The sequence below is a fragment of the Streptomyces sp. NEAU-174 genome, assembly GCF_052665095.1.
In genome coordinates this window covers 1-57,671 of record NZ_JBQTCE010000018.1, presented here as the reverse complement: position 1 = coordinate 57,671, position 57,671 = coordinate 1, and the positions used below count along the sequence as shown (strand labels likewise).

Annotated in this window: 43 protein-coding genes and 1 rRNA gene (1 of these 44 running past the window's edge); 25 read left to right on the top strand and 19 right to left on the bottom strand. The window is 72.7% G+C overall.

Features of this window, described 5'->3' with window-relative positions:
- From ACT2CW_RS39440 to ACT2CW_RS39430, 3 genes are all read left to right on the top strand, one after another.
- Nucleotides 1-3,163, top strand: the 3' portion of a protein-coding gene (locus ACT2CW_RS39440) for a hydantoinase B/oxoprolinase family protein (RefSeq protein WP_445520074.1). It extends 482 nt beyond the left edge of the window; the window shows 3,163 of its 3,645 coding nt (coding positions 483-3,645); the start codon falls outside the window, past its left edge; the stop codon is at nucleotides 3,161-3,163.
- Nucleotides 3,160-4,182, top strand: a complete 1,023-nt coding sequence (locus ACT2CW_RS39435; RefSeq protein WP_445520073.1) for an ankyrin repeat domain-containing protein — start codon at nucleotides 3,160-3,162, stop codon at nucleotides 4,180-4,182. Before ACT2CW_RS39440 ends, ACT2CW_RS39435 begins: the two co-directional genes overlap by 4 nt.
- Nucleotides 4,183-4,450: 268 nt before the next feature.
- A complete protein-coding gene (locus ACT2CW_RS39430) occupies nucleotides 4,451-4,717 on the top strand; it encodes a WhiB family transcriptional regulator (RefSeq protein WP_164436945.1) in 267 nt (88 codons plus the stop codon).
- On the opposite strand, the gene ACT2CW_RS39425 is transcribed toward ACT2CW_RS39430, so the two are convergent.
- Genes ACT2CW_RS39425 through ACT2CW_RS39415 form a run of 3 tightly spaced genes read right to left on the bottom strand, consistent with a single transcriptional unit; the run spans nucleotide 4,714 to nucleotide 7,048 of the window.
- Nucleotides 4,714-5,625 (bottom strand): 5-oxoprolinase subunit C family protein, encoded by a 912-nt coding sequence (locus ACT2CW_RS39425; RefSeq protein WP_445520072.1) that lies wholly within the window; start codon nucleotides 5,623-5,625, stop codon nucleotides 4,714-4,716. The two genes, ACT2CW_RS39430 and ACT2CW_RS39425, sit on opposite strands and share 4 nt — an antisense overlap.
- On the bottom strand, nucleotides 5,622-6,272 hold the full coding sequence (gene pxpB, locus ACT2CW_RS39420; protein WP_182467933.1) for a 5-oxoprolinase subunit PxpB: 651 nt from the start codon (nucleotides 6,270-6,272) through the stop codon (nucleotides 5,622-5,624). The genes ACT2CW_RS39425 and pxpB overlap by 4 nt, the downstream gene beginning before the upstream one ends.
- Complete coding sequence (locus tag ACT2CW_RS39415) at nucleotides 6,269-7,048, bottom strand: LamB/YcsF family protein (protein ID WP_445520071.1); 780 nt, start codon at nucleotides 7,046-7,048, stop codon at nucleotides 6,269-6,271. The genes pxpB and ACT2CW_RS39415 overlap by 4 nt, the downstream gene beginning before the upstream one ends.
- 160 nt (nucleotides 7,049-7,208) lie before the next feature.
- On the opposite strand from ACT2CW_RS39415, the gene ACT2CW_RS39410 reads away from it, so the two are divergent.
- The 8 genes from ACT2CW_RS39410 to ACT2CW_RS39375 all read left to right on the top strand — a co-directional run bounded on the left by ACT2CW_RS39410 (nucleotide 7,209) and on the right by ACT2CW_RS39375 (nucleotide 20,153).
- A complete protein-coding gene (locus ACT2CW_RS39410) occupies nucleotides 7,209-8,060 on the top strand; it encodes an FCD domain-containing protein (RefSeq protein WP_445520070.1) in 852 nt (283 codons plus the stop codon).
- A 140-nt stretch (nucleotides 8,061-8,200) separates the two neighbouring features.
- Nucleotides 8,201-8,923: a DUF969 domain-containing protein gene (locus ACT2CW_RS39405; protein ID WP_086883691.1), complete on the top strand. Its 723-nt coding sequence runs from the start codon at nucleotides 8,201-8,203 to the stop codon at nucleotides 8,921-8,923.
- Nucleotides 8,920-9,888: a DUF979 domain-containing protein gene (locus ACT2CW_RS39400; protein ID WP_182467931.1), complete on the top strand. Its 969-nt coding sequence runs from the start codon at nucleotides 8,920-8,922 to the stop codon at nucleotides 9,886-9,888. The genes ACT2CW_RS39405 and ACT2CW_RS39400 overlap by 4 nt, the downstream gene beginning before the upstream one ends.
- A 14-nt stretch (nucleotides 9,889-9,902) precedes the next feature.
- Nucleotides 9,903-10,547 (top strand): pyroglutamyl-peptidase I, encoded by a 645-nt coding sequence (pcp, locus tag ACT2CW_RS39395; RefSeq protein WP_086883689.1) that lies wholly within the window; start codon nucleotides 9,903-9,905, stop codon nucleotides 10,545-10,547.
- On the top strand, nucleotides 10,544-11,650 hold the full coding sequence (locus tag ACT2CW_RS39390) for a DUF2891 domain-containing protein (protein WP_445520069.1): 1,107 nt from the start codon (nucleotides 10,544-10,546) through the stop codon (nucleotides 11,648-11,650). Before pcp ends, ACT2CW_RS39390 begins: the two co-directional genes overlap by 4 nt.
- A gap of 130 nt (nucleotides 11,651-11,780) precedes the next feature.
- Nucleotides 11,781-13,316, top strand: a complete 1,536-nt coding sequence (locus ACT2CW_RS39385; RefSeq protein WP_414081713.1) for a hypothetical protein — start codon at nucleotides 11,781-11,783, stop codon at nucleotides 13,314-13,316.
- 67 nt (nucleotides 13,317-13,383) lie between these two features.
- Nucleotides 13,384-14,244: a hypothetical protein gene (locus ACT2CW_RS39380; RefSeq protein ID WP_199334603.1), complete on the top strand. Its 861-nt coding sequence runs from the start codon at nucleotides 13,384-13,386 to the stop codon at nucleotides 14,242-14,244.
- Between the two features lie 65 nt (nucleotides 14,245-14,309).
- Entirely contained in the window at nucleotides 14,310-20,153 is a 5,844-nt protein-coding gene (locus tag ACT2CW_RS39375) for a hypothetical protein (RefSeq protein ID WP_445520068.1), read from the top strand.
- Here the strand turns inward: ACT2CW_RS39375 and ACT2CW_RS39370 are convergent.
- The 6 genes from ACT2CW_RS39370 to ACT2CW_RS39345 form a co-directional block, all read right to left on the bottom strand.
- Nucleotides 20,080-20,433, bottom strand: a complete 354-nt coding sequence (locus ACT2CW_RS39370; protein WP_445520067.1) for a hypothetical protein — start codon at nucleotides 20,431-20,433, stop codon at nucleotides 20,080-20,082. The two genes, ACT2CW_RS39375 and ACT2CW_RS39370, sit on opposite strands and share 74 nt — an antisense overlap.
- Before the next feature lie 94 nt (nucleotides 20,434-20,527).
- Nucleotides 20,528-21,994, bottom strand: coding sequence for an aldehyde dehydrogenase family protein (locus tag ACT2CW_RS39365; RefSeq protein ID WP_445520066.1), 1,467 nt, complete (start codon nucleotides 21,992-21,994; stop codon nucleotides 20,528-20,530).
- Entirely contained in the window at nucleotides 21,991-23,148 is a 1,158-nt protein-coding gene (locus ACT2CW_RS39360) for an aromatic ring-hydroxylating oxygenase subunit alpha (protein ID WP_445520065.1), read from the bottom strand. The genes ACT2CW_RS39365 and ACT2CW_RS39360 overlap by 4 nt, the downstream gene beginning before the upstream one ends.
- Before the next feature lie 128 nt (nucleotides 23,149-23,276).
- Complete coding sequence (locus ACT2CW_RS39355; RefSeq protein ID WP_445520064.1) at nucleotides 23,277-25,700, bottom strand: GcvT family protein; 2,424 nt, start codon at nucleotides 25,698-25,700, stop codon at nucleotides 23,277-23,279.
- Nucleotides 25,701-25,720: 20 nt separating this feature from the next.
- On the bottom strand, nucleotides 25,721-26,806 hold the full coding sequence (locus ACT2CW_RS39350; RefSeq protein ID WP_086880348.1) for an S-(hydroxymethyl)mycothiol dehydrogenase: 1,086 nt from the start codon (nucleotides 26,804-26,806) through the stop codon (nucleotides 25,721-25,723).
- Between the two features lie 324 nt (nucleotides 26,807-27,130).
- Nucleotides 27,131-27,928 (bottom strand): IclR family transcriptional regulator, encoded by a 798-nt coding sequence (locus tag ACT2CW_RS39345; protein WP_051573957.1) that lies wholly within the window; start codon nucleotides 27,926-27,928, stop codon nucleotides 27,131-27,133.
- A 151-nt stretch (nucleotides 27,929-28,079) separates the two neighbouring features.
- On the opposite strand from ACT2CW_RS39345, the gene ACT2CW_RS39340 reads away from it, so the two are divergent.
- Both ACT2CW_RS39340 and ACT2CW_RS39335 read left to right on the top strand, forming a co-directional pair.
- The gene (locus ACT2CW_RS39340) at nucleotides 28,080-28,442 is read left to right on the top strand and encodes a bifunctional 3-phenylpropionate/cinnamic acid dioxygenase ferredoxin subunit (RefSeq protein WP_037964133.1); all 363 of its coding nucleotides are present in this window, start codon (nucleotides 28,080-28,082) and stop codon (nucleotides 28,440-28,442) included.
- Entirely contained in the window at nucleotides 28,439-29,641 is a 1,203-nt protein-coding gene (locus tag ACT2CW_RS39335) for an NAD(P)/FAD-dependent oxidoreductase (protein WP_445520063.1), read from the top strand. Before ACT2CW_RS39340 ends, ACT2CW_RS39335 begins: the two co-directional genes overlap by 4 nt.
- Here ACT2CW_RS39335 and ACT2CW_RS39330 read toward each other — a convergent pair.
- Nucleotides 29,589-30,017: a hypothetical protein gene (locus ACT2CW_RS39330; RefSeq protein WP_445520062.1), complete on the bottom strand. Its 429-nt coding sequence runs from the start codon at nucleotides 30,015-30,017 to the stop codon at nucleotides 29,589-29,591. The two genes, ACT2CW_RS39335 and ACT2CW_RS39330, sit on opposite strands and share 53 nt — an antisense overlap.
- Nucleotides 30,018-30,371: 354 nt before the next feature.
- Between ACT2CW_RS39330 and ACT2CW_RS39325 the strand changes: the two genes are divergently transcribed.
- The 4 genes from ACT2CW_RS39325 to ACT2CW_RS39310 are packed head-to-tail and all read left to right on the top strand — an operon-like array spanning nucleotide 30,372 to nucleotide 34,487.
- Complete coding sequence (locus tag ACT2CW_RS39325) at nucleotides 30,372-33,080, top strand: nitrate- and nitrite sensing domain-containing protein (protein WP_445520061.1); 2,709 nt, start codon at nucleotides 30,372-30,374, stop codon at nucleotides 33,078-33,080.
- Nucleotides 33,077-33,505 (top strand): roadblock/LC7 domain-containing protein, encoded by a 429-nt coding sequence (locus tag ACT2CW_RS39320; RefSeq protein ID WP_020873578.1) that lies wholly within the window; start codon nucleotides 33,077-33,079, stop codon nucleotides 33,503-33,505. Before ACT2CW_RS39325 ends, ACT2CW_RS39320 begins: the two co-directional genes overlap by 4 nt.
- Before the next feature lie 15 nt (nucleotides 33,506-33,520).
- The gene (locus ACT2CW_RS39315) at nucleotides 33,521-33,916 is read left to right on the top strand and encodes a DUF742 domain-containing protein (RefSeq protein ID WP_020873579.1); all 396 of its coding nucleotides are present in this window, start codon (nucleotides 33,521-33,523) and stop codon (nucleotides 33,914-33,916) included.
- On the top strand, nucleotides 33,897-34,487 hold the full coding sequence (locus tag ACT2CW_RS39310) for a GTP-binding protein (RefSeq protein WP_445520060.1): 591 nt from the start codon (nucleotides 33,897-33,899) through the stop codon (nucleotides 34,485-34,487). Before ACT2CW_RS39315 ends, ACT2CW_RS39310 begins: the two co-directional genes overlap by 20 nt.
- A gap of 94 nt (nucleotides 34,488-34,581) precedes the next feature.
- Here the strand turns inward: ACT2CW_RS39310 and glpK are convergent, their stop codons facing one another.
- From glpK to ACT2CW_RS39290, 4 genes are all read right to left on the bottom strand, one after another.
- Entirely contained in the window at nucleotides 34,582-36,114 is a 1,533-nt protein-coding gene (gene glpK, locus ACT2CW_RS39305; protein ID WP_164436277.1) for a glycerol kinase GlpK, read from the bottom strand.
- A gap of 14 nt (nucleotides 36,115-36,128) precedes the next feature.
- On the bottom strand, nucleotides 36,129-36,893 hold the full coding sequence (locus ACT2CW_RS39300) for an MIP/aquaporin family protein (RefSeq protein WP_445520059.1): 765 nt from the start codon (nucleotides 36,891-36,893) through the stop codon (nucleotides 36,129-36,131).
- A 313-nt stretch (nucleotides 36,894-37,206) separates the two neighbouring features.
- Nucleotides 37,207-38,397 carry a lipid-transfer protein gene (locus tag ACT2CW_RS39295; protein WP_086880341.1) on the bottom strand — a complete coding sequence of 397 codons (1,191 nt, stop codon included), beginning with the start codon at nucleotides 38,395-38,397 and terminating at the stop codon, nucleotides 37,207-37,209.
- Entirely contained in the window at nucleotides 38,394-38,843 is a 450-nt protein-coding gene (locus ACT2CW_RS39290) for a Zn-ribbon domain-containing OB-fold protein (RefSeq protein WP_182467919.1), read from the bottom strand. Before ACT2CW_RS39290 ends, ACT2CW_RS39295 begins: the two co-directional genes overlap by 4 nt.
- 153 nt (nucleotides 38,844-38,996) lie before the next feature.
- Here ACT2CW_RS39290 and ACT2CW_RS39285 point away from each other — a divergent pair, with 153 nt between their 5' ends.
- From ACT2CW_RS39285 to ACT2CW_RS39270, 4 genes are all read left to right on the top strand, one after another.
- A complete protein-coding gene (locus ACT2CW_RS39285; protein ID WP_445520058.1) occupies nucleotides 38,997-40,112 on the top strand; it encodes an ABC transporter ATP-binding protein in 1,116 nt (371 codons plus the stop codon).
- Nucleotides 40,113-40,203: 91 nt separating this feature from the next.
- Nucleotides 40,204-41,385 (top strand): ABC transporter substrate-binding protein, encoded by a 1,182-nt coding sequence (locus ACT2CW_RS39280; RefSeq protein WP_182467917.1) that lies wholly within the window; start codon nucleotides 40,204-40,206, stop codon nucleotides 41,383-41,385.
- 1 nt (nucleotide 41,386) lies between these two features.
- Nucleotides 41,387-42,232, top strand: a complete 846-nt coding sequence (locus tag ACT2CW_RS39275) for an ABC transporter permease (RefSeq protein WP_182467916.1) — start codon at nucleotides 41,387-41,389, stop codon at nucleotides 42,230-42,232.
- Nucleotides 42,233-42,279: 47 nt separating this feature from the next.
- Nucleotides 42,280-43,092 carry an ABC transporter permease gene (locus tag ACT2CW_RS39270; protein ID WP_020873588.1) on the top strand — a complete coding sequence of 271 codons (813 nt, stop codon included), beginning with the start codon at nucleotides 42,280-42,282 and terminating at the stop codon, nucleotides 43,090-43,092.
- 15 nt (nucleotides 43,093-43,107) lie between these two features.
- On the opposite strand, the gene ACT2CW_RS39265 is transcribed toward ACT2CW_RS39270, so the two are convergent.
- Both ACT2CW_RS39265 and ACT2CW_RS39260 read right to left on the bottom strand, forming a co-directional pair.
- Complete coding sequence (locus tag ACT2CW_RS39265) at nucleotides 43,108-43,908, bottom strand: M15 family metallopeptidase (RefSeq protein ID WP_445520057.1); 801 nt, start codon at nucleotides 43,906-43,908, stop codon at nucleotides 43,108-43,110.
- A gap of 249 nt (nucleotides 43,909-44,157) precedes the next feature.
- Nucleotides 44,158-46,914, bottom strand: coding sequence for a glycoside hydrolase family 31 protein (locus ACT2CW_RS39260; RefSeq protein ID WP_445520056.1), 2,757 nt, complete (start codon nucleotides 46,912-46,914; stop codon nucleotides 44,158-44,160).
- Nucleotides 46,915-47,123: 209 nt separating this feature from the next.
- On the opposite strand from ACT2CW_RS39260, the gene ACT2CW_RS39255 reads away from it, so the two are divergent.
- Nucleotides 47,124-49,148 (top strand): acetoacetate--CoA ligase, encoded by a 2,025-nt coding sequence (locus ACT2CW_RS39255; RefSeq protein ID WP_445520055.1) that lies wholly within the window; start codon nucleotides 47,124-47,126, stop codon nucleotides 49,146-49,148.
- A 270-nt stretch (nucleotides 49,149-49,418) separates the two neighbouring features.
- Here the strand turns inward: ACT2CW_RS39255 and ACT2CW_RS39250 are convergent, their stop codons facing one another.
- The gene (locus ACT2CW_RS39250; RefSeq protein ID WP_445520054.1) at nucleotides 49,419-50,762 is read right to left on the bottom strand and encodes an aminotransferase class I/II-fold pyridoxal phosphate-dependent enzyme; all 1,344 of its coding nucleotides are present in this window, start codon (nucleotides 50,760-50,762) and stop codon (nucleotides 49,419-49,421) included.
- 61 nt (nucleotides 50,763-50,823) lie between these two features.
- On the opposite strand from ACT2CW_RS39250, the gene ACT2CW_RS39245 reads away from it, so the two are divergent.
- Nucleotides 50,824-52,155, top strand: coding sequence for an MFS transporter (locus ACT2CW_RS39245; protein ID WP_445520053.1), 1,332 nt, complete (start codon nucleotides 50,824-50,826; stop codon nucleotides 52,153-52,155).
- A gap of 22 nt (nucleotides 52,156-52,177) precedes the next feature.
- Complete coding sequence (locus tag ACT2CW_RS39240; protein WP_445520052.1) at nucleotides 52,178-53,176, top strand: hypothetical protein; 999 nt, start codon at nucleotides 52,178-52,180, stop codon at nucleotides 53,174-53,176.
- Nucleotides 53,177-53,283: 107 nt separating this feature from the next.
- Here ACT2CW_RS39240 and ptsP read toward each other — a convergent pair whose 3' ends face one another.
- Together ptsP and ACT2CW_RS39230 are read right to left on the bottom strand one after the other, a co-directional pair.
- The gene (gene ptsP, locus ACT2CW_RS39235) at nucleotides 53,284-54,954 is read right to left on the bottom strand and encodes a phosphoenolpyruvate--protein phosphotransferase (RefSeq protein ID WP_138912465.1); all 1,671 of its coding nucleotides are present in this window, start codon (nucleotides 54,952-54,954) and stop codon (nucleotides 53,284-53,286) included.
- Nucleotides 54,955-55,059: 105 nt separating this feature from the next.
- Nucleotides 55,060-55,506 (bottom strand): PTS sugar transporter subunit IIA, encoded by a 447-nt coding sequence (locus ACT2CW_RS39230; RefSeq protein WP_445520051.1) that lies wholly within the window; start codon nucleotides 55,504-55,506, stop codon nucleotides 55,060-55,062.
- 563 nt (nucleotides 55,507-56,069) lie between these two features.
- Between ACT2CW_RS39230 and ACT2CW_RS39225 the strand changes: the two genes are divergently transcribed.
- A 16S ribosomal RNA gene (locus ACT2CW_RS39225) occupies nucleotides 56,070-57,596 on the top strand.
- Nucleotides 57,597-57,671: the final 75 nt, after the last annotated feature.

The window sequence follows — 57,671 nt, the reverse complement described above, 5'->3', positions numbered from 1 at the left end:
CGCCGTCGTCCTGCTGCACGGCTATCGGCACACCGCGCACGAACAGGCGGTCGCCGCGGTGGCGCGCGACCTCGGCTTCACCCAGGTGAGCTGCTCCCACGAGGTCAGCCCGCTGATGAAGCTGGTGTCCCGCGGCGACACCACCGTGGTCGACGCCTATCTCTCGCCCATCCTGCGCCGCTATGTGGAGGACGTGGCCGCCGAACTGCGCGGTATCCGGCTGATGTTCATGCAGTCCAACGGAGGGCTGCGGGAGGCCGCGCACTTCCGGGGCAAGGACGCGGTGCTGTCCGGGCCCGCGGGTGGTGTGGTGGGCATGGCGCGCTCCTCCGGCGAGGCCGGACACGACCGCGTCATCGGCTTCGACATGGGCGGCACCTCGACCGATGTCTCGCACTACGCGGGCGAGTTCGAGCGGATCTTCGGCACCGAGGTCGCCGGGGTGCGGATGCGCGCCCCGATGATGAACATCCACACCGTGGCGGCGGGCGGCGGTTCGGTGCTCCACTTCGACGGCCGGCGCTACCGCGTGGGGCCGGACTCGGCCGGTGCCGTCCCCGGCCCCGCCTGCTACCGGCGCGGCGGCCCGCTGACGGTGACCGACGCCAATGTGATGCTCGGCCGGATCCAGCCGGACCACTTCCCCGCGGTCTTCGGCCCGCACGCCGACCAGCCGCTGGACGCGACGACGGTCCGGGAGCGCTTCGCCGCGCTCGCCGAGGAGATCGCGGAGGCGACCGGCGACCGGCGCGGACCGGAGGAGGTCGCGGCGGGCTTCCTGGACATAGCGGTGCTCAACATGGCCAACGCGGTCAAGAAGATCTCCGTGCAGCGCGGCCGTGATGTCACCCGTTACGCGCTCACCAGCTTCGGTGGCGCGGGCGGCCAGCACGCCTGCGCGGTCGCCGACGCGCTCGGCATCGGCACGGTGATCGTGCCGCCGCTCGCGGGGGTGCTCTCCGCGTACGGCATCGGGGTGGCCGACGCCACCGCCATGCGCGAGCAGGCCGTCGAGGCGGAACTGGGCGAGGAGACGCTGCCGCGGGTGCGCGAGCTGTGCGCGCGGCTGGCCGATCAGACCCGCGGCGAACTGCTCGCGGACGGGGTCCCGGAGGACACCCTGGACACCGTCGCCCGGGTCCATCTGCGGTACGCGGGCACCGACTCCAGCATCCCCGTACCCCTAGGCTCCGCCCCCGCGATGACCGAGGACTTCGTCCGGGCGCACCGCACCCGCTACGCCTTCACCATGGACAAGCCCCTGGTCGTCGAGGCGGTGTCGGTCGAGGCGGTCGGCGCGTCCGGGCCGGCCGGCGGCCATGCCGTGGAACGCCCGCCCAGGGAGGGCGAACTGGCGCCCGTGACGACCGTAAGGATGTTCTCGGAAGGGCACTGGCAGCGGACGGAGCTCTACGAACGCGACCACATGCGCCCGTCGGAGCGGGTCACCGGGCCCGCGATCGTCGCCGAGGAGGACGCCACCACCGTGGTCGACCCCGGCTGGCAGGCCACCATGGGCGAGCGCGGCCATCTCCTGCTCACCCGGGTCCGGCCGCGCCCGAGCACCACCGCGGTCGGCACCGAGGTGGACCCCGTGATGCTGGAGGTCTTCAACAGCCTCTTCATGGCCATCGCCGAGCAGATGGGTGTCCGCCTGGAGCACACCGCCCACTCCGTCAACATCAAGGAGCGGCTCGACTTCTCCTGCGCACTCTTCGACGCCGAGGGCAACCTCATCGCCAACGCCCCGCACATCCCGGTGCACCTGGGCTCCATGGGCGAGTCCATCAAGGAGGTGCTGCGGCGCAACAAGGGCGCGATGCGGCCCGGCGATGTGTACGCGATCAACGATCCGTACCACGGGGGCACCCATCTGCCGGATGTCACCGTGGTCAGCCCGGTCTTCGACGAGGCGGGGGACGAACTGCTCTTCCTCGTCGCCTCGCGCGGCCACCACGCCGAGATCGGCGGCATCACCCCCGGCTCCATGCCCGCCTTCAGCCGCACCATCGAGGAGGAGGGCGTCCTCTTCGACAACTGGCTGCTGGTACGGGACGGGGCGCTGCGCGAGCGGGAGACCCGCGAGCTGCTGACCGCCGGGCCGTATCCGTCCCGTGCTCCGGACGCCAACCTCGCCGATCTGCGCGCCCAGATCGCCGCCAACGAGAAGGGCGTCCAGGAACTGCGCCGGATGATCGGGCAGTTCGGCCTCGACGTCGTGCACGCCTATATGGGCCACGTCCAGGACAACGCCGAGGAGTCGGTGCGCCGTATCGTCGCCGGGCTGCGCGACGGCTCGTACCGCTACGAGACCGACGGCGGGGCGGTCATCCGCGTCAGCCTTACGGTGGACCGCGACGCGCGCGGCGCCGTCCTGGACTTCACCGGCACCTCGCCCCAGCGGCCGGGCAACGACAACGCGCCCAGCTCGGTGGTGATGGCGGCCGTGCTCTATGTCTTCCGCACCCTGGTGGCCGAGGACATCCCGCTCAACAGCGGCTGCCTGAAGCCCCTGGAGGTCCGCGTTCCCGAGGGCTCCATGCTGGCGCCCGTCTTCCCGGCCGCCACGGTCGCCGGGAACGTCGAGACCTCCCAGGCCGTCACGGGCGCCCTGTACGCGGCCCTGGGCGTCCAGGCCGAGGGCTCCGGCACGATGAACAACGTCACCTTCGGCAATGACCGCGTCCAGTACTACGAGACGGTCGCCAGCGGCTCCGGCGCCGGGGACGGCTTCGACGGCGCCGACGCCGTACAGACCCATATGACCAACTCCCGGCTGACCGACCCCGAGGTGCTGGAGTGGCGCTATCCGGTGCGGGTGGAGAGCTTCGCGATCCGCCGGGGCAGCGGGGGCCGCGGCCGCTGGCGCGGCGGCCACGGCGTCACCCGCCGCATCCGCTTCCTGGAGCCGATGGCGGTCGCCCTCCTCACCGGCCACCGCCGGGTGGCCCCGTACGGGATGGCGGGCGGCGGACCGGGCGCGCTGGGCGCGAACCTGATCGAGCGCGCCGACGGTTCGGTGGACCGCCTGGACGGCCGTGACGCGGCGGACGTCGGGGCGGGGGACGTCCTGGTCGTCCACACCCCGGGCGGCGGCGGTTACGGCCCGCCGGAGGAGGCCGGGGACGGATTGTCGGTGGCGGATGCCAGATTGGACGCATGACCGACTGGCAGGACATCCACGACTGGACGGATCTGCGGGCCGTGCGCGCCGCGCTCGCCGCGGGAGCCGACCCCGACCGCGTCCTTGGTGGCCATATGGCGCCGCTGCACTCCGCGGCCTGCTCGGGAAGCGCCGAGGTGCTGGCCGAACTGCTCACGGTGGCACGGGGGGTGGACCAGCCGGACGCGGCGGGCCGCACCCCGCTGTGGCACGCGGTGCGCAACTGGGACCGGGAGAAGGCGTCGGCGCTCATCGCGGCCGGGGCCGACCCCTGGCGGCCCCGGGAGGCCGACGGGCGGAGCCCGGGCGAGCTGGCGTGGTGGACGCCGCTGGCCGACCTGGTGGCCGGGGTGCCCGGCGCCCGGGAGCCGTCCCCCGGGGAGCGGGCCGCGCAGCGGGCGGCCGATGAGCTGATCGCCGCCTTCGACGCCGAGGAGGGGGAGTACCAGGACTGGGGCTGTGTGGCGTTCGTGGCCGGGCGGAGCGTGCCGGAGGTCGTGGCCGCGCTGGGCGGGGACATAGTCGCCACCATCGGCGAGGACGGGGGCGAGGACGAGGACGGGGGCGAGGGCGAGGACGGGGAGGCGGACGGCGCGGCCGACTACGCGGATGTCCTGCTGGAGGAGGAGGGGCGGGTGCTGGTCGGCGCGGCGCCCGGCGGTGTGGTGCTCCAGCAGTTCGACGGGATCGCCATCCATGGCGAGGAGGTGCTGGCGCCGCTCTCCCAGGGCACCGTGGCCGTCTCGGTCTTCGACCACCCCGACGCGTTCATCCACCCCTCCATAGCCCGCGACGGGGCGATGTGCCCCTGCCAGGAGGTCATGCTCGACCCGGAGCGGGGCGATCCGGAGGAGGCGTGGCGCTATCGCTTCGGGGATGGCGGGCATCCGTCCGGCTGGACGGCGCGGGCGCTGGCGATGGCCGCCGCGGTCACGGGGGTCGCGGTCGACGGCGGCCCGCGCTGGATCGGCCGGCCGGGCAGCAGCGTCATCCTGCTGCCCGAGCAACTTCGGGACTGACACCCGCGCGCTGCGGGACTGACGCCCGAACGGCTTCGGGACTGACGCCCCTGGGAGGGCCCCGGACCGCCCCGGGGCTCAACCAGGCAGCCCGATATGAGGCATGGCGTGTTCGGATCCGTTTGCCCCCGCCACGATCGGAAACCCGACCCCTGTCAAAGCCCGCCCGGACGCGCCCGCATGACCCACGGACGCCCGCCCCGCGCACCTCCGCGCGTGAGCCCGACGGCGGGTGCTTTCAGCGACGTTGTTCAGGGAAGGGGCAGCCATGGCCTGGTGGCATGACGCCGAATGCACGCACGAGGATCCGGAGCTGTTCTTCCCCGTGGGGGTGGCCGGCCCGGCCGCCCGGCGGCAGGAGATGCTGGCCAAGGAGGTCTGCCGGCGCTGTCCGGTGATCCAGGAATGCCTGGACTACGCACTGGAGAGCGGAATGACCCACGGGGTCTGGGGCGGCACCGGCGAGGAGGAGCGCCGCGCGCTGCGCCGCAAGGCACAGCGCAGGCAGCGCGTCGGCACACGGCGCGCTCCTTAGGCGCCGTCCGGGACGGTCCGTCCGGCAGGCGGCCCCCAGGAGGCCCGGCCCAGCGGGGCGAACCGCACCGGAGTGCCGGGGACGGCCTGCGCCGCGGCGGCCAGATACCGCTCCGGCACGACGCCCACGACCGGGTAGCCGCCGGTCGTCGGATGGTCGGCGAGAAAGAGCACCGGCCGTCCGTCCGGCGGGACTTGGAGCGCGCCGAGCGCCATGCCCTCACTTGCCAGCTCACCGTCCCGCGCCCGCTCCAGCGAGGGGCCCTCGGTCCGCAGGCCGATCCGGTTGCTCGCGGCCGAGACACGGAAGTCGCCGGTGGAGAGGGTGCGCAGCCCCGCGGGGGTGAACCAGTCGTCGCGCGGACCGAGCACCACGGGGAGCACCAGCTCCGGTGCGACGCCCCGATGCGGCACCCCGTCCACGGCGGGCACCGTCCCGCCCGGCCGCCCGAGCCGTAGCACCGCACCGTCCGCGAGCGGCGCCGGGCCCAGTCCGGAGAGCACATCCGTGGCCCGGCTGCCCAGCACCGGCTCGGCCTCGACCCCACCGTCGAACGCCAGATAGCTGCGCACCCCATGAGCGGCGGCCCCGGCCTCCAGGAGCGCGCCAGACGGCACCCGTACGGCCGCGCCCCACGCGACCGGGCGGCCGTCGACCGTGACCGGGCAGGGCGCGCCGGTGACCGCGACCGTCGCCGGGCGGCGCAGCCGCACCGCACAGCCGGTGAGCGTGGTCTCCAGGGTCGCGGCCCCCTCGGCGTTGCCCACCAGGCGGTTGGCGAGCCGGTGGGCGGGCTGGTCGAGCGCCCCCGAGCGGGGCACCCCGAGATGGGCATGGCCGATCCGACCCAGGTCCTGGACGGTGGTCAGGGCTCCCGGCCGTACGACGACGAAGGCGCTGTCGGTCATGGCGCCGCCCCTTCAGGGGCCGCGTCATCCGCTACCGGGATGAAGCGGACGCGGGTGCCGGGGGTGAACAGCGCCGCCGGTTCCCGCTCGGTGTCCCACAGCACGGCGTCCGTGGTGCCGATGAGCTGCCAGCCGCCGGGGGAGGAGCGGGGATAGACGCCCGTGTACCCGCCCGCGAGGGCCACCGAGCCGACCGGCACCCGGGTCCTGGGCGTCGCATGGCGCGGTACGTGGAACCGCTCGGGCAGCCCCGTCAGATAGCCGAAGCCGGGCGCGAAGCCACAGAAGGCCACCCGGAACTCGGCGCCGGAGTGGATCCGTACGGCCTCCTCGGGCGTCACCCCCCACCGCTGCGCGACCTCGTCCAGATCGGGCCCGTCGTAGCGCACGGGCACCTCGACGATCTCGCTGTCGCCCCGGTCGAGGGGCGGTATCCGCCATCCTGGCAGCTCGGCGGCGAGCCGCCCGGGGTCGGCGAGCCCGTCGAGGAACACGGTCCTGGCGGCGGGCACGATCTCGCGCACGGCGGGCAGCCGCCGCTCGGCGGCGCGGCGCAGCAGCTCGGCGTGGAGCGCCTCGGCCGCCTCGCCGCTGTCGAGCTCGATGAGCAGCCCGTGCTCACCGACGGGCAGGGTCCGCACCGTCATATGAACGCCGCCACGCGCACTCCCGCGGCGGCCAGCTCGGACCGCACCCGGCGGGCGAGGTCGGCGGCGCCGGGGGTGTCGCCGTGGACGCACAGCGAGCGCACGTCCACCTCGATGCGCCGTCCCTCGATCGAGGTCACCGCGCGGTCGCGGGCGAAGCCGAGGGCGCGCTTGACCACCGTGTCCGGGTCGTGGACCACGGCGCCGGGCTCGGTGCGCGGCACGAGCGTCCCGGCGCCGGTGTAGGCGCGGTCGGCGAACGCCTCGGCGATCACCGGCAGCCCGGCCGCGCGGGCCGCCTCGTGCAGCCGGGACCCGGGCAGCCCCAGCACCGGCAGCGGACCGCCGGCGGCCAGCCTGACGCCCTCGACCACGGCGGCGGCCTGCGCCTCGTCGTGCACGCTGCGGTTGTAGAGCGCGCCATGGGGCTTGACGTAGTGCACCCGCGTCCCGGCGGCACGCGCGAAGATCTCCAACGCGCCGATCTGATAGGCGATCTCGTCGGCCAGCTCCCGGGCCGGGACATCCATGCTGCGCCGGCCGAAACCGGCCAGGTCCCGGTAGGAGACCTGGGCCCCGACGCGCACTCCGCGCTCGGCGGCCAGCTCGCACACCCGGCGCATGGTCGAGGGATCCCCGGCATGGAAGCCGCAGGCGACATTGGCGCTGGTGACGATGGACAGCAGGGCCTCGTCGTCGGTGAGCTGCCAGCGGCCGAACCCCTCGCCGAGGTCGGCGTTGAGATCGATGGACAGGTTCGCCAAGGATGCGGTCATATCCGTCCGTTCGGGCGTGGGGGATACGTGCGGGGTTGTGGATGGCACCACAAGGTAAGCGATCGTTGAACGATCCGACAAGATGGTTGTTGTCCGGTGACGGTTTCTGGGCTTGACTTCTCGCTATACGGGACGAACGAGACACCGAACAGGGGCTGATGTGGCGAACGGGGCAAAGGGTGTAAATCGCCGTTCCGGCGAGCCGTCGGACGAGTCGCCGGACGAGTCGCCGGACGAGTCGCCGGAGATGCCGGAGTCGCCGGGGACGGCAGGGGGCGTGGAGCCGGCGGCGCCGGTGGAGTCGGCCGGGTACGCCCCGGCCCCCGGTCTCGCCGCCGGACTCGAGGCCGACCGGGCGCTGCTGGGGCGCACCAGCACGGCGGAGCGCGTCGCGGACATCCTGCGCGACCGCATCGCCGAGGGGTTCTTCCCGCCCGGCACCCGGCTGTCCGAGGACAGCGTGGGCGGCGCGCTCGGCGTCTCGCGCAACACCCTCCGGGAGGCGTTCCGCCTGCTGACCCACGAGCGGCTGCTGGTGCACGAGCTGAACCGCGGCGTCTTCGTCCGTGTCGTCACGGTCGACGACCTCAACGACATCTACCGCGTGCGCCGGCTCGTCGAATGCGCGGCGGTGCGCGGCCTGGGCGAGCCGCCGTACGAGGTGCGGGCGGTCGAGGCGGCGGTCCTGGCGGGCGAGCGGGCCGCCCGGGACCGGGCCTGGCAGGACCTGTCCACCGCCAATATCCGCTTCCATCAGGCGATTGTCTCCCTCGCCGGAAGTCCGCGCGCCGACGAACTGATGCGCGCGGTGCTGGCCGAACTCCGGCTGGTCTTCCACGTCATGGCCGACCCCCGCCGCTTCCACGCCCCCTATCTGGTGCGCAACCGCCAGATCCTGGAGGTGCTCCAGGGCGGCGACGCGGTGGAGGCGGAGCGGCTGCTCGCCTCCTATCTGGACGATTCCCAGGGGCAGTTGGCCGACGCCTACGGGCGGAAGATGTCCCGCCGATAGAGGTTTCCCAGCGGTAAACGATCCGGCAGGGCCGGAACAAGTTCGTTTCAGGCTCTTGTCGGATCGTTGAACGAACGCCTAGCCTCCGGTGCACCCTCCTCACGCCCCCGTGAGGTCCTTGTGCGCGGAAGGCGGGACGCATGATCGTTCTCCTTGGCGTCCTCGTGGTGATCCTCGGATTCGCCACACGACGCAACCCGTTGCTGGTGGTGGGGGTCGCCGGCATCGCCACCGGACTGCTGGCCAAGCTCTCGCCCCAGGAGATCCTGGCGGCCTTCGGCAACGGCTTCGCCTCCAGCCGCTCGGTGACGATCTTCGTCATCACCCTGCCGGTGATCGGCCTCCTGGAGCGCCACGGCCTCCAGGAACAGGCCCGTACCCTCATCGGTCGGCTCGGCAAGCTCACCACCGGCCGGTTCCTCGCCCTCTACCTGTTGCTGCGCCAGCTCACCGCCGCCCTCGGCCTCACCAGCATCGGCGGCCCGGCCCAGAGCGTGCGGCCCATGGTCGCGCCGATGGCCGAGGGCGCCGCGGAGCGCCGCCACGGCCCGCTCCCCGAGCGGGTCCGCGAGCGCGTCCGCTCGTACTCCGCCAGCGCCGACACCGTCGGGCTGTTCTTCGGCGAGGACTGCTTCCTGGCCATCGGCTCGATCCTGCTGATCACCGGGTTCGTCAACACCACGTACCACACCCATCTGGAGCCGCTTCAGCTGGCGCTGTGGGCCATCCCCACCGCCGTCTGCGCGTTCCTCATCCACGGCTTCCGGCTGCTGCGCCTGGACCGCTCACTGGACCACGACTTCGCCGCCTCCGGCGGCCGATCCGCTGCCGAGGGCAGCCGCACCGCGGAGGAAGCCAAGTGATCAAGGCGGAGTGGTTCTACTGGCTCGTCGGCGCCGTCTTCCTCGCCATGGCCGCCCAGATGGTCGTCGACCGCACCAACCCCAAGCGCCTCGGCTCGGCCGCCTTCTGGGGCCTGCTCGGCGGCTGCTTCTTCTACAGCAGCTGGGTGGTGGAGAAGAAGGCCCCGGCCGAACCGCTGGGCGTCGCCGTCCTCGTCATGGTCTGCCTGGGCGGCTTCCCGCTCACCGGGCGCGGTGTGCCGCGCACCACCACGCCCGAGCAGCGCGCGGCCTCGGCCGCCCGGCTCGGCAGCAAGCTGTTCGTCCCGGCGCTCACCATCCCGCTGGTCGCCGTCGTCTGCGCCTCGGCCGTCAAGCACTGGCACATCGGGGGTGAACCGGTCCTGGAGGCCGGCAGCGAGACCATCCTCGGCCTCGGCTTCGGCGCGATCGTCGGACTGCTGGTCGGGATGGCCGTGGTGCGCGAGCGGCGGCCCGCAGTGCCCCTGCACGCCGGGCGGAGCCTGCTGGAGTCCATGGGCTGGGCGCTGCTGCTGCCCCAGCTGCTCGCCGTGCTCGGCTCCATCTTCCAGGAGGCCGGGGTCGGCACCCAGGTCGGCAAGATCACCGAACAGGTGCTGCCGGAGGGCCAGAAGTACGTGGCCGTGGCCGTCTACTGCGTGGGAATGGCCCTGTTCACCGTCATCATGGGCAACGCCTTCGCCGCCTTCCCGGTGATGACCGCCGCCATCGGCTGGCCCGTGCTCATCCAGCAGATGCACGGGGACGCGCCCGTCGTCCTCGCCGTCGGCATGCTGGCCGGTTTCTGCGGCACGCTCGTGACGCCCATGGCCGCCAACTTCAACCTGGTGCCCGCCGCCCTGCTGGAACTCAAGGACCAGTACGGGCCCATCAAGGCGCAGATCCCCACCGCCGGGGCGCTGTTGGTCTGCAACATCGCCATCATCTCGCTGTTCGCCTTCTGAAGGGGGCCGCTGCTGTGACCCGCGTGCTTCTCACCGGCTTCGAACCCTTCGCGGGCTCGGCCGTCAACCCGTCGTGGCAGGCCGTCTCCCTCGTGGCCGCCGATCCGCCGCCCGGCACCGAGGTCACGGCCGTACAACTCGCCTGCGTCTTCGGCACCGCCCTCGACGAGCTGGCCGCCGCCGTGGCGGAGGCCGACCCCGACCTGGTGCTGTGCGTGGGCCAGGCGGGCGGCCGTCCCGGTGTCACCGTCGAGCGGGTCGCGATCAACGTGGACGACGCCCGGATACCCGACAACGCCGGACGCCGGCCCATCGACGAACCGGTGGTCGAGGGCGGCCCCGCCGCCTACTTCGCGTCCCTGCCCGTCAAGGCGTGTGTCGCGGCCGTCCGCGAGGCCGGGATTCCGGCCGCCGTCTCACAGACCGCCGGAACGTTTGTGTGCAACCACGTCTTCTACGGTCTGGCCCATCTCATCGCCACCGAGCGGCCCGCCCTGCGCGGCGGCTTCGTCCACCTCCCGTACGCGCCCGAGCAGGTCGTGGACGGCGCCGAACCCGCACTGCCGGCCGCCATGGCGGCCGACGCGCTGCGGGCGATCATCGGTGCGGCCGTGAGCACCCGGACCGACCTGCGCGTCGCCGAGGGGGCGACGCATTGAACGCGCCTTATGCATTCGACGAGCCGGACGAGCCGGAAGATACGGATGAACGGGGCGAGCCGGGCGATCCGAACGGGGTCGGGAGCGAACTCGGCCGGTACGCGGCCCGGTTCGCCGCCCTCGCCACCGCCAACGTCACCCGGGCCTACCCCAACGCCCCCGCGCATCTGCTGCGCGGCCCCGAGGACCTGGTCGAGCCGCGCCGGCACCACCCCGCCTTCTACGGCTCCTACGACTGGCACTCCGCGGTCCATATGCACTGGCTGCTGGTCCGGCTGCTGCGCCGCTGCCCCGACCGCGTCCGCGCCGACGAGGTCACCGCCGTACTGGACGGGCACCTTACGGCCGACGCCCTCGCCGCGGAGGCGGACTATCTGCGCGCCCACCCCTCCTTCGAGCGCCCTTACGGATGGGCCTGGCTGCTCGCGCTGACCGCCGAGTGCCGGAGCCTGCCGGGGCCCGCGGGCGAGCGCTGGGCGAAGGCCCTGGAACCGGCCGCCGACGCCGTCCGCGCACTGCTGGGCGGATGGCTGGAACGCGCCACCTACCCGGTGCGGCACGGCGTCCACACCAACAGCGCCTTCGCCCTCGGCCTGGTCCTGGACAGCGCGGTCGCCGCGGGCGCGAAGGGGATCGTCGAACCGGTCACCGAGGCCGTCCTCGACTGGTTCGCCGACGACCACGACGCCCCCGTCCACTGGGAGCCGTCCGGGCAGGACTTCCTCTCGCCCACGCTCACCGAGGCCGAGGCGGTCTGCCGGGTGCTGCCGGAGGAGGAGTTCGCGCGCTGGCTGGAACGCTTCCTCCCCGGCGTCGAATGGGGCGCGCCCGTGACCGTGCTCACCCCGCCCATCGTCTCCGACCCCGCCGATCCGCACATCGGTCATCTGCTCGGCCTCATCCTCAGCCGGGCCGCCGCGCTCCGCCGCGTGGCAGCCGCCCTGCCGTACGGCGATCCGCGGGCGGACGTGCTGCGGACGGCGGCCCGCGACCATCTGGCCGCCGGGCTCCCGGCCACCGTCTCCGGGGACTTCACCGGCGACCACTGGCTCGCCACCTTCGCGGCGCTCGCCCTGGACGGACCACCGGCCGGTGAGCCGTAGACTGACGGATCGGTGAGGTGCGGGGGACGCGCCGGTGTATGCGCGTGCACGCGCCGGGGACCTGGTGTGTCATAGCGGGATCTCCGTGCCGTTTCGTACGTTGTCGGTGCGACGCCCTACTCTGTGCGACGTGACATCATCTCCACCCCCGGGGGCCGCCGCGCCCCAGCTCAACACCGCTGACGGGGCCGCCCGGCCGGCCCCGGGCCCGGCCGCCGACGAGGGCCTGGCCCGGCGGCTGCGCGCGCTCGCCTGCACCGCGCCGCTGCACGACCTGGACGCGCGCAAGGCCAACCTCGCGGGGGAGTACGGGGTGTACGCGATGGCGGAGGTCGCCCTCGCCGCCATCGACCTCGTCACGCTCCACATGGACTTCGACACCGGCGCCGACCACGAGCAGATAGTGGCCAGGCTGCTGCCCCGGGTGGCGGCCCAGGCCCCCGGCCGCCCCGCCGCCGAGCACGACCGGGTCGCCCGCTGGGTGCTGGAGAACCTGATCAACGTCGGCAGTGTGGACCGCGGCTTCCGCGCCGTCTACGGCACCTTCGGGCCCGATGGGGTGTATGTCCGCAGGGACTACGACTTCAAGCTGATCGAGGAGGTGCCGGGCCCCGGCGGCAGCGTCTATCTGCGCACCACCGACGAGGCGGTCAACGTCCTGGTCGGCGCCCTCGACACGGACGTCACCAGCGCCCAGATCGCCGCCGAGGTCAAGCTGGAGGTCCTGATCAGCCGGGGCCGCCTCGCCGATGCCCAACTCGCCGCCGAACAGGCCCGCTACCGCACCGTGCAGTACTCGGAGACGCTGCGCCGCACCCTCGACGCCACCCGGCGCAACGTCCGCGCGGTCGACTGGCTGAGCACCGTCCCCGAGCTGATCAGCGAGGCGCTCGACCACGTCGCCGACCGCTACCGCCACGAGAACGCGATCCTCACCAACATCCGCAAGGCGCGCGACGAGGCCGAGGGCGCCGAGCACAAGCGGCGCGCCGCCGAGCTCGTCGACATCGTCAAGGACTGCATCCGGCGCCACACCCAGCTCCAGTCCCGGCTGCTGGAGGCCGGTCCGCTGTTCCGCGCCGAGCAGGACCGCCAAGCCTTCGCGCCCCCCGCCCCGCGCTCCGGATACGACCTGTACGGACAGCTGCTGGCCCCCGTCCTCCCGCTGCCCCTCGAGCGCGCGGGCCGGGTCACCGACGCGTTCTTCGCCCGCGGCACGGGGCTGCGCACCCCGACCTCGGTGCGGATGAGCGACCTGGTCGAGATGCTGCTCACCCCGCCCGTGGAGCGGGAGCACCTCGGCGCGGAGATGCCCGAGCCGGACCTCATCGCCACCCCCGACGACAGCCGCTTCAGCGAGGAGCAGCTGGCGGTGGCCATGGAGCTGCTCGAACTGCCCGCGGACGCCCCGCGGCGGCTGTCCGGGCTGCTCGCCGACGCCCGCCGCCGCGACCCCGAGCTGCCCTATCTGATCGCCCTCCTCGCCGTCCACGCCGCCAGCCCCCCGGTCGGCACCGCCTACCGCCAGGGCGAGCAGCGGCTGCTGTTCGCCGTGGACGACGGCACCGAACTGGACGACCCCGAATTCGGCGGTGCCGACCTGATAGTGGGCACCGCCCTGCTGGACGCGGTCGGCATGGCGGCCGACCGCGCGGAGGTGGCGTGATGACCGCGACCCATGAGTACGCCCCGCGCGAGGAGGTTCAGCCGTGACCGAGTACGACATCGACGAGATGACACCGCCGGACGCGGCACCCGCCCCGGCGGCGGCCGGGCTGACGCCCGCCGACGCGGCCGACGCCGCGCGGCTGGTGGCCTTCGGGCTCCAGCCCAAGCTGCTGCCCGCGCGGGACGTCGAATACGCCGAGCTGCTGCGCCGCCACCGCGACGAACCGGCGTTCGCCCGCCTCACCGACGCCGTCGCCGCCGGGCTCGGGCTCATCGTGCTGGAGGTGTCGACCCGCGCCGGAATGGCGGTGACCGCCGCCGAGGACTCCGTCTTCGCCGTCCGCATGGGCGACTACGCCCGCCGCGCCGCCACCGACTCCGCCGACCGCTTTCTGCACGGCCTCGCCCACCTCGCCGTCGCCGCGCTGGCGTTCCCCCGCCCCGAGGACCTCGCCGACGACGGCTATATCGGCCGCGTCACCGTCAACGGTGTCGACGCCTTCGTCCGCCAGGCGTGCCGGCGGCTGGAGGAGCGCGCCGAGGAGCAGGGGGAGAACACCGACCCCGCCACCGGTGCGCCCGGGCTGGAGTCCGCCTGGCGGGTCTACGCCCGGCGCAGCGCGACCGGCGCCACCAAGGACGCGCGCAGGCTCGCCGGTTCCACCACCGGCATCGTCGGCAAGGCCGTCGCCTTCCTGGTCGACTCCGGCTTCCTCCAGCGCACCGGCGACGAATCCGGCGGCACCTACCGCACGACCGCCCGCTATCAGCTCCAGGTACGCGACATGGCGGCCTCCGCCGCCATGACCGAGCTGCTGGAGCTCGGCGTCGTCCCCGTCAGCGACGGCGGCGCCACCCTGCTGCCCCCCGACCAGGGCGACGACCTCGACCTGGTGGCCGACGCCGGTCTCCCCTTCCACTCCTGAACCCCGACGCCCGGCCCCCACCCGCCCGACACCACCCCACCTTCCGACAACGAGAGTCCGCCGCCATGTACGAGCTGTCCCGGATCCGCCTCTACTCCATCGGGCCGGCCGGTGCGCGGTACGCCGACACCGTGCTGGACCTGCGCGGAGTCGGCGAGCCGGTGCCCAGCCCCGCGCCCACCCAGGCGGAGTTCTTCGAGGAGGAGCCGGTCGGCCCGCCGCGCCGCCCCGCCCCCGCCGGGGTGCTCTTCCTGGAGAACGGCGGCGGCAAGTCCGTCCTGCTCAAGCTGATCTTCTCGGTGATGCTGCCCGGCCACCGCAACACCCTGGGCGGCGCCAGCTCCGGTGTGCTGCGCAAGTTCCTGCTCGCCGACGACTGCGGGCATGTCGCGCTGGAGTGGCAGCACACCGTCACCGGTGAGACCGTCGTCGTCGGCAAGGTCAGCGAATGGCGCGGCCGTCAGGTCTCCAACGACCCGCGGAAGTTCGCCGAGGCGTGGTATTCCTTCCGGCCCGGCCCCGGGATGAGCCTGGACTCGCTGCCGGTCGCCGAGTCCGCGGCGGTGCGGCCCGCCGTCGAGGGCGCCTCCACCGCCCGCGGCCGCCGCCGCACCATGAAGGGCTTCCGTGACGCCCTTACGGAGGCCACCAAGGCGTACCCGCATCTGGACGTGGTCTGGGTGGAGATCCACGAGCGCTGGAACGAACACCTCGGCGAGCTCGGCCTCGACCCCGAACTCTTCCGCTACCAGCGGGAGATGAACGCCGACGAGGGCGAGGCCGCCGGGCTCTTCGCCGTCAAGAACGACTCCGACTTCACCGACCTCCTGCTGCGCGCCGTCACCGACACCCGCGACACGGACGGGCTCGCCGACCTCGTCCACGGCTTCGCCCACAAGCTGGGCCGCCGCGCCGAGCTGACCGCCGAGCGCGACTTCACCGCCGGTTCGCTCGATCTGCTCCAGCGCATCGCGGACGCCGCGGACCGGCGTGAGCAGGCGCGCGGTGTGCACGCGGGCGCCGAGCGCCGCACCCGTACGCTCGCCCGGCGGCTGTCCGCGCGCGGCGCGGAGGAGCGGGCGCGGGCCGCCGAGCTCGCCGAGCAGGTCGCCTCCGCCGCCGAGGCCGTCACCGACGCCGAGGAAGCGCGTGGCCGCAGCGATCTCGTCGCCGCCGAACTCGCCTACCGGCACGCCTCCTTGGCGCTCGCCGCCGCCGAGAAGGGCGCCGCCGCGCAGCGCCGCGAGCTCAACGAGGCCCGCACCCTGCACTCCGCCTGGCAGGCCGCCGAGACGGTGCTGCGCCACCGCGCCGCCGCCGACCGCTCCGCGCGCGTGGCCGCCGCCATCCGCGAGGCCGAGCGGGACGCGGCCCCCGCGCTCGCCGCCCGCGCCAAGGCCGCCGCCGACCTCGTCCGCGCCCTGCACGCGGCCGCGGAGGACGGCGAGCGGGTCGCCAACGAGGAGGAGGAGCGCTCCGCCGCCCTCCAGGAGGACGGCGAGGCCGCCCACCGCGACGCCACCTCCGCCGCCACGGCGGCCCAGCGCGCCCGCAGCGACGCCGAGCATCTGCGCCAGCGGCTCGCCGAGGTCGAGCAGGAGACCGCGGAGGCCGTCCGCGCCGGATGGCTCGACGACTCCGCCCCCGACGCCGACCCGGCCCGCGCCGCGCTCGCCGCGAGCGACGCCGAGAAGACCACGGTCGCCGCGTTCGACGAGGCCCGCGAGACCGCCCGGCGCACCGCCGACCACGCGAAGTCGGCCGCCGCCGAGGAGGCCCGCGCCGAACTGGCCGCGGCGCGAGCGGTGGACGCGGCGCGCGCCGCGGAGTCCGCGTACGACGCGGAGCGGCGCGCCGCGGAGGCGCTGGGCGCGGAGCAGCGCCTGGTCGAACTGCTGGGCCTGCCGGAGCTGTCCGCCGCCGTGCCCGCCCCCCGCGGTGCCGCCACCCGCCCGTCACCGGCGGACGCGCGCGCGGCGCGCGGGGTGACGGTGCGCATTCCGGACGCGGGCGCGGGCACGGGCGCCGCGGGTCGCCGAGGCGCCCGCGCCCTGCCGACCGACTCCGGCCGGGACGGGTGGATCACGGTCCACGTGGACGAGGAGGACGCGGACGACGTCGGCCTCTCCCAACTCCCCGCCGCCTTCCGCGCGGACCCCTCCGCCCACCCGACCCCCGTGGACGGCGAACCCACGCCCCACGACCACGCCTACGCCCCCGAGGAGCCCCCCACCGACACCCGCGAACGCCTCGCGGCTGAGGACCACGCCGGGATGGACCCCGCCCCCGGCGCGGCGGCCTGGTCGACGGATGCCATCGCGGACGCGGAAGGTGACGCAGCTGCTGCGGGCGACCGGCTCCCGGGCACCGGACCGACGCCCGGTGACGGCGTCGCCGCCTCGTGCGCGCTCGGTGAGCCGTGCCCGAGGGCCGAGATGCCGGGGCGAGTTGAGGAGGCGGGGGGCGGCTCCGCCCCCGTCGGCGGTGGACGGGCGGATACCGGACCGGCGGGTGAGGCGGAGGAGACGCGCCCCACTCGGCATGGAGGAGCGTCCGCAGAGGACGCGGAGACGGACCCCGGGGAGGCCCCCGGGCGTCGTCCGCTCGCGGCGGAGTCGCGGCCCGCGGGGCGGGTGACGGTGCGGATCGACGAGGTCGAGGACGATCCGTCGGGCGGTGGCGGTCCGCGCCCGGAGGGCCGCCGTGGCGGTGCCCCGGCGGTGGCGGCCGATGCTCGCGGCGACGGCGGTCAGGCCGGGATGCGGATCGCCCCGGACTCCGCCGACGTCACCCAAGCGGCCCCGGCGGGCGCCCCGCGCGGTGGCGCCCGGGTGGTGGCGGCCGAGTCCCGGCCGTCCGGAGAGGTGTCGGCCCGGGTCGGGGACGGTGACGACGGTCGGGCCGAAGGGAAGGCCGCTGCCATCGACACCCCGCCCGGCAACGTCACCCCCGCCGACTCCGACGCCACCGACTCCGCCCCCGCCTCCTCCGCCACCGACTCCGCCACCGACTCCGCCTCCGCCCCCGACGACTCCGACTGCTGGAGCCCCGAGCCCGGCGGCGCACCCACACCCACACCCACACCCACACCCGAACCCGAACCCGAAAACGGCCGCGGCAGCGGCCACCGCACGCCGCCCGCCCCACGGCCCCTCGCGGACGGGCCGCTCACCGCCGAGGAGCTGGACCGGAACGCCGAGGCGTTGCGGGAGCTGCTCGAGGAGAGCGTGAGCTCCGCCGAACGGCAGTTGTTCGAGCTGCGGACCGCCGCCGCCGAGGACGCGCGCATCCTGGGGGCGCTCGGTGACGGGGGGCTGTTGCCGCCCAGTGCCGATGTGCTGGCGGCCGTCGAGTTCCTCGGGGAGCACGGCATCCCCGCGCTCCCCGGCTGGCGCTATCTCGCCCAGGCCGTGGACCCCGCCGACCACGCCGCCGTGCTCGCGGCCCGCCCCGAGCTGGTGGACGGTGTCGTCATCACCGACCCCGGCACCCACGCCCGCGCCCGTGAGGTGCTCGGCCAGGCGTCGCTGCTGCCGCGGTCCGCCGTGGCCGTCGGGACGTCGGCCGCGCTGCTCGCGCCGACGCCCGCGCCGGGTGCCGAGGAGAGCGGCGTCTTCCTCGTGCCGCCGAACCCGGCGATGCACGACGAGCGCGCCGCCGACGACGAGCGGCGCGAGCTGCGGGCCCGCGCCACCGCGCGGGACGAGGAGATCAGGGCGCTCGCCGCCCGGCTGGCCGGGGACCGGGCGCTGTCCGCGCGGCTCGCCTCGTGGCGCACCGGCTGCCCGCCCGGTCGGCTCGCGGAGCTCGCGGCGGCGGCCGAGACCGCCCGGGAGACCGCCGACACCGCGCAGCGCGACCTCGTGGAGGCGCGCACCGCACGTGCGGAGGCCGACGAGGCCGCCACCGAGGCCGCCCGGGTCCGGGACGAGCGCCAGGAGGCGGCGCAGCGGGCCCGCCGGGTGGCGGACGCGCTGGCCGGGCTGGCGTACCGGCTGCGGGAGCGCGCCACCTGGCAGACCCGGCTGCGCGAACTGGCCGAGGAGGCCGTCGAGTACGAGGAGCGCGCCGCGGGCTGTGTGGACCGGGCCCGCGCCGCCGACGAGGACCGGCGCGCCGCCCAGCGCGCGGCCGACGACGCGCGCCGTACCGCCCGTGCCCTGCGCGCCGAGCGCGCGGAGATCGCGGGCGCCCCCGACGACCTCGGCGAGGCCACCGAGCCGCCCTCCGCCTCGCTGCCCGCGCTCCGCGAGGCGTACCGCGCCGCCTCCCAGGTCTACGAGAAGGTCGGCGTCGGCGCCGACCTCCGCGCCGAACAGGCCCGCGCCGAAAGCGACGAGAGCGCGGCCCTCGCCTCCCTCGACCGGCTCACCAACAAGGTCCGCACCCGCGCCGCCCAGCTCCTGGAGGGCACCGACGGCGCCGACGGCCCCTCCCGGCAGGCCGCCGCCGCCCGCGCCGAATCGCTCGTCCAGATGCTGGAGAGCCGCGCGTCGGCGGCGAGCGAGCAGCTGGGCCGGCTGCGCGGCGAGGCGGAGCGGCTCGCCCCCGCCGACGGCGACGCCCACACCGAGCTGCCGGAGGAGATGGTCCCGGCCGACGCCGAGCAGGCGAAGGAGCTGCTGCGCACCGCCAATGGCGAACTGGCCGCCCGTACGGACGCCCTGGACACCGCCCGCACCGCCCACGCCGACCTGGTGCGCGCCCACCGCGCCGCCGAGGACGCCGCGGGCGGCTTCGACGAGACCGCCGCCCTGCTGCGGGATCTGCTGCGGGACGGCCCCGGCGCGGAGGACGACGGCGAGCGGCCCGAGCCGTACGCCGGGGATCTCGCCGAGGCCCGGCAGGCCGCCGCCGAGACCCGCCGCTCACTGCGCGGCTGCGCCGCCGATCTGTCGGCGGCCGAGTCCTCGGTGCGGGAGGCGAGCGACGTCCTCGTACGGCACGCCAACTCCACCCGCTACGAGCAGGTGCGCACCCCTGCCCGCCAGCAGATCCGGGAGCTCCCCGCGGCCGCGCTGCCCGAGCACGCCGCCGCCTGGGCCGACGCGTTCGCGCCCCGGCTGCGCGTGCTCACCGACGAGCTGGAGCAGCTGGAGCGCAACCGCGACTCGATCGTGGACCGGCTGCGCGGCCTCGTCGAGTCCTGCCTGGCCACCCTGCGTTCGGCACAGCGGCTCTCCCGGCTCCCGGAGGGGCTCGGCGAGTGGTCGGGCCAGGAGTTCCTGCGGATCCGCTTCGAGGACCCCGACCAGGCCACGCTCACCGAGCGGCTCGGCGAGGTCATCGACGAGGCCACCCGCTCCGCCGTCCGGAAGAACTCCGATCTGCGCCGGGACGGCATGTCGCTGCTGCTGCGCGGGGTCCACGCCGCGCTCCAGCCGCGCGGGGTGGCCGTGGAGATCCTCAAGCCGGACGCGGTGCTGCGGGCCGAGCGGGTGCCGGTGGGGCAGATGGGCGATGTGTTCTCCGGTGGTCAGCTGCTGACCGCCGCCATCGCGCTGTACTGCACCATGGCGGCCCTGCGCAGCAATGACCGGGGCCGGGACAAGCACCGCCACGCGGGCACGCTCTTCCTCGACAACCCCATCGGCCGCGCCAACGCCACCTATCTGCTGGAGCTCCAGCGGGCGGTGGCGGACGCGCTGGGGGTGCAGCTGCTCTATACGACGGGGCTGTTCGACACCACGGCGCTGGCCGAGTTCCCGCTGGTGATCCGGTTGCGCAATGACGCGGACCTGCGGGCCGGGCTGAAGTACATCAGCGTCGAGGAGCATCTGCGGCCGGGTCTGCCGGTCCGGGAGCCGGAGGAGGAGCAGCAGGTCCACGGCCAGATCACCGCCACCCGGATGTACCGCCGCCCCGAGGCGGACGCGGAGGCGCCCGACGGGGCGGCGGATCGGCCGTGAGCCCGGTGGGCGTCCCCGCGCCGGGGGCGACGGGGGACACGGTCGTGGTGACCGTCACCGGATCGCTCACCAGAGAGGGGTTCGGCGAAGAGACCACCGCCGTGGTGGTGGCCGCCCTGTGCACGGTCTGGGCGTCGGTGCCGCTGGACGAGAGGAAGCTGGGGCCTCCGTCGTAGGTGGCGGTCACCGTGAAGCCGGCGGCGCTCGTATAGGTGTGGCTGATGGTGGCCAGCGCGTCGAGGCGGTCGAGCGCGGTGCGCACCACCAGCCGGTCGGGCATGCTCCGCGCTAGGAGCGGGATCGCGGTGGGACCCGGGGAATATCCTTGACCGCGGCTCACCCGAATGGCGCAGCGCGCACCGGCCCCGCGGCGGTCAGGCGAACCAGCCCTGCGGACGCGGGCGCGCATTGCGCCAGATGTGCTTGGCCTCCCGGTACTCCGCGAGCCCGCTGGGCCCCAGCTCCCGCCCGGTCCCGGACTGTTTGAACCCGCCCCACTCCGCCTGCGGGAGACAGGGGTGGTAGTCGTTGATCCAGACGGTGCCCAGCCGCAACCGTGAGGCCACCCGCTGCGCCCGCTCCTCGTCGCCGGACCATACGGCCCCGGCGAGCCCGTACACGGTGTCGTTGGCCAGCCGCACCGCCTCGTCCTCACTGGCGAAACGTTCCACCGTGAGCACCGGCCCGAAGGACTCGTCGGCCAGCACCGACATCCCGCTGTGGCAGCGGTCGAGGACGGTCGGCAGGAAGTAGTAGCCGTCGGCCAGGGCCGGATCGTCGGGGCGGGTGCCACCGCAGCGCAGCCGGGCGCCCTCCGCGAGCCCGGCCGCCACATACGCCTCGACCTTGGCCCGGTGCGCGGCCGAGATCAGCGGGCCGGTCTGGGCCCGCTCGTCGAACGGCCCGCCGAGCCGGATCCCGCGGGCGCGGCGCACGACCTCCTCCACGAAGGCGTCGTGCACCGGGTCCTCCACCAGCAGCCGGGCCCCGGCCGAGCAGACCTGGCCGGAGTGGAGGAAGACCGCGGTGAGCGCGTAGTCCACGGCCGTGTCGAAGTCCGCGTCGGCGAAGACCACATTGGGGTTCTTGCCGCCCAGCTCCAGCGAGGTCCGCTTGACCGTGCCCGCGGCCGCCGCCATGATCCGGCGCCCGGTCCGCAGCCCCCCGGTGAAGGACACCATGTCCACATCGGGGTTGTCGGTGAGCGGGGCCCCGGCCTCGGCGCCGGGGCCGAGCACCAGATTGGCCACCCCGTCCGGCAGCCCGGCCTCCGCCAGCAGCCGCATCAGAGCGATCGCGGTGCTGGGGGTGAGTTCACTGGGTTTCAGTACGAAGGTGTTGCCCGCGGCGAGCGCGGGCGCGACCTTCCACGCGGTCTGCAACAGCGGATAGTTCCACGGGGTGATCAGCGCGCAGACCCCGACCGGTTCATAGACCACCCGGCTGACCGTGTGCTCGCTGCCGGTGTCCACGACCCGGTCCGCCTCGGTGCGCACCAGCTGTCCGTAGTAGCGGAAGCACGCCACCACACCGTCGATGTCGACGTCGCTCTCGGCCAGGCGCTTCCCGGTGTCCAGGGACTCGGCGCGGGCGAGCGCGGCCTTGTCGCGCTCCACCAGACCGGCGACGCGCAGCAGCAGATCGCCGCGCGCCTCGACCGGGGTACGGGGCCACGGCCCCTGGTCGAAGGCCAGCCGGGCGGCGCCCACCGCCTCGGCCGCGTCCTTGTAACCGCCCTCGTCGACGACCGCCACCAGCGATCCGTCGGCCGGGCAGCGGATCTCCCGGGTGCGCTCGTCGATCGCGCCGGTCCACTGGCCACCGATGAAGAGGTCCGTCACGGGCATTCCTCCACTTCCGGGGTCGGGACATGGTCGGTCACCCATCGGTGGAAGGCGCTGATGTGGTGCTCGCTGGGGACGAGCACCCCGCCGTCGCGGTAGGCGCGGGAGTCCATGGCGGGCTGGGTGCGCTCACAGGCGTCGAAGTCCTGGGTGTTGACCCGGTGGAACAGCTCCACCGACTTCGACAGATCCCGATCGGACGCCACCACTTCGGGTGCGTAGAGCCAATCGCATTCGACCAGTGTGCGATCGGGGGCGAGCGGGAACATCCGGTGCATGATCACGTGGTCGGGGACCAGATTGAGGAAGACCTGCGGCCGTACCGTGATCGCGTAGTAGCGGCGGTCCTGCTCGTCGGCGATCCCCGCGAACCGGTCGAACCCCTCGCTGCCGTCCACCGTGAACCCCTGGGCCTCCTCGGCGAACTCCGCGCCGTGCCCGACGAAGTACTGCGCCGCCAGGCCGTCGGCGAACTCCGGGAGCACCTCGGTGAGTTCGGGGTGGATGGTCGCGCAGTGGTAGCACTCCATGAAGTTCTCGACGATCAGCTTCCAGTTGGCCTTGACGTCATAGGAGATCCGGCGGCCAAGCGCCAGCCCCGCCACGCCGTAGCGCTCCACGGAGTCCGTGTCGCCGAGCCGCTCGGCCACCGCCCCGATGACCGTCTCCTCGAACGACGGTGGCTCCTCGGCCAGGCAGACCCAGACATAGCCGAGCCATTCGCGAAGCCGTACCGTCACCAGTCCGCGCTCGACCCGGTCGACATCGGGCATCTTCGATAGGTTGGGGGCGGCGGTGAGCCGCCCGTCCAGATCGTAGGTCCAGGCGTGGTACGGGCACTGGAGCGAGCGCCGCACCGTACCGGACTCCTCGGTGCACAGCCGGGCGCCGCGGTGGCGGCAGATGTTGAGGAACGCCCGCGCCTCACCCCGCCGGTTGCGGGTGATCAGCACGCTCTCCCGGCCGACCCGCACGGTGCGGAAGGCACCCGGCCGGTCCAGGTCGGCCCCGCGCACCGCGCAGAACCACATGGCCTCGAACAGGTGCTCCTGCTCCCGGCGGAAGACCCCGGGAGCGGTGTACCAGTGGCCGGGGAGAGTGGCGAGCAGACTGGGGGGCGTGATGGCGGGGGACTCGGGAGCCACAGTCATGGGTTCTCCTCAGGCGGTCGCGGCGGTCAGCCGGCGGGGGTCGAAGAGCTCGATGGGGTGGGCGGTGTCGCCGCTGAGTGCCAAGGGGGCCGCCAAGTGGTCGGTTCCCGCTCGCCCGGCGCTCGGTGTCAGCGGCGGATGCGCTCCATGCGCGGGTCGAAGAGGGGCTCGGCGGCGACGGTCGCGGGCACCTTCTCGCCGAAGTACTCGATGTGGACGGCGGTGCCGGGCACGGCGGCCGCGGCGGGCAGCCAGGCGTAGGCGACGGTCCGGCCGATGGTGTAGCCGTAGGACGCGCTCGTCACATAGCCCGCCGGGACGCCGTCGGCGTACACCGGCTCCTTGCCCATGACGACCGCGGCCGGGTCGTCCAGGGTGAGACAGGTCAGCCTGCGCGCCGCCGACTCCTCGGAGCGGCCCTCGAGCGCCGCGCGCCCGATGAAGTCGCCCTTGTTCATCCGGACGGCGAAGCCGACCCCGGCCTCGTAGGGATCGTGCTCGGTGGTCATGTCATGGCCCCAGGCGCGATAGCCCTTCTCCAGCCGCAGGCTGTTGAAGGCCGAGCGCCCGGCGGCGATCACCCCGTGGCGCTGTCCGGCCTCCCACAGGGTGTCCCACAGCCGCAGTCCCATGTCGGCGGTGGTGTACAGCTCCCAGCCGAGCTCGCCCACGTAACTCAGCCGCATCGCGGTCACCGGGACATGGCCGATATAGGTCTGCCTGGCCTTGAAGTAGCCGAACGCCTCGTGCGAGAAGTCGTCGCGGGTCAGCGGCTGGACCAGCTCCCGGGCCAGCGGGCCCCAGACCCCGACGCAGCAGGTGCCCGGGGTGATGTCGCTGACATGGACGTCATGAGGCGCGTGGCGCAGCAGCCAGTCCAGGTCCAGCCCGCCGTTGGCGCCCACCTGGAAGTGGTGCTCGGAGAGCCGGGCGACGGTGAGGTCGCTGCGGATGCCCCCGGCCTCGTCCAGCAGCAGGGTGTAGGTGACCGCGCCGGGCTTCTTCGCCAGCTGATTGGTGGTCATGCGCTGGAGGAAGTCCAGCGCCCCGGGCCCGGTGACCGCCAGCCGCTTGAGCGGGGTCATGTCGTACAGCGCGACCCGCTCCCGGGTGGCCCTGGCCTCGGCGGCGGCGATGGGCGACCAGTAGCGGGCCGACCAGGCGTCGCGCGGCGGCAGTTCGACGGACTCGGCGAGCGGGGCGTTCGCCTCGTACCAGTGCGGCCGCTCCCAGCCCGCGGCCTCCAGGAAGTACCCGCCCAGCTCCCGCTGCCGGACGTGGAAGGGGCTGACCCGCAGCGGACGGGGCTGCTCCATCGGCTGGAGCGGATGGATGACGTCGTAGACCTCGACGAAGTTCTGCTGGCCCCGCTCGGTGACGTAGGCGGGGGAGCGCTGGGCGTCCTCGAAGCGGTACAGATCGCACTCGTGGACGTCCATGCCCGGCCGCCCGTCCGTCATCCACTCGGCCACGGCCCGGGCGACGCCCGCGGAGTGGGTCACCCACACCGCCTCGGCCAGCCAGAAGCCGCGCACCTCGCGGGACTCGCCGATCACCGGCATACCGTCGGGGGTGAAGGAGAAGACGCCGTTGAAGCCCTCCTCGACCCGGCTCGCGCCGAGCGCGGGGAGCAGCTGGACGCTCTCCTCCCAGCTGGGGGCGAAGTCCTCGGGGGTGAACGGCAGCGAGGACGGCATCACCGGGGCGTCGTCGTACGCGGGCAGCCGCGCCGGGTCCACCGGGAGCGGGCGGTGGGCGTAGCTGCCGATGCCGATGCGGTCGGTGTGCTCGCGGTAGTACAGATCGCGGTCCTGGAACCGCAGGATCGGCTTGCTCGCCTCCGTACGGGGGTCGTTCACCCCCGCGAGCTCGGGCAGCGGCCCGGTCTTGGCGTACTGGTGGGCCAGCGGCTGGAGGGGTACGGGGACCCCCGCCATGTCGCCGATCAGCGGGCCCCAGAATCCGGCGGCGGAGACCACGATGTCGGCCGGGAAGGTGCCCCGGTCGGTGACGACGGCGGTCACCCGGCCGCCCTCCCGCTCGATGGCGGTCACGGTGTGCCGGTCCAGGAACCGGGCGCCGTGCGCGGTGGCCCGCTCCATCTGGGCGCGGCAGGCGAGCAGCGCCCGGGCCAGCCCGTCGTCCGGGGTGTGCAGGCCGCCGAGGATCCGCTCCGGGTCCAGCATCGGCCACATCTCGGCGCACCGGGCCGGGCCGAGCAGCTCGGCCCGTACGCCCCAGGAGGCCGCGAGACCGGCCTTGCGGTGCAGATCGGCCCAGCGCTCCTCGCTGGTGGCGATCTCCAGACCGCCCACCGGGTTGAAGCAGGGCAGCCCGTCGACCTCGAGGGAGGAGAACTTCTCCACGGTGTACCGGGCGAGGTCGGTCAGGGTCTTGGAGGGGCTGGTCTGGAAGACCAGACCGGGGGCGTGCGAGGTCGAGCCGCCAGGGGCGAGCAGCGGGCCCTGCTCCAGGACGGTGATGTCCCGCCAGCCACGGGCGGTCAGCTCATCGGCGAGCGAGCAGCCGACGATGCCTGCCCCGACGATCACAACACGACTGCTTCGAGTGTTCACAGGACCACCACCGACCGCAGCACCTCGCCGCGCTGCATCTTCGCGAACGCGGCCTCGACCTCGTCCAGCGTGATCGTCTCGCTGACGAACGCCTCCAGGTCCAGCTTGCGGCTGAGGTGGAGGTCGACCAGGACCGGGAAGTCCCGGCTGGGCAGGCAGTCGCCGTACCAGGACGACTTGAGCGCGCCGCCCCGCGAGAACAGGTCGATCAGCGGCAGATCGATGCGCATCTCCGGGTCCGGCACCCCGACCTGCACCAGCACCCCGGCCAGATCGCGCATATAGAAGCCCTGGGTATAGGTCTCGGGGCGGCCCACCGCGTCGATGACCACATTCGCGCCGAAGCCCCCGGTCAGCTCGCGCACCGCCTCGACCGGGTCCGTACCACGGGAGTTGACGGTGTCGGTGGCGCCGAAGCGGGTCGCCGCGTCCAGCTTGGCGTCGTCGATGTCCACGGCGATCACCCGGCGCGCCCCGGACAGCGCGGCCCCGGCGATCGCGGCGTTGCCGACGCCGCCGCAGCCGATGACCGCGACGGTGTCGCCGTTGGACACCCCGCCGGTGTGCACGGCCGCGCCGTACCCGGCCATCACCCCGCAGCCGATCAGACCCGCCGCCTCGGGCCGTGCCGAGGGGTCGATCTTCACCGCCTGCCCGGCCGCGACCAGCGTCTTCTCGGCGAACGCGCCGATGCCGAGCGCCGGGCTGAGCGGGGTGCCGTCGGTCAGGGTCATCGGCTGGGCGGCATTGCGGCTGTCGAAGCAGTACCACGGCCGGCCCCGGCGGCAGGAGCGGCAGCCGCCGCACGGCGCCCGCCAGGCCAGGACCACATAGTCACCGGGGGCGAGTGCGGTGACGCCGGGGCCCACGGCCTCGACCATTCCGGCCGCCTCATGCCCGAGCAGATACGGGAATTCGTCACCGATCGCGCCGTCCCGGTAGTGCAGGTCGGTATGGCACACCCCGCACGCCTGCACTCCCACCAGCACCTCACCGGGGCCGGGCTCGGGCACGAGAACGGGCACCACCTCCACCGGGGCGCCCTTTTTGACCGCGACGACGGCGCGGGCTTCTTGCGGCATGGCTCACTCCTCTGTTCTCCTGCGCTCGCAGGGACCGGTGCACGGGAGCTGGCATGACTGCCTCGGAGGAGGGTGAGACCGAGGCCGTTCAGCGGCCTCCGGTTACCCCCCAGTTGCGTATAGCGCGGCGTGTTGCGCGATGGGAGACATCCTGAAAGTCGCCGCCCCGTGCGGTCAAGAGGTTCGCGTAAACCGTCTGTGAACCGGCGCTGACGGGGAAATTCGCGTAGCTCGCACGCCTTCACGGAACGCCTGGGCACAGACGCGACGAGGGGGCCGGAGTCGTCCGGCCCCCTCGTCGGGTGGGTGGGGTGGTGGGGTGATTCAGCCAGGGAAGCCCATCCGCCGGGACAGCTCCTCGGCGGTCTTCACGGCGTACTCGGCCAGATCGGGAAGCCGGCTCTGGGCCATCCGGTACGCCGGCCCGGAGACGCCGATCGCCCCCATGACCGCGCCGTCGTGGCCGCGCACCGGCGCCGCCACCGCGTTCAGCCCGATCTCCAGCTCCTCGCACGAGTAGGCGAATCCGCGCTCGGCCGCCGTCTCCAGCTGCTGCCGCAGCTCGGCGGCGGTGGTGATGGTGTGCTCGGTGAACCGCGGCAGCTTCCGGGTCACCAGCCGCTCCCGGCGCTCGCCCGACAGATGTGCGAGCAGCACCTTGCCGCTCGCGGTCGCGTGCAGCGCGGTGCGCCGCCCCAGCCAGTTGAAGGCGGTCACCGCGGCGGCGCCGCGCGCCTGCATGATGTTGACCGCCGCGTCCCCGTCCAGGACGGCGATATTGGCCGTCTCGCCGGTCTCGTCGGCCAGCGCCCGGCACACCGGGGCGCCCTCCTGTGAGATGTCCAGGCGGATGGCGGCGGCGCCCGCGAGTCTGAGCACCCCGGCGCCCAGGTAGTACTTCCCCCGGTCGCGTTCCTGCCCGACGAGTCCGCGGTTCTCCAGGACGCCGAGCAGCCGGAAGGCGGTCGACTTGTGGACCCCCAGCTCGTCGGCGATCTCGGTCACTCCGGCCTCGCCGAGTCTGGCAAGGATCTCCAGGACGCTGACCGCCCTGTCCACGGACTGCACTGCCCCGGAAGCCCCCCGCTTGTCCTCGGCCCGATCCTCGGTCGTGTTCGTCATGGTTCTGATCTCACCATCCGACGGCTCTGCGTGGGGCCCCTCGGGCCGGGGAACTCTTGACGGCTGCCTTCCCGATCTGGATTCTGTTGCGCATCGCGCTTTTCAGTGCACTATCCACAACGCATGATACCGATCAACGTGAGGGGGGCCAATGATTCCCGTCTGCCGTATCGAGGACCTGCCGGAGGGTGAGTCGGTGCGTATCGAGGCCGGCGACACCACCGCGCCGATCGCGGTGTTCCACACCGACGGTGCGTTCTACGCCATCGACGACACTTGCAGCCACCAGGACGCCTCCCTCTCCGACGGGTGGCTGGAAGGCTGCTACGTGGAATGCCCGCTGCACGCCGCGCTGTTCGATCTGCGATCCGGCGAGCCGACCTGTCTGCCCGCCCGTAAGCCCGTACGGACCCACGCTGTCACGGTCGTGGACGGAATGCTGTATGTCCACCCCGCGACCCAGATCGTTCCCGGTCAGCCCGTGCACGCGGCGCCGGAAGAAGCCGTGGCATGACGGCGGCCAGGACGGTCACCGTGGTCGGGGCCTCGCTCGCGGGTCTGCACGCCGCGCGGGGCCTGCGCACCCACGGATTCGACGGGCGGCTGGTCATCGTCGGCGAGGAGCACCACCGCCCCTATGACCGCCCGCCGCTGTCCAAGGAGTTCCTGACCGGGGACGGCGACCCGGGCGAGGGCCTGGGGCCGCTCGCCCTCACCGACCCCGAGGAGGAGGCCGAGCTGGACGCCGAGTGGCTGCTTGGCGTCCGGGCCGAGGCGCTGGACGCCGCGGCCGGGGAGATCCGTCTCACCGGCGGCCGTGCCCTGCGCACCGACGGCGTCGTCATCGCCACCGGCGCCACGCCCAGGACGCTGCCCCTCCCGCCGCTGGACGGGGTGCACACCCTGCGCACCCTCGACGACGCGCTCCGGCTCCGCGCCGAGCTGCGCGCGGGCGCCGAGCGGGCGGTGGTGATCGGCGCGGGCTTCATCGGCGCCGAGGTGGCCTCGTCCTGTGCCGCCCTCGGACTCGACGTCACCGTCGTGGAGGCCGCGCCGCTGCCGCTGGTGCCCCAACTGGGCGAGGAGATGGCCCGGGTGTGCGCCGGGCTGCACACCCGGGGCGGGGCCACCCTGCTGTGCGGCGCCGGTGTGGCCGGTCTGCGCGGAACCGGCCGGGTCACCGGTGTGGAGCTCACCGACGGGCGGGTGCTGCCCGCCGATGTGGTGGTCGTCGGCGTCGGGGTGCGCCCCGTCACCGAGTGGCTGGAAGGCTCCGGTCTGGCCCTGGACGACGGGGTGCGGTGCGACGCGGGCTGTGTCACCGCGCTGCCAGGCGTCGTGGCCGTCGGGGACGTGGCCCGGCTGGACCAGCCGGGCACCGCCCGCACCGTCCGGGCCGAGCACTGGACCAGCGGCATGCTCCAGGGCGCCGTGGCCGCCCGCAATCTGCTCGCCGGATCCACCGTCGAACGCTTCGACGCGCTCCCCTACTTCTGGTCCGACCAGTACGGCGCGCGCATCCAGTACGCCGGGCGGCGCGAATCCGGGGACACGGTCCGGATCGTCGAGGGTGACCCGGCCGAGGGCGGCGGCTTCCTCGCCGTCTACGAACGGAACGGGATTCCCACCGCCGCCCTCGGCGTGGACCGGCCCCGGCCCTTCATGCGGCTGCGCCGCGAGCTGGCCCGTGCTCCGCAGCCGGCCGGGAGGTGACCGTCGGGTCCGCCTCCCGGGCCCGCTCCCGGCGGCGCAGGCGGCGCATCTCGCGTGCCGTGCTGCTGGGCCGGGACACCACCCCGTAGCGCTGGCGCCAGACCTGACGGGTCACCCACACGTCCAGCACCCCCCAGGTCGCCACCACCGTGCTCGCCACCGTGGCGAGCACGACGGGGAAGGCGGACCACGAGCCCGCCAGGGTGCACAGCAGGGCGACCATCACCTCCACCAGAGTCACGGCGATGATGATGACCGCCCGCACCGCCGCCGTACGGACGGGATCGGGCAACCGCCGCCTGCGCGCCGGCTCCTCGGTCCACAACGGCCGGACCCCCTGCGCCGGGATGTCGCGATCCTTGTCCATCGCGTCCATGACGCTCCCACCCCTTTCCATGCTCTGCCCCGGTGCGGCCGAGTCAGATAGCGGGACTTGGGTCGTATGCCCCCCTAGTGTGCCCCGTTGGATCACGAATGGCACCGACCCCGGGTTCCCCTGGGGAGGGGAAAACAAGCCAAGCGCCGCCGAATGGCCGTATGCGGGGTCGCCGAGCGGTGGGCGGTAAGTCGGGGAATCGCCCGACAACTCCTGATCACGGACCGTAAGGGACTCCCTGCATCAAGTGGACACGCCTTCGATCTGTCCAACCGGCAGTAGTAGGCTCGCGCCCGCTCGATGTCGGAACTCGGAACCCCGCCCCTGGAATTCGGGGTTGACGTTAGGGAGGCCATGCGCTTTCGCGGTAAGTCCATCCGCAGGAAGATCGTGGCGCTGTTGCTGGTGCCGCTCGTGTCACTGACGGCGATCTGGGCGTTCGCCACTGTGATCACCGGTCGCGAGGCAATACAACTGCTGGACGCGTCCGACATCATCGACAAGGCGGGCCAGCCGGCCGAGGACGCGGTGCACGCCGTCCAGAAGGAGCGCCGGCAGACGCTCATCCTGCTGGCCGATCCGCGACAGTCGGACGCCCTGCCCGTACTGCACTCCCTCCAGCGCAAGACCGACCAGGCGATCGACAAGCTGCGGGCCGCCGAGTCGGACGGCGATGTGCACGGCAAGATGAACGACGACTCCGAGGAACAGCTCGACAACATCCTCAAGGCCGCGGACGGACTGGACAGCCTGCGCCGCAAGGTCGAGGACGACGGCATATCCTCGACCCAGGCCTATGAGTATTACAACAAGCTCGTCGACCTCTGCTACACCTTCCGCAGCTCCCTCCACGCGGTGCCCGACACCGACCTCGACAAACAGGGCCGCGCGCTGGTCGCCATGATCCGCGCCCGGGAGGCGCTCTCCCGCGAGGACGCGCTGTACGTCTCGGCGCTGACGGCGCGCAAGATGACGCTGGCGGACCTCCAGGCGATGTCCGACCTCATCGCCGAGCGCACCCTGCTCTACGAGATCAACCTGCCGATCCTCCCCGACTCCGAGCAGAAGGTCTTCGCCGACTACCGGCGCACCAACGCCGCCCCCGCCGCCCTGCGCGTGGCCGAGGGCAAGATCCTCTCCTCGATGGACCCCGCCACGGCCATCACGTCACTGGACCAGGAGCACTGGGAGGCCGCGGCCCAGCCCGTCCTCAACGACTACGACCGGCTGGGCGAGGAGGCCACCGACCGGCTCCAGAAGCGCATCGACCCGGTGGCCAGCAGCGTGATGCTCAAGGCGGGCATTGCCGGCATCCTCGGCCTGGTCGCCCTCATCGTCTCCGTCTTCGTCTCGTTCCGCATCGGCCGCAGCCTGGTCCGCGATCTGTCCCGGCTGCGCCGGGACGCGCAGGAGGTCGCCAGCGTCCGGCTGCCGAGCGTGATGCGCCGCCTGGGCGCGGGCGAGCAGATCGACGTGGAGACCGAGGCGCCCCGGCTGGACTACGGCCCCGATGAGATGGGCCAGGTCGGCCAGGCCCTCAACACCCTCCAGCGGGCCGCCGTCGAGGCCGCCGTCAAACAGGCCGAGCTCCGCCAGGGCGTCTCCGAGGTCTTCGTCAACCTGGCCCGCCGCAGCCAGGTGCTGCTGCACCGTCAGCTCACCCTCCTGGACACCATGGAGCGGCGCACCGAGGACACCGACGAGCTGTCCGACCTGTTCCGCCTCGACCATATGACCACCCGTATGCGGCGGCACGCCGAGGGTCTGGTCATCCTCTCCGGCGCGGCCCCCTCCCGGCAGTGGCGCAAGCCGATCCAGCTGATGGACGTCGTGCGCGCCGCCGTCGCCGAGGTGGAGGACTACGAGCGGATCGAGGTCCGGCGGCTGCCGCGGATCGCGGTCGTCGGCCCGGCCGTCGGCGACCTCACCCACCTCGTCGCCGAACTGCTGGAGAACGCCACCGTCTTCTCGCCGCCGCACACCGCCGTCCAGGTGCACGGCGAGCGGGTCGCCAAGGGCTTCACCCTGGAGATCCACGACCGCGGTCTCGGGATGACGCCCGACGCGCTGCTGGAGGCCAACCTCCGGCTGGCCGAGACCCCCGAGTTCGAGCTGTCCGACACCGACCGGCTCGGGCTGTTCGTGGTCAGCCGGCTCGCCCAGCGGCAGGGGGTGCGGGTCTCGCTCCAGCCCTCCCCGTACGGCGGCACCACGGCCATCGTGCTCATCCCCTCCAACCTGCTCACCGACGAAGGCACCCGGGGGGACACCGACGACCGCGACACCGGCGGCCGTTACGCCGACACCGCGCGGCGCGGCGTGGGCGACGTCCGGCTCGGGCCCGCCGACGAGGCCGGGCCGGCCTCCCCGCTCGCCTCGCTGACCGCGTCCCTGGCGCACGAGGCCCACCACGACGACGCCGACGAGGACGACGAAATGGGCGGCATCTTCCGCGCCCGCGGCCTCAAGGCGCGCCAGTCCGCACGCACCGGACCCGTCCCGTCCACCGTGGAGCAGCACCAGCAGGCTCCGGACGGCCGGGATCCGGAACCGGGCGGCGGCCCCGCGCCGCTGCCCCGCCGTGTCCCACCGGTCCTGGTCGCCGACCACGGCCGGCCGGTCGAGGGCACGTCCGGCGGACGGCACAGCCGTCCGCAGGGCCCGGGACAGCCGTCCTGGGCCGAGCGCTCCGAAGGCGAAGGCCAGGGTCAGGACCAGGGCCGGAGCCAGGACCAGGCCCAGCGCCGCGACCAGGGCCCGCGGCGCACCGGGCCGGAGCGCCGGGGCCCGGAGCAGAGCCCGGTGCCCACCCAGCGGGCGGCCTCCGGCCTCCCCAAGCGGGTACGGCAGGCAAGCCTGGCCCCGCAGCTGAAGAACGACCCCGCGCCCCCGACCGACGACCGAACCCCTGCCGAGATCGATCCCGAGCGCGAAGCCGAGCAGGCGAGGGCCACCATGGCCTCGCTCCAACGGGGTTGGCAGCGCGGTCGGCGGCAGTCGGCCGACGGATCCGGAGGCGCGGGTACAGCACCGGGAACGACATATGAGGGGGACGGTCGATGACCGCATCGAACGCCGCAGCGCCCAACGGATCGCCCAACGCGTCGGGCGAGCTGAACTGGCTGCTGGACGAACTGGTCGGAAGAGTGGGCAGCATCCGCAAGGCGCTGGTGCTCTCGGGGGACGGGCTCCTCACCGGCGGCTCACGCGATCTGTCGCGGGAGGACGGTGAGCACCTGGCCGCCGTGGCCTCGGGCTTCCACAGCCTCGCCAAGGGCGTCGGCCGCCACTTCGACGTCGGCCGGGTCCGGCAGACCATCGTCGAACTCGACGACGCCTTCCTGTTCGTCACCGCGGCCGGTGACGGCAGCTGTCTCGCCGTCCTGGCGGACGCCGACTCCGATGTGGGCCAGATAGCGTACGAGATGACGCTGCTGGTCAAGCGGGTGGGCGTGCATCTGGGCTCGGCTCCGCGCTCCACCGGGTGACGGAGGCCGGGGTAAATGAGCGGAGACCCGGAGCGCGCCGCCCGGTGGTTCGACGACGCGGCGGGACCGGTGGTCAGGCCCTATGCGATGACGCGGGGACGCACCCGCAGCGCCGCCGAGGAGAAGCTGGATCTGATCGCCGTCGTGGTCGCCGACAGCGCGACCCACCGGACCGTGGCCGACCAGACGCTGTCCCCGGAGCACATCGACATCGTCGAGCTGAGCCGGGACAGCCCGCAGTCCGTCGCCGAACTGGCGGCCGAACTCGACCTTCCGATCGGCGTGATCCGTGTGCTCATCGGCGATCTGCTCCACGCCGCACTCGTCCGAGTGTCCCGGCCCGTACCTCCGGCGGAACTGCCGGACGAGAGGATTCTGCGCGAGGTGATCAATGGTCTACGGGCACTCTGACCTGGGCCGCCCTCATATCGTCGAACCGGTCACGCTGAAGATACTGGTGGCCGGCGGCTTCGGGGTGGGCAAGACGACCCTGGTGGGCGCGGTCAGCGAGATCAGACCGCTGCGCACCGAGGAGATCCTCACCGAGGCGGGCCGGCCGGTCGACGACATCGCGGGGGTGGAGTCCAAGACGACCACCACCGTCGCCATGGACTTCGGGCGCATCACGCTCCGCGAGGACCTGGTGCTCTACCTCTTCGGCACACCGGGCCAGGACCGGTTCTGGTTCCTGTGGGACGAGCTGGCCACCGGCGCGCTGGGCGCGGTGGTGCTGGCCGACACCCGCCGTCTCGAGGACTGCTTCGCCGCGATCGACTACTTCGAGCGGCGGGACATCGCCTTCACCGTGGCGGTCAACTGCTTCGAGGGGGCCGACCGCTATCCGGAGGACTTGGTGCGCGACGCGCTGGACCTCGACCCGGGCACCCCGGTCGTCCTGTGCGACGCCCGGGAGCGCGAGTCGGCCAAGCATGTGCTGATCTCGGTGGTGGAGCACGCCATGCTGGCTTCCGCGCGGGGCTGAACGGCACGGCCCGTACCCCGCCGTCCGGGGTACGGGCCGCCGTTCGCGCCGGCGGTACGGGCCGCCGGGTGCGGGTGCCGGGTGCGGCTCAGGCTCAGGAGTCCTCGGCCCGCTGCCCCTCCCGGTGCCAGCCGAAGCTGCGCTCCACCGCCATGCGCCAGTTGCCGTACTCGCGCGTCCGCTCCTCCTCGGTCATCCGCGGGGTCCACTCGGCGTCCCGCTGCCAGTGTGCCCGCAGCTCGTCCAGGTCCTGCCAGGCGCCGGTGGCCAGCCCGGCCGCGTACGCCGCGCCCAGGCAGGTGGTCTCGGCGACCACCGGACGGATCACCGGGACGCCCAGCACATCGGCCTGATGCTGCATCAGCAGATCGTTGGCGGTCATGCCGCCGTCGACCTTGAGCGTGCTGATCCGCACCCCGGAGTCCTGGTACATCGCGTCGACCACCTCGCGCGTCTGCCAGCTGGTCGCCTCCAGGACGGCACGGGCCAGATGCGCCTTGGTGACATAGCGGGTGAGGCCGGTGATCACACCGCGGGCGTCCGAGCGCCAGTACGGGGCGAAAAGACCCGAGAAGGCCGGGACGATGTACGCCCCACCGTTGTCGTCCACGCTTGCGGCGAGCGGTTCGATCTCGTCGGCGGAGCGGATGATGCCCAGCTGGTCGCGGAACCACTGCACCAGCGCGCCGGTGATCGCGATCGATCCCTCCAGGCAGTAGACGGGCCGCTCACCGCCGAGCCGGTAGCCCATCGTGGTCAGCAGCCCGCTCTTGGACGGCACCGGGCGGTCACCGGTGTTCAGCAGCAGGAAGCTGCCGGTGCCATAGGTGTTCTTGGCCTCGCCGACGCCGTAGCAGGTCTGGCCGAAGACGGCGGCCTGCTGATCGCCGAGCGCCGAGGCCACCGGCACACCGGCCAGCTGCCCGACCGCCGTGCCGTACACCTCGGCGGAGGAGCGGATCTCCGGCAGCATCGCCTCGGGCAGGCCCATCGTGGCGAGGATCGAGGTGTCCCACTGGAGGGTCCGCAGATCCATCAGCAGGGTGCGTCCGGCGTTGGTCACATCGGTGACGTGCACTCCGCCGTCGGTGCCGCCGGTGAGGTTCCAGATCAGCCAGGAGTCGATGGTGCCGAAGGCGATCTCGCCCATCTCGGCGCGGCGGCGCAGCCCGGGCACGTGGTCCAGCAGCCAGGCGGCCTTGGGCCCGGAGAAGTAGCTGGCCAGCGGCAGTCCGGTGGTGTCCCGGAAGCGGTCCTGGCCCACCTCGCCGCCGAGTTCCTCGCACAGGCCGGAGGTGCGGGTGTCCTGCCAGACGATCGCGTTGTGCACCGGTTTGCCGGTGCGGCGGTCCCACAGGACCGTCGTCTCGCGCTGGTTGGTGATGCCCAGCGCGGTCAGCTCGTCGGCCCGCAGCCCCGCCTTGGCCAGCGCACCGGCCACCACGGCCTGCACCTTGGACCAGATCTCGGTGGCGTCGTGCTCCACCCAGCCGGGCTTGGGGAAGATCTGGCGGTGCTCGCGCTGGTCGACGGCGACGATCGCGCCGTTCCGGTCGAAGATGATGCAGCGGCTGGACGTGGTGCCCTGGTCGATCGCGGCGACGTAGGTGTCCGTCGGATGCGGCATGGCGTCTCCTTCGGTCAGAAGGCTGCGTTGAAGACGAGACCCGCCAGCACGGCCCCGATCAGCGGGCCCACCACCGGTATCCAGGCGTAACCCCAGTCCGAGGTGCCCTTGTTGGGGATGGGCAGCAGGGCGTGGGCGAGGCGCGGCCCGAGGTCGCGCGCCGGGTTGATGGCGTAGCCGGTGGGCCCGCCCAGGGAGAGGCCGATGCCGACCACCAGGAAGGCGACGAGCAGGACGGAGATGCCCGAGCCGAGGACCACGGTGCCGTGGCCCTCGGTGACCGGGCCGATCCCGATGCCGTCGACCTGGCCGAACGCGAGCAGCGGCAGCACCAGCGCGGCCGTCGCGATGATCTCGGTCACGAGGTTGGCCACCGGGTTCCGGATCTCCGGGACGGTGGAGAAGACCCCGAGCGTGGGCAGGGCGGTCTTCTCATCGGCGTTGGCGGCGAACTGCGCGTAGTACAGCGCCCAGGTCAGCACCGCGCCGATCACGGCGCCCACCATCTGCGCGAGAATGTAGAGCGGCACCTTGTCCCAGTCGCCGGTGTCCACGGCGACGCCCACGGTCACCGCCGGGTTGAGATGGGCGCCGGACAGCGGGGCCGCGGTGTACGCGCCGGCCATGACGCCGAAGCCCCAGCCGAAGGCGATCACGATCCACCCGGCCGACTTGGCCTTGGAGTGGTTCAGGGTGACGGCGGCGCACACGCCGGCGCCGAAGAGAATCAGTATCGCGGTGCCGATGACCTCACCGGTGAAGATGTCCCCATTGCTCATGGCGGCTCCTAGGACCTCGCCCGGGGCGGGTGGCCCCGGTCCTCCGTGCTGGGTCGTTTCGAGCGTGCGGGTGCATCGGAATCGCCCATGGGGGGTGACCGTGGAGAGAGCCTGCGCGCGGCGACGCCGACTGACACCGCAGCAGTGTTCACCGGTGGTCAGGGGGCGTCAAGGTGATGGACGGCAACGGTGTTCGTGACAACCGTAAGGGCGTTGCCCTGGTATCGCCGTCCACTCCGGCCCCACATGGGCACCGGGCGGCCACCGCGCGGCCACCTGGCGGTCACTGGGGAGTCGCTTCTCGGGCGCCCGCTCAGCGGACCGCGACGACCGACGAGCCATGTCCGAACAGCCCCTGGTTGACGGTGATTCCGGCGCGCGCCCCCGGCACCTGCCGCTCGCCCGCCTGCCCGCGCAGCTGCCAGGTCAGCTCACACACCTGGGCGATGGCCTGCGCCGGAACCGCCTCCCCGAAGGAGGCCAGCCCCCCGCTCGGATTGACCGGGATCCGCCCGCCCGGCGCCGTGGCCCCCTCGCGCAGCAGCTTCGCGCCCTCCCCGGGCGCGCACAGCCCCAGGTCCTCGTACCACTCCAGCTCCAGGGCGGTGGACAGGTCGTACACCTCGGCCAGCGACAGATCCTCCGGTCCGAGACCCGCCTCCTCGTACGCCGCCCGCGCGATGGAGGGCCGGAACGGATCGGGGACGGGGGAGCCCGGCGGGGCGGAGTCGGTGGCGATGTCCGGCAGGTCAAGCGCGGTGCGCGGATGGGTGGGGGAGACCGACGAGACCGCGCGGATGCGGACCGGGCGCGCCATCCCGAGCCGCCGCGCCGTCTCCACGCTGCCGAGCACCAGCGCCGCCGCCCCGTCGGAGGTCGCGCAGATGTCCAGCAGCCGCAGCGGATCGGCGACGACCGGCGACGCGGCGACCTCCTCGGCGGTGACGGGGGAGCGGTAGCGGGCGTAACGGTTGGCGGCGCCCGCGGCCGCGTTCTTCACCTTCACCCGCGCGAAGTCCTCGGCCGTGTCGCCGTACAGCGCCATCCGGCGGCGCGCCCAGAGCGCGAAATAGGCCGGGTTGGTGGCGCCCAGCACCCGGAAGCGCAGCCAGTCCGGATCGTCCGGCCGCTCACCGCCCGCGGGGGCGAAGAACCCCTTGGGCGCCGCGTCGGAGCCCACCACCAGAACGGTGTCCGCCATGCCCGACAGGATCTGGGCGCGGGCGGTGTCGATGGCCCGCGCGCCGGACGCGCAGGCCGCGTACACGCTGGTGACGCGGGCGCCCTGCCAGCCCAGCGCCTTGGCGAAGGTCGCGCCCGCGACCTGCCCCGGATAGCCGCAGCGCACGGTGTTGGCGCCGACCACGGACTGGATCGCGGACCACTCGAGCCCGGCGTCCGCGAGCGCGGCCCGCGCCGCCTTGGTGCCGTACTCCACGAAGCCGCGGCCCCACTTCCCCCAGGGGTGCATCCCGGCGCCGAGCACCGCCACCTCACCGGTCATGACGCCTCCCCGGGAACGGGCCGCCAGTGCCAGGTGGTGAGGGTGCGTCCGTCCTCCTCGGCCAGCACCCCCGGCACCACCTCGACCTCCATGCCGATGGCCAGATCGGCCACGGTCACCCCGGGGGCGCCCTGGCCCAGCACCACCATCCGCTCGGCGGCCAGCTCCACGGCGATGAGGGTGTACGGGTGCCAGGTTCGCTCGGGGTCGGACGGGTAGGGGGCGGGTGGCCGGTAGCGGCCGTCGGTGTACGACCACACCCGCCCGCGGCGGGACAGCGGAACCTCCGCCAGCTCGGTGCCCGCGCAGCCCGGGGCGCGGCAGAAGGCGTCCTCCCGGGGGAAGTACACCGCCCCGCAGTCCCGGCAGCACGTTCCCAGCAGCCGGAACTCCCCGCCCTCGGCGGTGAACCACCCGTCGACCACGGGCACACGCGTGGGGGACACGGCCCCTCCCGATACCTCGTAACTGACGATGTGTCAGAAGTGTGGCACGGGGACCGCGGCGCGCGTAACCCCGGTACAGTGACCGCGATCACAGGCCGCGATCACTTGCCGCGATCACGGGCCTGATCAGCCGAAGGGCGAGGGGAGCGGTCGGTGACGGAGACGGAGACCAGGACGCGGACCGGGACCACGACGACGCGCACGGCCGTCCGGCTCGAGGCCGTCACCAAGGACTTCGGCACGGTGCGCGCGGTGGACGCCGTCGATCTCACCGTCCGCGAGGGCGAGTTCTTCTCGCTGCTCGGCCCCTCCGGCTCGGGGAAGACGACGCTGCTGCGGCTGGTCGCGGGGTTCGAACAGCCCACCGCGGGACGTATCGAACTCGCCGGGAACGACGTCACCACGACGCCCCCCAACCGCCGCGACGCGCACACCGTCTTCCAGGACTACGCGCTCTTCCCGCATATGAGCGTCGAGCAGAACGTGGCCTACGCCCTGACCGTGCGCGGGGTCCGCAAGGCCGAGCGGCTCGCCCGCGCCCGCGAGGCGCTGACCACCGTACGGCTGGACGGCTTCGCCGCCCGCCGCCCCGCCGAGCTCTCCGGCGGCCAGCGCCAGCGCGTCGCCCTCGCCCGCGCCCTCGTCGACCGGCCCGCCGTGCTGCTGCTCGACGAACCGCTCGGCGCGCTCGACCTGGCGCTGCGGCAGGAGATGCAGACCGAGCTCAAGGAGTTGCAGCGGACCACCGGCATCACCTTCCTCCTGGTCACCCACGACCAGGACGAGGCGCTGACCATGAGCGACCGCATCGCCGTGGTCCGCGACGGCCGCATCGAGCAGACCGGCCCGCCGGTCGAGGTGTACGAACGCCCCGCCACCGCCTTCGTCGCGGGCTTCGTCGGCACCACCAACCTGCTGCGCGGCGAGGCCGCGGTGCGCGTCGTGGGGCGCCCCGGCACGTACTCCATCCGGCCCGAGCGGATCCTGCTCACGGACTCCGCGAAACCGCCCGCGGAGCCGTCCGCGGACCCGCCCGCGGAGCCGCCTGCCGAAGCCGGGGCAGCCGCCGACGGCCGACGGACCGTCACGGGGCGCGTCACCGACATCGTGCACGCCGGGGCGCACACCCGCTTCACCATCGCGCTTCCGCACGGCGATCGGCTCACCGTGCTCCGCCAGAACCTCGACGGACTCCCTCAATCCGCCCGACTGGACGGCGAGATCGGGCTGTCCTGGGACGAGAAGGACGCCTTCCCGGTCCCGAGTTGACCTTGTCATTGCCGACGGCACCCTGGCGAGGGCCTACCGCCCGCCCGATACTGGCCGGGCCTCAAGTGCCTAGTGGGACGAGGAGGACCGGATGCGGAAACGGAAGACGTCTGCGTGGAGGTCCGCGGCCGCCGTCTGCGCGCTGCTGCTGACCGCGGCCGGATGCGGCTCGGGCGGCGGCGACGACAAGGGCGGCCACGCACCCGACAAGCTCGGTAAGGGCGAAGGCAAGGTCAACATCATCGCCTGGGCCGGCTACGCCGAGGACGGCTCCAACGACCCCAAGGTGGACTGGGTTCACCCGTTCGAGAAGAAGACCGGCTGCCAGGTGAACACCAAGACGGCCGGCACCTCCGACGAGATGGTCTCGCTGATGAAGACCGGGCAGTACGACACGGTCTCCGCCTCCGGCGACGCCACCCTGCGCCTCATCGCCTCCGGCGACGCGGCCCCCGTCAACACCAAGCTGGTGCCCAACTACAAGGACGTCTTCCCGGCCCTCAAAAACCAGCCGTTCAACTCCAAGGACGGCCGGATGTACGGCATTCCGCACGGCCGGGGCGCCAACCTCCTCATGTACCGCACCGACAAGGTGAAGCCCGCGCCCGACTCCTGGCGCGCCGTCTTCGACGACTCCGCGCGGTACTCCGGGCACGTCACCGCCTACGACTCGCCCATCTACATCGCCGACGCCGCGCTCTATCTGATGCGCGCCAAGCCCTCGCTCGGCATCAAGAACCCCTACGCGCTCGACCAGAAGCAGCTCGACGCGGCCGTATCCCTGCTGAAGAAGCAGCACAAGGCGGTGGGGGAGTACTGGAGTGACTACCAGAAGGAGATCACCGCCTTCAAGGGCGGCGACAGCGTCATCGGCACCACCTGGCAGGTCATCGCCAACCTCACCAAGGCCGAGAAGGCCCCGGTCAAGGCGGTGCTCCCCAAGGAGGGCGCCACCGGCTGGTCCGACACCTGGATGGTGTCCGCCAAGGCCGAGCACCCCAACTGCGCCTACAAGTGGCTCGACTGGATCGTTTCGCCCAAGGTCAACGCCCAGGTGGCGGAGTACTTCGGCGAGGCTCCGTCCAACCGTAAGGCGTGCGCCGAGACCTCCGACCCCGACCACTGCGCGATCTTCCACGCGGACGACGAGAAGTACTTCCAGCGCGTCCACTTCTGGACCACGCCCATCAAGGAGTGCCTCGACGGCCGTAAGGACGCCACCTGCACCGACTACGCCCAGTGGACCCGGGCCTGGACGGAGGTCAAGGGCTGAGATGCCCGCCGCGCCCACCTCAGGATCGCGGCTGCGCCTCACCGCGCTCCTCGCCCCGCCCCTGCTCTGGCTGACCCTGGCCTATCTTGGCTCGCTCGCCATCCTGCTGCTGTCGGCCTTCTGGACCACCGACTCGTTCACCTCCGATGTCGTCCACACCTGGAACACCGACAACTTCCACGAGCTGCTGACCACCCCCGTCTACCGCACCATCGCCCTGCGCACCCTGTCCATCGCGGCCGCCGTCACCGTCATCGACGCGCTTCTCGCCCTGCCCATGGCGTTCTGCATGGCGCGGGTCGCGGGGCGGCGGTGGCGGCGGCCGCTGCTGGTCGCCGTGCTCACCCCGCTGTGGGCCGGCTATCTGGTCAAGGCGTACGCCTGGCGGGTCATGCTCGGCGAGGACGGCGTCCTGGGCGCCGCCCTCGCCCCGTTCGGGCTGCACGGGCCCGGCTACGGCACCACCGCCGTCGTCATCGTGCTCGCCTACCTCTGGCTGCCGTACATGATCCTGCCGGTGTACGCGGCCCTCGAACGGCTCCCCGAGCGGATGCTGGAGGCCTCGGCCGACCTCGGCGCCGGCGCCTGGCGGACCCTGCGCTCCGTCGTCCTGCCCGCCGTACGCCCCGCCGTGCTCGCCGGGTCCGTCTTCACCTTCTCGCTCAGCCTGGGCGACTACCTCACCGTGCAGATCGTCGGCGGCAAGACCCAGCTGCTGGGCAATGTCATCGCCTCACAGGTCACCCTGGATCTGCCGATGGCCGCCGCGCTCTCCGCCGTACCCGTGGTCCTCATCGTCTGCTACCTGGCCGCCGTACGCCGTGCGGGCGCCCTCGACTCGCTCTAACTGCTCCAGTCGCCCTAGCCGCTCCAGTCGCCCCAGGAGGTGGGCCCATGCGCCTGTCGCGCACCGCCCGAGTGGTCCTCGGCTGTGTCACCGCGGCCGGCCTCGCGATCGTCTACGTCCCCCTGCTGCTGGTGCTGCTGAACTCCTTCAACGCCGACCGCTCCTTCGGCTGGCCGCCCAGCGGCCTCACCGGACGCTGGTGGCGGGCCGCCCTGCACAGCGACGGCGCCCGCGAGGCCCTGCTCACCTCGCTCAAGGCCGGGCTCGCCGCCACCGCGATCGCCCTGGTCCTGGGCACCCTCGCCGCGTACGCCGTCCACCGGCACCGCTTCTTCGGACGGCGGACCGTGTCCTTCCTGCTCGTCCTGCCGATCGCGCTGCCCGGCATCGTCAGCGGTATCGCCCTCAACGCCGCCTTCCGCACCGTCCTCGACCCGATCGGCATCGGCTTCGGCCTGTTCACGGTGGTCGTCGGGCACGCCACGTTCTGCGTCGTCATCGTCTTCAACAACATCGGCGCCCGGCTGCGCCGTATCGCGCCCTCCCTGGCCGAGGCGTCCGCCGACCTCGGGGCGCGCTCCTGGCAGACCTTCCGGTACGTCACCTTCCCCGCCATGCGCTCCGCGCTCTTCGCGGGCGGACTGCTGGCCTTCGCGCTCTCCTTCGACGAGATCGTCGTCACGACCTTCACCGCCGGGCCCGGCACCCGCACCCTGCCCATCTGGATCTACGAGAACCTGGCCCGCCCCCACCAGGCCCCCGTCGTCAACGTCGTCGCCGCGCTGCTCATCCTGGTGTCCGTGGTGCCCGTGTACATCGCCCAGCGGCTGTCCTCGGACACGGCGGGGGGACGGCTGTGAGGCGCGCTCAGCCGGTCAGCCGCTCAGCGAGCGGCGCGAGACCGGAAAGTCGAAGTACGTGTCCGGGAACAGCTCCGGCTTGAAGGTGTAGTGCCACCACTCCTCGGCCAGATTGACGAACCCGAGCTTCTCCAACGTGCCCTTGAGCAGCAGCCGGTTGGCCCGCTGCACCCCCTTGATGCGCGGATCGAGGGTATGCGAGCGCGTGTCGAAGCAGTCGTAACCCGTGCCCATGTCCACGGAGTTGTCCGGGAAACGGTCCTCCTTGGCCGCGTAGCACGGCACCAGCTTCTCGCCCGGCACATACGGGCGCGTGGGCAGTGCGGGCAGCCGAGCGATCGTCAGATCCACGGTGCTGCCCCGGCTGTGCCCCGACTTCTCGGCGATATAGCCGTCCTCGAACAGCCGCGTCTTGTCGACCTCCGGATAGAACTCGCCCTTCATCCGCTGATCGCCCAGATCCTTGGCCCACTCCACGAAGTCGTTCACCGCGCGCTGCGGCCGATAGCAGTCGTACACCTTCAAGGTGTAGCCGCGCCGCAGCAGTTGACGCTGCGCCCGGTGCAGCGCCTCGGCGGCCGGACGGGTCAGGATGCACATCGGCCGGCGGTATCCGTCCACCGGATCGCCGGTGAAGTTGTGCGGCGTGAAGTACCGGATCTCCTGCCGGATCGTCGGATCGACGTCCCGGAGAGCCACGAACTCCTTCGGAGCCTTGGGCTCCGCCTTCGCCTGCGCCGGGGTGTACGGCGCGACGGCCAGCAGAGCGGCGACGGGCAGAGCGAGCGCACGCAGCGCGACGGCGAGTCTTGGCATGCCCATCACTTATCCCACCGGGAGAAGCGAAAACAAGCCCGTGTCCGCGACTCCGCGTCCGCGGGATGCGCATCGGCCGGTGCCCGCGGTCACAAGCCCGCGCTGCGGGGTGTCCTCGGTCCCGTCGCGGCGGGAGCTCGGCATGGCTTTCGGCCGTTGGGCTGCGGGCGCCGACTTGGGTGGGCGCGGGGGAGCGGGGCGGTCTGCCTGGCGTGCCACTCGGGGCGCAGCGGGCAGACCGCGGCGCGGTCAGCTTGCTCGGGGGGCGTGGCGGTCCTCGGAGGGCGGAGCCTCGCCCCGTACTCGTATCGGGTAGCCCACCTCACCGCCGCCCTCGCGCTCGATCATCACCTCGCCGTCCCGCAGCCGGGTGCTGAAGCGCAGCAGTTCCGGCTTTTCCCAGCCGTCGCCGGTGTCCACGGCCAGCGAGCCCGCGCCCGCGCCCTTGCGGCCCGCACACGGGGTCCACACCTCCAGCTCCACCCCGCCGCCGGGCGCCGCCACCGGCACCACCGAACCGGCCCGGGCCAGCACCGGGATGCCCGACAGGGGAGCGTCCAGCACCACCTGCCCGGGGCCGTGGTACGCCCGGCCGGTCACCGTGTCGTACCAGCGGCCGCGCGGCAGCCGGACCGGGCGGCGGCGGGCGCCCTCCTCCAGCACCGGTGCCACCAGCAGCGCGTCCCCCAGCAGAAAGGCGTCCTCGCAGTCGCGCAGCGCCCGGTCCTTCGGCGTCCGCCACCACACGGGCCGCACATACGGGGCGCCGGTGCGCGCGGCCAGCTGCGCCAGCGTGGTGAAGTACGGCAGCAGCCGCTGCCGTTCGCGCAGCGCCGCCGCCGCGTGCTCCAGCACCCGCGACCCGAATTCCCACGGCTCCCGCCGCCCCGCCGAGATCGCCGAATGGGTGCGGAACAGCGGGAGATACGCGCCCAGCTGGAACCACCGCAGATACAACTCCGGCGACGGAGAGCCGGTGAAACCACCGATGTCGGGCCCCGAATACGGCACCCCGGACAGGCCCAGCCCGATCACAAGCGACAGCGAGGCCCGCAGCCCCGCCCAGCCCGTGGCCACGTCGCCGGACCAGCTGCCCCCGTACCGCTGGAGCCCAGCCCACCCCGAGCGCGAGAAGAGAAACGGCCGCTCGTCGGGGCGCAGCTCGCACAGCCCCTCGTAGCCCGCCCGCGCCATCGCCAGCCCGTAGACGTTGTGCGCCTCGCGGTGGTCGCCGCCCCGGCCCTCCAGGGCGTGCCGGGCCGAGCGCGGCAGCGTGGTCTCCCCGAAGGCGGCGAACGACACCGGTTCGTTCATGTCGTGCCACACCCCGGAGAAACCCTGCGCCAGCCGTTCCGCGTACAGCCCGCCCCACCACTTGCGCACCCGCGGATCGGTGAAGTCGGGGAACACCGACTCGCCCGCCCACACCACTCCGCGCACCTCACGCCCCCGGGCGTCGCGCACGAAGACGTCGTCCGCCGCCCCGCTCTCGTACACCGCGTTGCCCGGCTCCGCCTTCACCGCCGGGTCGACGATCGATACCAGCCGCACCCCGTCCTCGAGAAGTTCGGCGGCGAGCCCCGGCAGATCGGGGAAGCGCGTGCCGTCCACCGTGAACACCCGGTGGCCGATGAGGTGGTCGATGTCCAGGTGCAGTGCGGACAGCGGCAGATTCCGCTCCCGGTAGCCCGCCACCACCCGCCGGACCTCCGCCGCGTCGCGGAACCCCCAGCGCGCGTGGTGATGGCCGAGCGCCCACCGCGGCGGCACCGCCGGGGCGCCGGTCAGCGCCGTCCAGCCGTTCAGCACCCGCGCCGGAGTGGTGCCCACGATCACCCAGTAGCGCAGCGGGCCGCCCTCCAGCCGCGTCCGGCAGCGGCCGGGCCGGTCATGGCCGGAGCCCGCGCCCTCCTCGCCCTCCCGCAGGGTGACCGTGCCGTCCCAGGAGTTGTCGTGGAACACCAGATGGGTGCCCGCGTCGGCCACCACCAGCTGCACCGGCATGGTCAGATACAGCGGATCGTCCCCCGGCTCGAAGCTGCCACCCGGATCGGTGTTCCACAGCCGGTACACCCCGTCCCGCAGCCGGGGCCCGGAGGCCCGTCCGCCGAGCCCGAAGAAGCGCGCGTCCGCGGACACTTCGGACAGCTGGAGCCAGCGTGCGCCCTCCCCGACCAGCCCGGGCCCGAGCCCGGGATCCACGGTCCGGGGCTCCGCACCCGGCTCTGTGGACCCCGGCTCCGTGGATCCCGGCTCCGAGGACCTCGGCTCCGTGGATCCCGGCTCTGAGGACCCCGGCCCCGCCTCCGGCCCCGCGAGCCGTGGCTCGGCGGATCCGCCCCCCAGCCCCAGCCCCGGCTCCGCGAGCCCCACCCCCAGCCCCACCCCCAGCCCTGACCCCGCTCCCAGCCCTGACCCCGCTCCGGCCCCCGGCCCTGACCTCGCACCCGCCCCAGGGCCCGCACCCGCACCCGCACCCGCCCCAGGCCCCACTCCCGCTCCCGCCCCCGCCGGCCCCCGCGTCCCGGCGGGCTCCCACCACCGCGGCGGCAGATCCCGCCGCAGCACGACCCCGCCCGGGGTCCGCACCTCCACCGTGCCGGTCCGCCCCACCATCACCGTGACCCGCTCCGACACCACCCGCCAGCCGCCACCGGTGTCCGGCTCCAGCTCCGCCCGCTCGTCCGCCTCCGGACAGGGCCCGTCCAGCGCGTACGACGGCTCCGGCTCGGCCCCGTCCCAGCCGCAGAACACCGCGCCGCCCGTGGTCACCCGCACCCGCAGCGAGGACCGCGCGAACCGCACCACCCCGCCCCCCGGCTCCGGATCGGCCCCTTGCACCGCACCCGGCACCCGGGCCAGCTCGGCGCCCCGGCGGGGCAGCGCGGCCGCGTCGGAACGCCGACGCCGCCACGCCGAGCGCAGTGACCGCAGCCCCTGCGCGGTGCAGAGCACCCTCACCGACCGCACCAGCTTCTCCGACCGCACCAGGTCACGCGCATCCATACTGATCAGCCTGCCATTGCCGACGCCCGGCAGAGACATGGTTCAACTGCCGTTCACCTGTGGTCCTCGCACATGATCCCGCCCTGTGATGTGGAGTGGCGCCCCTGGTGCGGGAGTCGATCACATGGCATCGTCACGACCGGACGCATACGAGGCGGATGTGCCACCCACGGACACATCCGACGCGGACAGCCCGGGAGCCGACACCCATGACCACCGCAGCCCACTCCGACCACCGGCCGCACCCCCTGTGGCAGCCCGGCGCGGACCGGATCGCCCGGTCCCGGCTGACCGCCTTCCACGCCTGGGCGGCCGAGCGGCACGGCGCCCCGGCGCCCGCCCCGGACGACCCGAGCGCGAGCTACGCCGCGCTGCACCGCTGGTCGGTGGCGGAGCTGGAGACCTTCTGGCGGGCGGTCGCCGAATGGTTCGAGGTGCGCTTCGCCACCCCGTACGAGCGGGTGCTCGCCGACGCCACCATGCCCGGCGCCCAGTGGTTCCCCGGCGCCACCCTCAACTACGCGGAGCACGCCCTGCGCGCCGCCGAGGACCCCGCCCGCGCCGACGACCCCGCGCTGCTCCACGTCGACGAGGTCCAGGACCCGCGCCCGGTCAGCTGGGCCGAGCTGCGCGGCCAGGTCGGCGCGGTCGCCGCCGAGCTGCGCCGCCTCGGCGTCCGCCCGGGCGACCGGGTCAGCGGCTACGTCCCCAACATCCCGCAGGCCACCGTGGCCCTCCTGGCCGCCGCCGCCGTCGGCGCCGTATGGACCTCCTGCGCCCCCGACTTCGGCGCCCGCAGCGTCCTGGACCGCTTCCAGCAGGTCGAGCCGGTGGTGCTCTTCACCGTCGACGGCTACCGCTACGGCGGAAAGACCCACGACCGCACCGCCACCGTGACCGAGCTGCGCGCCGAGCTGCCCAGCCTGCGCGCCGTCGTCCACATCCCGCTGCTGGGCACCCCCGCGCCCGAGTCCACGCTGGTGTGGGACGACATCGTCAGCGAACCGGTGGAGCCGGTCTTCGAACAGCTCCCCTTCGACCACCCCCTGTGGGTGCTCTACTCCTCCGGCACCACCGGCCTGCCCAAGGCGATCGTCCAGTCCCAGGGCGGCATCCTGCTCGAACACCTCAAGCAGCTCGGCCTCCACTGCGACCTCGGCCCCGAGGACCGCTTCTTCTGGTACACCTCCACCGGCTGGATGATGTGGAACTTCCTGGTGTCCGGCCTGCTGGTCGGCGCCACCGTCGTCCTCTACGACGGCAGCCCCGGCTACCCGGACACCGCCGCCCAGTGGCGCGTCGCCGAACGCACCGGCACCACGCTCTACGGCACCTCCGCCGCGTACGTCATGGCCTGCCGCAAGGCCGACGTCCACCCGGGCCGCGACTTCGACCTCTCCGCCGTGAAATGCGTCGCCACCACCGGCTCCCCCCTGCCACCCGACGGCTTCCGGTGGATCCACGACGAGGTGGCCGAGGACATGTGGATCGCCTCCGTCAGCGGCGGCACCGACGTGTGCAGCTGCTTCGCGGGCGCCGCGCCCACCCTCCCCGTCTACATCGGCGAACTCCAGGCCCCCGGCCTCGGCACCGACCTCCAGGCGTGGGACCCGCAGGGCGAACCGGTGATCGACGAGGTCGGCGAGCTGATCGTGGCCCGCCCCATGCCGTCGATGCCCGTCCGCTTCTGGAACGACCCCGACGGCACCCGCTACCGCGACAGCTACTTCGAGATGTTCCCCGGCGCCTGGCGCCACGGCGACTGGATCACCCTGACCTCCCGAGGCACCGTGATCATCCACGGCCGCTCCGACTCCACCCTCAACCGCCAGGGCGTCCGCATGGGCTCCGCCGACATCTACGAGGCGGTCGAACGTCTCCCGGAGATCCGCGAGTCCCTCGTCATCGGCGTCGAACAACCCGACGGCGGCTACTGGATGCCCCTCTTCGTCCACCTGGCCCCCGGCGCCACCCTGAACGAGGAACTCCTGACCCGCATCAAAACCACCATCCGCACCCAACTCTCCCCCCGCCACGTCCCCGACGAGGTCATCGAGGTCCCCGGCGTCCCCCACACCCTCACCGGCAAACGCATCGAGGTCCCGGTCAAGCGCCTCCTCCAGGGCACGTCCTTGGACAAGGCGGTGAACCCGGGGTCGGTGGACGATGTGGAACTGCTGCGGTATTACGAGCGCTTGGCCCAGCAGAGGGGCGGGGCCACCCCGACCTCTTGAGGTTCCGGCCCCTCGGGCATGCTTCCCAGCCCCTCCAGGGCTTGAGGAGTTCGAAGCGGTGTCCCACATCCGGCCTCTCCGGGGCTTGGGGAGTCCGGGGCGGTGCCCGAAATCCAGCCCCTCCGGCGTTTGAGGAGCGGGGTCCAGGGGCGGAGCCCCGGCGGGGGTCCGGGGGCGGAGCCCCCGAAACGGGGTCTGGGGCGGAGCCCCAGCGGGGGCCGGGGCCGCGCCCCGGTTTCGGGAAGGGGCGGGGTGGGGAAACACCCCCGCCTACCCCCCATACGTCGCCTGCGCCTCCCCCAACACCCCCGCCAAATCCCCCGCCAAACCCCCCGCATCCCCCTCCCCCAACCCCGCCGTCGTAATCCGCACCCCCGCCCCCGCAGCCAGCCGAAACCTCGCACCGGCCGCCACCCACCACCCCCGCGTCCGCAACCCGTTGACCACCGCCGCCTCATCCCGCACCGGCACCCACACATTCATCCCGCTCGCCCCGTGCGCGGCGATCCCCCGGGCCGACAGCGCCGCCAGCAGGGCCTCACGCCGCCGCGCGTAGGCGGACCGCGCCGAGGCCACCAGGCCCTGGGTCTCCGGGTCGGTCATCAGCCGGGCGACGGTCTCCTGGAGCACATGGCTGACCCAGCCCGACGTCAGCAGCATGCGGCCGTCATGGCGCGCCAGCGTCGTACGGTCGCAGGCGAGCGCGCCCCACCGCAGGTCGGTCCCCAGATGCTTGGAGACGGTACGCACCTGCGCCCACCGCGCCGGACCCCCCGCAGTGTTGCCCCTGCCCCCCGCCGTAAGGCTGTACAACGGCACCCCCGCGACATCCGCCGCATGATCGTCCTCGATCACCAGCACCTCACCCGCCGCCTCACCCAAAACCCCCAGCAGCGCATCCCGCCGCCCCGCCGAGAACCAGCCCCCGTAAGGGTTCTGCCCACGCGGGCTACAGATCACCGCACGCGCCCCCGCCCGCAGCGCCCCCCGCAGCGCGTCCGGCCGGATGCCCTCGTCGTCCACGGCCACCGGCACGCTCCGCAGCCCCAGCGCCGGGACGAGGTCCAGCAGATGGTGGTAGCCGGGGTCCTCCATCGCCACGGAGTCACCGGGCCTGAGCTCGACGGACAGCAGCCGGGCCACGCAGTCGAGCGCGCCATGGGCGAAGGTCAGATGCTCGGCCGGCACGCCGTCGCGCTCGTACCAGGCGCGGGTCAGCTCCTCCAGACCGGCCAGCCGGGGCTGGGCGCGATGCGACCGCACCCCGGGAGAGAGCCGGGCGGTCGGCAGCAGAGCGGGCAGGAAGGCCGGATCGGGGTGACCGCCCGCCAGATCGCGCACCCCCTCAGGCACCGGCGGCGGGCGACGCGAGGCGACGGCGGGCGTCGGGGCGACCACCGTGCCGCCCCGCCCCTGGGTCACCACGATCCCGCGCCGCCGCAGCTCCTTGTACGCGGTCGCGACGGTGCCGGGGCTGACGCCCAGGCGCTCCGCCAGCCGGCGCACCGGGGGCAGCGCGGTACCGGGCGCCAACGCCCCCTCCACCACGCCCTGTTCGACGGACGCGGCAATCCCCTTGGCCGACGCACCGGTGATCTCATATTGTGTCGCCACAGAAGTAACTCTGTATCAATACAAAAGAGAATGTCAAGCGGGAATGTCAGGGGGAACCAGGGTGGGCAAGCCAACGCGCCGCACCGCGCTCAGCGACCGCATCCCCGGCGGCCGGGACGGCCGACGCATGCTGATCGTCACCTTCGTCGACCGGATCGGCTCGGGTCTGTGGGGCGCGACCGCGGCGCTCTACTTCACCTTCGCCGCCGGGCTCAGCACCGCCGAGATCGGCCTGCTGCTCGCCGTATCCGGAGCGATCGGCATCGCGGGTCCGCCCCTCGGCGGCCTCCTCGCCGACCGCGTCAGACTGCGCCCGCTCCTGATCACCGTCCAACTGGTGCGCGCCGCCGCCTCATTGGCCCTGCTCACCACCACCGACCTCCGGCTCCTGCTCGCCATCGCCTCGGTGGGCAGCCTGGGCGACCGTGCGGCCGCCGTGCTGACCAAGCTGTACGCGACCCGGGTCGCGGGCCCCGAGCGCGTCCGCTACCAGGCCATCAGCCGCACCGCCATGAACGTCGGCTGGGCCGTCGGCGGCCTCGCGGCGGCCGCGGCACTCACCGGCGGTACGGTCACCGTCTACCGCTGGCTGCTGATCGGCGACGCGCTCTCCTTCGTTGCCTCCGCGCTGTTCACGCTCGGCTGCGCAGAACCGCCCTCGGCGTCCCGCATCGCGGCCACATCCGCACCCGCGGAACCCGGCGCACCCACCCCCACGGGACCCGCCCCCGCGGAACCCGCACCTGCACCCGCACCCGAGGAAACCACCGCCCCCACCCCCTGGCGCGACCGCCGCTACCTCGCCTACACCGCCAGCGAGGCCGTCCTCTTCCTCGACGACTCCGTCTTCAAGGTCGGTCTGCCGCTGTGGGCCGTGACGGCCACCAGCACCCCGCACCAACTCGTCCCCCTGCTGCTCGTCCTCAACAACCTGCTCGTGGTGCTCTTCCAGGTCCCGTTCGCCCGCTTCGGCGCCACCCCGCACACCGCACGCACCTCGCTGTGGCCACTGGCCGGTGCCTTCCTCGTCGGCGGGGCCGCGCTGGCCGCCTCGGCCGTCGGCGCGCCCTGGTTCGCGGCCACCGCGCTGGTGCTGGCCGCCACCGCCTTCACCGTCGCGGAGATGCTGCACGCCACGATCTCCTGGGAGCTGTCCGTGGTCCTCGCCCCGCCCACCGCACAGGGCGCCTACCTCGGCGTGCACGGCCTGGCCCAGGCCGCCCAGCGCAGTGCGGGTCCGCTCGCGGTGACGGCGGCGATCGCGGCGGGCCCCCTCGGCTGGCTCGGCCTCGGCGCCGGGCTCGCCGCCATGTGCGGTGCCCAGCGCCACCTGGTACGGGACCGCGGTGACGGAGCGTTGTCAGTGGCCCCGGTTACGGTGAGTGAGCACTGAACATCCGCGCTGAGGGGGAGTCATGGCGCACACCGGCCGCAGGAGCCACCGGAACCGCCCGGGCGGGCACAGGAAGCCGAAGACGCAGAAGCCGAAGACACAAAAGCCGAAGGCACAGAAGCCGAGGACACAGAAACCGACGACCCGGCAGCGTACGAGGAGGCAGACCACCCGGCGCGCCCTCCGCAGAGAGGTGCCCAGCACCGTGGCCCTGCTCGCCGACGAGCGGGACTTCGCGGCCATGCGGCACTACGAGTCATTCGCCTTCGACGACCACGGAGCGTATCTACGGGAGATGGAGGGGCTGCTGAAGGCGCTCGCGGCCAAGGGCGTCCACACCACCGTCGCCCTCTTCGACCCCGTCGCCTACGAGGAGTTCTGCGCGGACACCCGGCTCGACCCGGACACCGCCGCGAGCCGCACGCGCTATACGGCGGAGCTGGCCGTCGCGGGCGGCACCGTCACCTACGAGGGCCAGCCGATCGCCCGCCTGGTGCCACGGCTCATCGGCGTGGCCGAGGAGCAGGCCACCTGGGAGTACGCCACGGCGCTGCTCTCCCGCGTCGGCCACCACGGGGAGTGCCGCGACGACACCACCGCCCGCGCCGCGTTCGACCGCGCCGGGGCCGCGCTGCGCGCGGTCGTCGAGTCGGTCGGGCCGGGCGTCCACCATCTGGTGTGCAGCGTGCCCGCGGACGGCACATCACTGGTCGCCGTGCTCCACGCCGACGCCCGGGAAGCGGGCCCGCCGAAGCTGGCCGAGCCCTCGGGGCTGGTCTTTCGCACCGTCCTGGCCTGCGGGTTCGCCCTGCGCGGCGCCGGCGGCCTGGTGCTGCGCACCATCGTGGCGGACTCCCCGGAGACGGTCCGCGGCTGGGCGCTTCAGGACGGCTGGCTGCGCCCGCTGAGCGAGGCGGAGGTGTTCACCGCGTACTGCACCGACGCCGAGACCGGTGAACCCATCCCTCCGGAGCACGGCGTCGAATACCGGGCCGGCATCCCGCTCAGCCGCCCGGAATGACCGAAGGCGTCCCGCCACCCGGCGGGACGCCCTCATCAACAGCCCACGGCTCAAAGCTCACATTTCACAGCTCAAAGCTCACGACTCAGCACTCACAGCCCACCGGCTCATTCGCCGGACAACACCGCCTGCGCCGCCCGGCGGGCATCCTCCGCGGTGTCCGCCGCGCGCGCCGCGGAGGCGGCCCGCTCGCACTGCGCCAGCGTGTGCTTGGCCAGCGTCGCGCGCACATACGGAATGGAGGCCGCACCCATGGAGAGGCTGGTGACGCCCAGACCGGCCAGCACACACGCCAGCAGCGGATCGGAGGCGGCCTCACCGCAGACACCACAGCTCTTGCCCTCGGCCTGCGCGGCCTCCGCCGACGCCGCCACCAGGTCGAGCAGCGCGGGCTGCCACGGGTCCTGGAGCCGCGACACCGCTCCGACCTGACGGTCGGCCGCGAAGGTGTACTGCGCCAGGTCGTTGGTGCCCAGCGAGAGGAACTCGACCTCCTGGAGGATCGAGCGCGCCCGCAGCGCGGCGGACGGAATCTCCACCATGGCGCCGAACTTGGCCCGCAGCCCCGCCTCGCGGCACGCGTCCGCGAACGCCTTGGCGTCCAGCCGGTCGGCCACCATCGGGGCCATCACCTCGAGATAGACCGGCAGTCCCTCCGACGCCTTGGCCAGCGCCGTGAGCTGCGTCCGCAGCACCTCGGGGTGGTCCAGCAGGGTACGCAGACCGCGCACGCCCAGCGCCGGGTTGGGCTCATCGGCCGGGGTGAGGAAGTCCAGCGGCTTGTCCGCGCCCGCGTCCAGGACCCGCACCACCACCCGGCCCTCGGGGAACGCCTCCAGTACCTGCCGGTAGGCCGTGACCTGCTTCTCCTCCGACGGCGCCTGAGTGCTGTCGTCGAGGAAGAGGAACTCGGTGCGGAACAGCCCCACACCCTCGGCGCCCGCCTCGACCGCCGCCGGCACATCGGCCGGTCCGCCGACGTTCGCCAGCAGCGGCACCTTGTGCCCGTCCGACGTCGCACCCGGACCGGAGGAGGCGGCCAGCGCGGCCCGGCGCTCCTCGGCGGCGCGCGTCAGCTCGGCCCGCTTGTCCTCGCTCGGGGACACGAAGATCTCGCCCGTGCTGCCGTCGACGGCGATCAGGGTGCCCTCGACCAGATCCCCGGCACCGGGCAGCGCGACCACGGCCGGCACCCCAAGGGCACGGGCGAGGATCGCGCTGTGGCTCGTCGGCCCGCCCTCCTCGGTCACGAACCCCAGCACCAGCGTCGGGTCGAGCAGCGCGGTGTCGGCCGGGGCGAGGTCCCGCGCGATCAGCACATACGGCTCATCGCTGTCCGGCACACCCGGCATCGGCACACCCAGCAGCCGCGCCACGATCCGGTTCCGGACGTCGTCGAGGTCGGCCACCCGGCCCGCCAGGTAGTCACCGGCCCCCGCCAGCAGCGCCCGGTAGGCCGCGAAGGCGTCGTACACCGCGCGCTCGGCGGTGCTGCCCACGGTGATGCGCCGCTCGACATCGGCCATCAGCTCCGGGTCCTGCGCCATCATGGCCTGCGCCTCGAGCACGGCCTGGGCCTCGCCGCCCGCCAGATTGCCGCGCGCGACCAGATCGGCCGCCACGGCCTCCACCGCCTGGCGCGCCCGCCCCTGCTCACGCGGCGCCTCATCGGCCGGAATCTGCTTCGCCGGCGGCTCCAGGACCGCCGTCCCCATATGGCGCACCTCGCCGATGGCCACCCCGTGGCTCACGCCGACGCCTCGCAGCGTTGTCTCCATGTCACCCGTCCCCGGTCGATACGGCGGAACCCCGCCATGGTGGATGTCGTACCCGCGGTGCGCCGCCCGGCCCGGTCCCCATCGGCCGCCGGGCGCACGCCCGGCTCACCAGTCGAAGAGTGTGTCGCCCGTCTTCACATCGACGTCCTCCTTGACGCCGGACAGGGCATCGGCCGTGGCCTCGAGCGCCACGATCGGGCAGATCGGCGACTTGCCCGCGGCCACGGCGGTGGCCGGGTCCCAGCGCACGATCGCGCCACCGCGCTTGACGGTGTCCCCCTTGTTGATGAGGACCTCGAAGCCCTCACCGTTCAGCTGCACGGTGTCGATGCCGAGGTGGGTGAGCACACCGTGCCCCTCCCCGTCCACGACGACGAACGCGTGCGGGTGCAGGGAGACGACGATGCCGTCGACCGGGGCCACGGCCACGAAGGGCTCGAGTACGGGGTCGATCGCCGTGCCCGGACCGACCATGGCGCCGGAGAACACCGGATCGGGCACCGCTTCGAGCCCGATCACGCGGCCGGCGACCGGTGAGGTCACGCTGGTCATGGGAGCCTCCCGGGAGGTGAAGATTCATCACGCGCCGTCACCACCTGTCCCGGACAGCGCACTGCCCAGAAGAGTAAGTCATAGGAACTACGGATTCCGCACACGTGGCGCAGGCAGGAGGGGGTGCCCGGGCCGGGAATCGATTTGCCACGGCCGCGCGGGGCGCTGTACTGTCGTATCCCTGCCCACCGGATGAAGCACAGCGAACATCTGCGTGCACATCAAGGTTCAGGGCGGCGCCATCAGCTACTTGATCCAAATCTCGGATCCGCTTTCGCATGCCTTGCGAGAGACACGGGTACGGAGAGCCGGAAATAGTCTGATAGCGTGTGAAACACCGAAGGGAAGCGCCCGGAGAAACCGGTGAAACGGTTTCGAAGGAAGCGTCCGTTCCTTGAGAACTCAACAGCGTGCCAAAAGTCAACGCCAGATATGTTGATACCCCGTCCACTCGTGGACGAGGTTCCTTTGAAGAAAAACACAGCGAGGACGCTGTGAACCACTGGGTTATTCCTCTGGTGGTTCCGCTCTCGTGCAGTGTTTACCGGGATATCCCGGAGGCATTCACGGAGAGTTTGATCCTGGCTCAGGACGAACGCTGGCGGCGTGCTTAACACATGCAAGTCGAACGATGAACCGGTTTCGGCCGGGGATTAGTGGCGAACGGGTGAGTAACACGTGGGCAATCTGCCCTGCACTCTGGGACAAGCCCTGGAAACGGGGTCTAATACCGGATACGACTGCCGACCGCATGGTCTGGTGGTGGAAAGCTCCGGCGGTGCAGGATGAGCCCGCGGCCTATCAGCTTGTTGGTGGGGTGATGGCCTACCAAGGCGACGACGGGTAGCCGGCCTGAGAGGGCGACCGGCCACACTGGGACTGAGACACGGCCCAGACTCCTACGGGAGGCAGCAGTGGGGAATATTGCACAATGGGCGCAAGCCTGATGCAGCGACGCCGCGTGAGGGATGACGGCCTTCGGGTTGTAAACCTCTTTCAGCAGGGAAGAAGCGCAAGTGACGGTACCTGCAGAAGAAGCGCCGGCTAACTACGTGCCAGCAGCCGCGGTAATACGTAGGGCGCAAGCGTTGTCCGGAATTATTGGGCGTAAAGAGCTCGTAGGCGGCTTGTCGCGTCGGATGTGAAAGCCCGGGGCTTAACTCCGGGTCTGCATTCGATACGGGCAGGCTAGAGTTCGGTAGGGGAGATCGGAATTCCTGGTGTAGCGGTGAAATGCGCAGATATCAGGAGGAACACCGGTGGCGAAGGCGGATCTCTGGGCCGATACTGACGCTGAGGAGCGAAAGCGTGGGGAGCGAACAGGATTAGATACCCTGGTAGTCCACGCCGTAAACGTTGGGAACTAGGTGTGGGCGACATTCCACGTTGTCCGTGCCGCAGCTAACGCATTAAGTTCCCCGCCTGGGGAGTACGGCCGCAAGGCTAAAACTCAAAGGAATTGACGGGGGCCCGCACAAGCGGCGGAGCATGTGGCTTAATTCGACGCAACGCGAAGAACCTTACCAAGGCTTGACATACACCGGAAAACTCTGGAGACAGGGTCCCCCTTGTGGTCGGTGTACAGGTGGTGCATGGCTGTCGTCAGCTCGTGTCGTGAGATGTTGGGTTAAGTCCCGCAACGAGCGCAACCCTTGTTCTGTGTTGCCAGCATGCCTTTCGGGGTGATGGGGACTCACAGGAGACTGCCGGGGTCAACTCGGAGGAAGGTGGGGACGACGTCAAGTCATCATGCCCCTTATGTCTTGGGCTGCACACGTGCTACAATGGCCGGTACAATGAGCTGCGAAGCCGTGAGGTGGAGCGAATCTCAAAAAGCCGGTCTCAGTTCGGATTGGGGTCTGCAACTCGACCCCATGAAGTCGGAGTCGCTAGTAATCGCAGATCAGCATTGCTGCGGTGAATACGTTCCCGGGCCTTGTACACACCGCCCGTCACGTCACGAAAGTCGGTAACACCCGAAGCCGGTGGCCCAACCCTTGTGGAGGGAGCCGTCGAAGGTGGGACTGGCGATTGGGACGAAGTCGTAACAAGGTAGCCGTACCGGAAGGTGCGGCTGGATCACCTCCTTTCTAAGGAGCACATAGCCGACTGCAAGCAAGTGTCTTGCACGGTTGCTCATGGGTGGAACGTTGACTACTCGGCAC

What these genes read in the sequence shown, in the direction of transcription:
- ACT2CW_RS39435 (WP_445520073.1), top strand. Translation starts at nt 3,160, where the DNA reads ATGACCGACTGGCAGGACATCCACGACTGGACGGATCTGCGGGCCGTG.
- ACT2CW_RS39430 (WP_164436945.1), top strand. Translation starts at nt 4,451, where the DNA reads ATGGCCTGGTGGCATGACGCCGAATGCACGCACGAGGATCCGGAGCTG.
- ACT2CW_RS39425 (WP_445520072.1), bottom strand. Translation starts at nt 5,625, where the DNA reads ATGACCGACAGCGCCTTCGTCGTCGTACGGCCGGGAGCCCTGACCACC.
- pxpB (WP_182467933.1), bottom strand. Translation starts at nt 6,272, where the DNA reads ATGACGGTGCGGACCCTGCCCGTCGGTGAGCACGGGCTGCTCATCGAG.
- ACT2CW_RS39415 (WP_445520071.1), bottom strand. Translation starts at nt 7,048, where the DNA reads ATGACCGCATCCTTGGCGAACCTGTCCATCGATCTCAACGCCGACCTC.
- ACT2CW_RS39405 (WP_086883691.1), top strand. Translation starts at nt 8,201, where the DNA reads ATGATCGTTCTCCTTGGCGTCCTCGTGGTGATCCTCGGATTCGCCACA.
- ACT2CW_RS39380 (WP_199334603.1), top strand. Translation starts at nt 13,384, where the DNA reads ATGACACCGCCGGACGCGGCACCCGCCCCGGCGGCGGCCGGGCTGACG.
- ACT2CW_RS39375 (WP_445520068.1), top strand. Translation starts at nt 14,310, where the DNA reads ATGTACGAGCTGTCCCGGATCCGCCTCTACTCCATCGGGCCGGCCGGT.
- ACT2CW_RS39370 (WP_445520067.1), bottom strand. Translation starts at nt 20,433, where the DNA reads ATGCCCGACCGGCTGGTGGTGCGCACCGCGCTCGACCGCCTCGACGCG.
- ACT2CW_RS39360 (WP_445520065.1), bottom strand. Translation starts at nt 23,148, where the DNA reads ATGACTGTGGCTCCCGAGTCCCCCGCCATCACGCCCCCCAGTCTGCTC.
- ACT2CW_RS39350 (WP_086880348.1), bottom strand. Translation starts at nt 26,806, where the DNA reads ATGCCGCAAGAAGCCCGCGCCGTCGTCGCGGTCAAAAAGGGCGCCCCG.
- ACT2CW_RS39345 (WP_051573957.1), bottom strand. Translation starts at nt 27,928, where the DNA reads ATGACGAACACGACCGAGGATCGGGCCGAGGACAAGCGGGGGGCTTCC.
- ACT2CW_RS39340 (WP_037964133.1), top strand. Translation starts at nt 28,080, where the DNA reads ATGATTCCCGTCTGCCGTATCGAGGACCTGCCGGAGGGTGAGTCGGTG.
- ACT2CW_RS39335 (WP_445520063.1), top strand. Translation starts at nt 28,439, where the DNA reads ATGACGGCGGCCAGGACGGTCACCGTGGTCGGGGCCTCGCTCGCGGGT.
- ACT2CW_RS39330 (WP_445520062.1), bottom strand. Translation starts at nt 30,017, where the DNA reads ATGGACGCGATGGACAAGGATCGCGACATCCCGGCGCAGGGGGTCCGG.
- ACT2CW_RS39325 (WP_445520061.1), top strand. Translation starts at nt 30,372, where the DNA reads ATGCGCTTTCGCGGTAAGTCCATCCGCAGGAAGATCGTGGCGCTGTTG.
- ACT2CW_RS39320 (WP_020873578.1), top strand. Translation starts at nt 33,077, where the DNA reads ATGACCGCATCGAACGCCGCAGCGCCCAACGGATCGCCCAACGCGTCG.
- ACT2CW_RS39315 (WP_020873579.1), top strand. Translation starts at nt 33,521, where the DNA reads ATGAGCGGAGACCCGGAGCGCGCCGCCCGGTGGTTCGACGACGCGGCG.
- ACT2CW_RS39310 (WP_445520060.1), top strand. Translation starts at nt 33,897, where the DNA reads ATGGTCTACGGGCACTCTGACCTGGGCCGCCCTCATATCGTCGAACCG.
- glpK (WP_164436277.1), bottom strand. Translation starts at nt 36,114, where the DNA reads ATGCCGCATCCGACGGACACCTACGTCGCCGCGATCGACCAGGGCACC.
- ACT2CW_RS39300 (WP_445520059.1), bottom strand. Translation starts at nt 36,893, where the DNA reads ATGAGCAATGGGGACATCTTCACCGGTGAGGTCATCGGCACCGCGATA.
- ACT2CW_RS39295 (WP_086880341.1), bottom strand. Translation starts at nt 38,397, where the DNA reads ATGACCGGTGAGGTGGCGGTGCTCGGCGCCGGGATGCACCCCTGGGGG.
- ACT2CW_RS39280 (WP_182467917.1), top strand. Translation starts at nt 40,204, where the DNA reads ATGCGGAAACGGAAGACGTCTGCGTGGAGGTCCGCGGCCGCCGTCTGC.
- ACT2CW_RS39275 (WP_182467916.1), top strand. Translation starts at nt 41,387, where the DNA reads ATGCCCGCCGCGCCCACCTCAGGATCGCGGCTGCGCCTCACCGCGCTC.
- ACT2CW_RS39270 (WP_020873588.1), top strand. Translation starts at nt 42,280, where the DNA reads ATGCGCCTGTCGCGCACCGCCCGAGTGGTCCTCGGCTGTGTCACCGCG.
- ACT2CW_RS39265 (WP_445520057.1), bottom strand. Translation starts at nt 43,908, where the DNA reads ATGCCAAGACTCGCCGTCGCGCTGCGTGCGCTCGCTCTGCCCGTCGCC.
- ACT2CW_RS39260 (WP_445520056.1), bottom strand. Translation starts at nt 46,914, where the DNA reads ATGGATGCGCGTGACCTGGTGCGGTCGGAGAAGCTGGTGCGGTCGGTG.
- ACT2CW_RS39255 (WP_445520055.1), top strand. Translation starts at nt 47,124, where the DNA reads ATGACCACCGCAGCCCACTCCGACCACCGGCCGCACCCCCTGTGGCAG.
- ACT2CW_RS39240 (WP_445520052.1), top strand. Translation starts at nt 52,178, where the DNA reads ATGGCGCACACCGGCCGCAGGAGCCACCGGAACCGCCCGGGCGGGCAC.
- ptsP (WP_138912465.1), bottom strand. Translation starts at nt 54,954, where the DNA reads ATGGAGACAACGCTGCGAGGCGTCGGCGTGAGCCACGGGGTGGCCATC.
- ACT2CW_RS39230 (WP_445520051.1), bottom strand. Translation starts at nt 55,506, where the DNA reads ATGACCAGCGTGACCTCACCGGTCGCCGGCCGCGTGATCGGGCTCGAA.